Consider the following 57,671-nt stretch of genomic DNA (forward strand, 5'->3'; position numbering starts at 1 on the left):
CCGATCCCCGTGCTACCCGGGCTGGTGCCGTCCGCACCAGCCCGGTGGTGCGACACCGGATTCAAAGTACCGTTTAAAGCATCCAATGCGGGTTCGCCCACTTTCCCCGATACCCGCTCAACCTGCTCGCGGATGCCAACGCGCTGGCCGGCATGTACTACGGCCATCTGAGTCCGGCCCCGGCGTACGAAAACCTCACGGCCGCACAGCTTGCGTCAGCGATCGTCGCGCCGGTGTCGCCCGGGGGCAACACCACTTACTACATGCTGCCGAGCCAGGACTTGCCGCTGCTGCGGCCGTTGAACCTGCCGCAACCGGTGCTCAACCTGATCCAGCCGCCATTGCGGGTGCTGATCGACATGGGGTACGGCGACATCGGCGGGCCCAACACCGAATTCGCCAACCTGCCCACCCCGGCCGGCCTGATCCCCCTGATCAATCCGGTCAATGTAGGCACCTACCTGATCAAAGGCACGGTGCAAGGCGTGCAGGCCAACCTGGTGTGGGCGGGCATGCTGCCCGAGTCCTACCTGCCCGACACTTATCCTTACGTGCCGTCGTTGAACCCGGGCCTCACCATCAACCCCGGACAGCCCAGCGTCACGGTGGTGTCGGCGGTGACCACCGGCGTCGGCACGCTGCTGCGTGCTCTGAACATCCCGCCCCTGGGTGGCGGTTGACGGTCCGCGCGTCGAACTTCTTATCCGGGGAGGCCGTCGGCACCAGGGGAGCCGCCGGTCCCACCGTCACCGCCCTGGCCGCCCGCGCCGCCGGCAACAACACCGAAAGCCACCGCCGCCCACCCGCCGTTTCCGCCATTGCCGCCGTTGCTTAGCGGCTGCAGGCCGTTGCCACCGTCCCCGCCGTCACCGCCGATACCGGTAGCCAAAGCAGTGGCAGCGTTGTTATCGATTTGCACAGAACCGCCCGCGGCCCCATGCCCGCCACCGGCCCCTCCGTCGCCGCCGTGCCCGCCACTGCCACCGGTGGCAGTAGCCGTCGAGGAAGCGTTCCAGAGACGCACTGATCCGCCTTCGCCACCGTTCCCCCCGGTGCCGTCAATCCCAGCACCGCCGTGCCCACCGGCCCCGCCAGTGCCTGCTCCTTTTCCGAAACTCGACACATCACCGCCGAAGCCACCACGGCCGCCGCCCGCGCCCCCGTCAGCACCCTGCCCGCCGTCGCCACCGGTGGCGGTCGCCATCGAGTCGACGTTCTGGATGGCTGCGTATCCGCCGTCGCCGCCGGCCCCACCGAAGCCGGCGGTGCCACCGCTGGTGCCGTCGGCGCCGGTCCCGCCTATCGCGTTTCCGGTTCCGAAGCTGACCGCACCACCGCCGGAACCGCCATTCCCACCGGCCGTGCCACCGCTGCCGCCGAGGGCGCCGTCCCTGCCGATGGCGTCTCCGGCTCCGTAGTTGGTTGCCCAACCGCCATAGCCCCCGCTACCGCCGATACCACTGGTGCCGCCGGTACCGCCCACCCCGCCACGACCGCCAATGGCGTCAGCCGTCGCAGCGGTGTTATCGATGTAGGCATCGCCGCCCCAGCCACCGCCCCCGGCGTCACCGGTGGTGGCGTTGCCGCCTGCGCCTCCGTCGCCGGCGACGGCGATCCCGAAGCCGTTGTTCTCCGCGTAGCCGCCGCGCCCACCCCAACCGCCGTAAGTGCCTTCGCCACCTGCGCCGCCGCGTCCTCCGGTGGCGGTCGCAGCCGACGAGCTGTTGGCGACATACCCACCGCCGCCTTCGCCGCCGTCCCCGCCGATGCCCGTGGCGCCCCCACTGGTGCCGTCCGCACCGGCGCCGCCGATCGCGTTTCCAGTTCCGTAGTTGTCCGCAAAACCGCCGCGACCGCCGTCCCCGCCGCGGACGCCCCCGGTGCCACCGAGTGCGCCGTCCGCGCCGATGGCATCGCCGGTTCCGTAATTCAGCGCACCACCGCCCATGCCTCCCGTACCGCCGGAGCCACTGGCGCCGCCGGTGCCGCCCGCGCCACCGCGACCACCAACAGCATCATGGGTGGAGGCGCTGTTCTCGATCCTGGCGATGCCGCCCGAGCCGCCTCTACCACCGTTTCCGATGGTGCCGGTGCCGCCGATGCCGCCGTCGCCGGCAGTCACCGCACCGATTCCTTTGGTAGTCGCATTACCGCCCCCGGCACCAGAACCCCCGCTCAAGCCCGTGCCGCCGGCCCCGCCGTGGCCGCCGATAGCGTGGCCCGCAGACGCGCTGTTGTTGATAACTGCGTTGCCGCCGAAACCGCCGTCCCCGCCTCGGATGTTGGCGGCGACCCCGTTAGTCCCGTCCCCGCCCTGGCCACCGATGGCGTTTCCGGTTCCGAAGTTGTTCGCCGACCCGCCCTTACCGCCCTGACCTGCGAACTGCAGGCCCGCGCCACCAGCCCCCCCGGCGCCGCCACGGGCGTCACCCGCCGAGCCGCTGCCTTGGACAATCCCGGCGCCGCCTGCGCCACCGCGATTGCCGCCGACGGTGCCGGCCCCACCAGTGCCACCCGCGCCGCCGGTCGCGGATCCGGTCCCCGTATTCGTTGCGGTGCCACCGGTGCCGCCCTCTCCACCGAAGCCGTCGGTGCCGGTGCCGCCCGCTCCACCGGTCCCGCCGACGGCTTCTCCGGATCCCGATTCGACCGACACACCGCCAACACCGCCGCTGCCGCCGTTCGGGCCGTATCCACCGGTACCGCCGGTTCCGCCGGTGCCTGAACTGCCGGCCCTGCCACCTACGCCGCCAGTACCGGCGGTACCGCCCTGACCGGCGGCACCGCCGTCACCACCGGTACCACCCGTCCCGTCACTGGCACTACCCGTGCCGCCCTGACCCCCCATGCCGCCGGTCCCGCCGGTCCCGCCGCTGCCATTGGTGCCGCCGTTGCCGGCCCCGCCGGTACCTCCGACACCGCCGGCGCCGCCGGCGCTGCCCTGACCACCGGCACCGAAGGGGCCGGTGCCTGCTACGCCCTGCGCGCCCGCTCCACCGGTACCGCCGGTGCCGCCCGCACCGCCGGTGCCCGCGGCGCCCGCGCTGGCACCGGTGCCCCCGGCACCGCCCAGTCCGGCCGCCCCGCCCGTACCGCCCTGACCGCCGACGCCGGCTCCGGAGCCGACATCGGCCGCACCCGTGCCACCGACGCCGCCGGCACCACCCGTACCGCCGGAACCGCCGTTACCGGCCAGCCCATGAGCGCCCGCGCCGCCGCCCAGCAACCCCGAGGCTCCGCCGGCCCCACCCTCGCCGCCTTGACCACCCATGCCGCCCGCACCGCCCATACCGCCGATGCTGCCCACGCCCGAGTTGATGATCGGCACTCCCGCAGCACCGGCCGCACCGACACCGCCGGTTCCGCCGACCCCGCCCAACCCGCCCGCGCCGCCGGCACCGCCAGCACCCCACAACATGCCGCCGTTGCCGCCGGCTCCGCCCGCACCACCGCCGCCACCCGAACCGCCTTGAGCGCCCAGCGCGCCGACCGTGCCGGCAACACCGGTTCCGCCGGCTCCGCCTCTGCCCCCACTGCCGAACAGTCCAGCGTCACCGCCTCGACCGCCGGCCAGCCCGGGCGCTCCCGACCCGCCGTCACCACCATTGCCCCACAGCAAACCGCCCGCACCACCCGCTTGCCCGGTACCGGCCGCCCCGTTCGCGCCGTTGCCGATCAACGGACGCCCCAACAATGTCTGGGTGGGGGCGTTGATCGCACCGAGCACGTTCTGCTCCAACACCTGCAGCGGCGAGGCGTTGGCAGCTTCGGCTGTCGCGTAGGCGCCGCCCGCAGCGGTCAAGGCCTGCTGAAATTGCGCTTGGAACGCGGCTGCCTGCGCGCTGAGCGCCTGATACTGCCGGCCGTGCGCGCCGAACACCGCCGCTATCGCCGCCGACACCTCGTCGCCGGCGGCGACCAGCACCCGGGTCGTCGTGGTGGCCGCGCCCTGGTTTGCTGTGGTGAGCGCCGAACCGATTCCGGCCAGTTCTGAGGCTGCCGCGGCCAGGATTTCCGGTGAGGCGAACACAAACGACATCGCGATTCTCCCTACATTCAGGACAACCACAGAACGTTGTCGCCCGGCCAACTCTGCGGGCAGATCGTAACGCCGTTTCAGGGGTGCACGGTGACTTTTCTCACATTTGCACCGACGCAATTGAATTCAGCTGGTTTCGGAGCCTGGGCGGTGAAGACGAATCCAATTCTATTCTGGCGCGCCCACGTTCGCCCACTGATCGATTTTTTGAGTCGTTTATCGACACCAACATGTGAGTCTGCTTTGTCGCTCGAATGAATCGCGCCTAATAGCTACCGCAGACGGCGTGGATTTACCCGCGTAACACCCCAGTGCCGACGATCCTGCGCACGACGCTTATCGAACGGCCGTCTCGGCCGCGAAGTTGTGCGAACACCGTTTACTGCCGAAGTGGATATGTGGATATATGGGGATGCACAATGACAGCTTTGCTCCGGCCGGCGCTCGTCAAGATCCTCGCCGCTCAGGCCGGCACGGCCTCGCGGCTGCGCACGTCGGCGGAACGCGTCAGCTTCAAGGCCGGGTCAAGCACGTCGGCGTTGCGCAGCATTTTCACGTCGGTGTAGTAACTCATCGACGTCAGCCATGGCTGGCCGCTGCCCTGCCGCGGGAATTGATGCATGGCGCGCTGCACGTAGCCGGCGCCGAAGTCCAGCAACGGTCGGGTCTGCATCGCCGGTTCGTCCAGGACGGGCCGCGCGGTGTCGAAACCATTGGCGTCCATGTAGGTCAGCAGCCGGCACAGGTGTTCACACAGCAGGCCGACCTTGAGCGTCCACGAGGAGTTGGTGTATCCGATGGCATATGCAAAGTTCGGCACGTCGGACAACATCATGCCCTTGTAGGCCACGTGGTCGGGCAGATCGACCGGCTTCCCGTCAACGGTCAACGACATGCCGCCGAATGCCTGCAGATTCAAACCCGTTGCGGTGACGATGATGTCGGCCTCCAATTCGCGGCCGGACTCGAGCAGGATGCCGTTTTCGGTGAACGTCGCGATCCGGTCGGTCACCACCGAGGCGCTGCCGTTCTTGATCGCCTTGAACAGGTCGGAGTCGGGCACCGCGCACAACCGTTGATCCCACGGGTTGTAGCTGGGGCTGAAGTGCTCGTCGACCGGGTAACCCTCGGGCAGCTGCTTGGCGTTGAGATACCGGATGACCTTCTTGGCCAGCGCCGGGTACCTCTGGCAGAACTCGTACACGCCACGCTGCTGCAGGATGTTCTTGCGGCGAGCCAGGGCGTAACCGATCTTGCCGCCGAACAGCTTCTGTGCGGTGTTGGCGACGACGTCCTTCGACGGCACCGGCATGATGTAGGTCGGCGAACGCTGCAGCATCGTGACGTGCCCGGCCCGGCCGGCCATCGCCGGCAACAGGGTCACGGCGGTGGCGCCGCTGCCGATGATGACCACCTTCTTGCCGGTGTAATCCAAGCCCTCGGGCCACTGTTGCGGGTGCACGATCTGGCCGGTGAAGCGCTCGCGGCCCTCGAAGTGCGGCGTGTAGCCCTCGTCGTAGCGGTAGTAGCCACCGGCGCAGAACAGCCAGTTGGCGCTGATCTGTGTCCGCACGCCACTGTCCGTCCGCTCCACGTCGACCACCCAGCGGGCCTCAGCGCCCGACCAGGCTGCGCCGTGCACCTTGTGGTGGAACCGGATCTTGCGGTCGATGCCGTTCTCGGCAGCCGTCTCGCGCAGGTAGGCCAGGATTTTGTCGGCGGTGGCGATGGCATCCTCGTCGCGCCACGGCTTGAACTCGTATCCGAAGGTGTGCAGGTCGGAGTCCGAACGGATCCCCGGGTAGCGGAACAGGTCCCAGGTGCCGCCGGTGGCGGCGCGCGCCTCGAGGATCGCATAGCTGCGTCCCGGGTGCTCCCGCTGCAGGTAGTAGGCGGCGCCGATGCCGGAGATACCGGCTCCGACGATGAGGACGTCGACGTGCTCGACGGCGGTGTCTACGACTGTGTTGGACATGAGCTCTGCTCCTGACGCGGGTGAACTGATGCGTCAATCGTGGCGGTACGCGCTACCCGAACCAAGATGTGATCTGCCCAATTTGCCTAGTTTGTGGTGCAACTTGCACCAATAACTTACCGTAGCTAAATGTCTTGGAAACGTCCGTCGGAGCCGGTCAGCGAGCTGATTCGGCAGTGTGCCCAGATCACCGTCAACCCCCGTGCCGAATGGCTCGAAGAACTCGACGCCGAGGTGCTCGCCGCCAGCCCCGCCATCGCCGCCGACCCGGAACTGGCTGCCGCGGTAAGCCGAAGCAATCGGGCCAACATGTACTTCTGGGGGGCGGCCAACGTACGCGATCCCGGGGCCCCGGTGCCGCCCAACACCGGACCCGAGCCGATGAGCATCGCGCGCGAAGTGGCGCGGCGCGGCCTCACGGCGTTCACTCTGGACGCCTATCGAGTCGGTGAGGCAGTGGCGTGGCGGCGGTTGATGGAAATCGCCTTCGAGTTGACGTCCGACCCGGCCGAACTGCACGAACTCCTCGACGTCTGCTCACGCTCGATCAGCGCGTTCATCGACGGCACGCTGGCAGGCATCGCCGCCCAGATCGACCAGGAGCGCGACGACCTGACCCGCGGCACCCACGCCGAGCGCCGTGAAACCGTCGCACTGATCCTCGACGGAGCCCCGATCACCCGGAAGAGAGCGGAGGCTCGCCTGGGATATGCCTTGACCGGCCCGCACACCGCGGCGGTCATCTGGTGTGACGACCCGGCCGCCGACATGGCCCGGCTCGACGCGGCCGCCGAGGCCCTCGGTCAGGCCGCTGGAGTCCGGCCGCTGACCATCCTTGCCAGCACCGCAACGCGCTGGGTGTGGGTACCGGGCAAGGCGATCAACGCCGACGCACTGGGCAACTCGATTGCCGGCAGGTCCGATATCCACGTCGCGATCGGGCCGTGCGCCGAGGGTATCGACGGCTTCCGGCGCAGCCATTTCGACGCGATCACAACCCAGCAGATGATGGCGAGACTGCAGTCGCCTCAACGCGTGGCGCATTTCGCCGATGTCGAGCTGGTGGCGCTGATTACCGCCGACACCGACCGGGCCACCGAGTTCGTGCACCACACGCTGGGCGAACTTGAAACGGCGGGAAGCGAACTACAGGAGTATGTGCGCGTTTTCGTCGATGAGCAGTGCAACGCCTCCCGTGCGGCCGCGCGGCTCTACACGCATCGCAACACGCTGCTGCGCCGGCTGGCCCGCGCCGACGAGCTGCTGCCGCGGCCATTGTCCGAACGCAGCGTCAACGTGGCCGTCGCGTTGGACGCCCTGCGCTGGCGCGGCAGGTAGATGGTCTGCATGACCACGATTTTTGACCAATTCTGCGAATCCTCTGCGGCCGCAGCGGCCACCCGCTAGTGTTCATCTCAAGGTCGGGGGACCTAAACTTTGGGGTCGGGGGACCCTAAAATTTCAACACCATTCAGTGGTCAGTGCCGCATGGGCGACGGATCGCGTCCCATGCTCGAATTCGGCCGCGCAGTGGGATGATGGCGAAGTGGCTGGCGATTCATCCTCAGACGACTTCGGTGTGCGCGAACAACCCGCTCCTGCCGACGTACCGGTCGGCGCGCTCAACCCAGAAGGCGCGCAACTGCCGCCCACCGTTCCCGTCGTACCCGCACAGAGTCGGGGCAAGCCGGAAAAGGCAACGTGGAAGACCCTTTTCGCTGCTCTGCCGGGATATCTCGTCACTGCGCTGGCCCACCTGGGTAGCTGGCTGACCCAGTTCGGCAGCTGGCTGGCCGGTGTGGGCAGGCGCCTCGCCCGAATCGGTGAAATCAAGCCGACCCCGCTGCAAAAGCTCGCGCTGCTCAGCGGTCTCGCCGCCGCCGGCATCGTCGGAGCCCTCGCCTTTCCCGGCAATGCGGTCGGGCAAGCGTGCATCGTCGCATTCGTTCCGGGCCTGTGCATCGCGATCGGAATCCTCGGAACACGTTGGCACTCTGGGCAAGGACTCAACCAGCATCTGGTCAAGGCAACACACAACGCGGTGTCCGCGACCCTGCAACTGACGAAGTCGGTACGCTACGTCGACGACCGGTTGTCGGCAGCGCAGGCCCACCTCGAGAACGGCAGTGGCGAGGACGCGCTGCTCGAAGTGGTTCGGGCCAAGACCGCGACGGAGTTGACCCTGGGCGTCGTCGAACAAGCGCCACGCCAACGGGAGTCGGGGCCCGATGTCCACGCCCGCATCCGCGGCGATCAGCCACAGCCAGAGCTCATCGGCGGCAGCGTCGCTCGCGTGGAAGACGAATTCACCCTGATCATCAACCGCGGATCAGAGCACGGAATGCGGCCCGATATGGTCTTCGCGGTGCTGTCAGATGACGGCGACCCGATTCGTGACCCGGAAACGGGCGAGGTGATCGCAGAGTCGTCCGCCGAGAAGTTACGGGTCAAAGTGACTGAGGTACAACCGAAGTACTCGCGCGCCGTGACGTTCCGGACCATCGCACCTGCGATGGCGGAGTATCCGGCCTTAGCCGGCTTCGCCGAATTCTCCCGGACCGCCGCGACACCGGCCGACACCGGTGTCTTCGACTTCGTCGACGAGTCGATCAGCAGGATGATCGAACATGAGCTGGCGGCATCGAATCCGATGCGCGAGAAGATCTCCAACGCGAAGCCGGCCGTCAATGCGCCGACGCCACCAGGAGTCCGGATCGACGTCGGGGACCGGGTCCGTCAGCTTCGTTAGGCCGTGGCGACCGGGTAGACCTGATGACTGCCGCGGAAGCCCTTGAGGTCGACCTCCCGCGGTGCGCCGACCTCGATGTCGGTAACTCCCGAGATCGCCTCCCGAACCGCCTCGCTGACCAGGATTTCCCCACCGCCGGCCTGGCCCGCCACCCGCGCGGCCATCGCCACATTGCGGCCGAACAGGTCGTCCCCCCGCCGCACGGATTCGCCCACATGCAGCCCGATGCGCACGCGAATCTGGTCCCAGCGCTCCGGATCAGACTGCAGCGCGCGTTGCACGGCAATCCCACAGCGCACGGCTTCGACGGGATCGGGGAAGGCGATCATGAAGCCGTCGCCCTGAGTCTTGACCACGTGACCGCCATGGCCGGCGACGTGCTGGTAGATCAGTTTGTTGTGCCGCTCGAGCAGCTTCACCCAGCCCCGGTCGCCCAGTTCCTCGTTCAGCTCGGTGGAACCCTCGATGTCGGAGAACGCGATGACCACGTTGCCGTCGGCGGCCATCCTGGCGAGGTCCGGGCGCTCCACCCGGGCCCAGCCCGCGAGGTCCTCGACCGAGTTGCGCACGGTGGCGCCGATGCCCTTGTTGATCAGTGAATCCGTGGTGCGCCACACAGTCTTGATTGCAAGCGGGGCGACACCCGGTCGCCGTCGACGGCGTGGCCTGTGCTGTTGACCCCCCCGCAGGGCCGCCCGCGCACCGCTGAGCCGGCACCGCCGTTACCCAGCAGCCCTGCGGCGCCGCCGGCACCGCCAGGCTGGCCCGCGGCACCGGCCGCGCCATTACCGCCGTCACCGATCAACAGTCCACCGGCCCCGCCCGCTTGACCCGGCGCAGTCCCGTTGGCGCCGTTGCCGATTAGTGGACGTCCCAGCAGCAACTGAGTCGGCGCGTTCACCACGCCGAGCACACCCTGCTCCAACGCCTGCCGGGGTGACACGCTGGCGGCCTCCGCGGCCGCATACGAGCCGGCACTGGCAATCAGCACTTGCACGAATTGCTGGTGGAACGCCGCCACCTGCCTGCCCAGCACCTGGTATCCCTGCGCATGTGTGCTGAAAAGTGCCGCGATGGCCGCCGACACCTCGTCGGTGGCGGCGGACACCACTCCAGTGGTCGACAGCGCGGCCGCCGCATTGGCCGAACTGATCGTCGCACCGATACTCGAGAGCTCCATCGCGGCTACCGACACCGATTCCGGAATCGCGGTCACAAAGGACATGTCCCAGCTCCTCACCAAAGCAGGACACCCGGCAACCGCCGAGAACACAGGCTTCGTATGCCGAAGGGAGGGACATCACATGTGCTAGGCGCCGCCCGGCACTGACTCCCCTGCCCGGCGCAGCGTCGCCTCCGCATGTCGCAGGACTGGGGAGTCGACCATCTGCCCTTCGAACGCGAACACGCCGCGCTCGGTCTTGGCCGCCTGCAGCACCCGCCGCGCCCAGTCCAGCGTTTCGCCGCTGGGCCGATACGCCTTCCGCACCACGTCGACCTGGCTCGGGTGGATGCACACCGTCACATCGAAGCCGACAGTCACGGCATCAAGCGCCTCGACCTGCAAGCCCGCCACGTCGCGGATGTCCAGATGCACCGCATCGAGCGCGATCCGGTCAAAAGCACTGGCCGCCAACAGAATCGTCGAACGCACGTGGCGCGCCACATCGCGGTATCCGCCGTCGGCGCGCCGACTGGAGCTACCGCCCAACGTGGCAATCAGATCTTCGGCGCCCCACATCATGCCCACGGTGTGTTCGGCGGCGGCGATGTCGGCAGCGAACAATGCTCCGCGCGCCGTCTCAACCAAGGCGATGACGTCGCGCGGCGCGAGCGCGGCCACCTGGGCGGCTGACTCGGTCTTGGGCAGCATCACCGTCGTGTACTCGGTGTTGGCCAGCGCCTCGAGATCTCGGGCCTGATCGTCGGTCCCGGCCGCGTTGATCCGCACCACCGTGCGCGCCGGGTTCAGCGGCGTGTCCTGCAGCGCCTGGCGCGCGGCCGACTTCTCCGGCGCCGCGACGCCGTCTTCGAGATCCAGGATCACCACGTCGGCGGCGGCAGCGGCCTTGGCGAATCGCTCCGGCCGATCGGCCGGACAGAACAGCCAACCGGGACCCGCCTCGCGCAGACTCATGATGGCTGCTCGGCGGGGCGCTTCTGGACCAGCGTGGTGCGCACGGCCCGCGCGACGACGTCGCCGTGCTGATTGCGTCCGGTGTGCTCCAGCGTGACGATGCCTTCGCGGGGCCGGCTTTTCGATTCACGCTTGTCCGTGCACACGGTCTCGGCGTACAGGGTGTCGCCGTGGAAGACCGGCTTCGGAAAGGACACTTCGGAGAAGCCGAGGTTGGCGACGATGGTGCCCAGGGTCAGCTGTGCGACCGACAGTCCGACCAGCGTGGAAAGGGTGAACATCGAATTCACCAGGCGCTCACCGCGAAAGCCGGGTTGTTCGGCCGCCCACGCCGCGTCCAGGTGCAGAGACTGGGTGTTCATGGTGAGCGTGGTGAACAGCACGTTGTCGGCCTCGGTGACGGTGCGGCCGGGTCGGTGCAGGTAGGTGGTGCCGATCTCGAACTCCTCGAACCACAGGCCGCGCTGAACGACCCGCTTGTTCTCGCCGAGTGTGGATCCTGCGACGCGACCCGCCGAGGCGGCGTCGTCATTTTCACGCTCGGCCGGCGAGGTGCCCGATGCTGCGGTCACGACAGCCCCAGCGACCGGGCGATCAACATCAACTGCACCTCGGTGGTGCCCTCCCCGATCTCCAGAATCTTGCTGTCCCGGTAGTGACGGGCGACCGGGTACTCGTTCATGAATCCGTAGCCGCCGTGAATCTGGGTGGCGTCCCGGGCGTTGTCCATCGCCGCTTCCGAGGAGACCATCTTGGCGATCGCCGCCTCCTTCTTGAAAGGCTTGCCGGCCAACATCTTTGCCGCGGCGTCGTAATACGCGGTGCGGGCGACGTGGGCGCGGGCCTCCATGCGCGCGATCTTGAAACTGATGGCCTGATAAGAGCTGATCGGCTGGCCGAACGACTGCCGCTCGTTGGCGTACTTGACGCTTTCGTCGACGCAGCCCTGCGCCACCCCGGTCGCCAGAGCGGCGATCGCGATGCGGCCCTCGTCGAGGATCGAGAGGAAGTTGGCATAGCCCTTGCCGCGGGCGCCCAGCAGGTTCTCCTGCGGGACACGCGCGTCGTCGAAGGTCAGCGGATGGGTGTCCGATGCGTTCCAGCCGACCTTGTTGTAGGTCGGTTCCACGATGAATCCCGGCGTGCCGTTGGGCACGATGATAGTGGAGATCTCCTTCTTGCCGTCCGCGATGCTTCCGGTGACTGCGGTGACCGTCACCAGCGAGGTGATGTCGGTGCCGGAATTGGTGATGAATTGCTTGCTGCCGTTGATGATCCATTCGCCGCCCTCAAGGCGGGCCGTGGTACGGGTGCTGCCGGCGTCGGAGCCCGCTCCCGGTTCGGTGAGCCCGAATCCGGCCAGCGCCCGTCCGGCCAACAAGTCAGGCAGCCACTGCTGCTTCTGCTCCTCGGTTCCGAACCGGAAGATCGGCATGGCGCCAAGGCCCACACCGGCTTCCAGAGTGATGGCCACCGACTGGTCGACCTTGCCCAGTTCTTCGAGTGCCAACGACAGCGCGAAGTAGTCGCCGCCCATGCCGCCGTACTCTTCGGGGAAGGGCAGGCCGAACAGCCCCATCTCTCCCATTTTGGCGACGACCTCGTACGGGAAACTGTGCTCTTCATCGTGTTTGGCCGAGACCGGGGCCACCACGGTACGCGCGAAGTCGGCCACCGTATCGCGCAGATCCTCGTATTCCTTCGGAATTGTCCCGGCGGGAATCGTTGTCGTCATCAGTCGCTAATCCTTGCCTTCTGTTGTAGCTGCTTCGCCACCCGGGACCAGCCGGGCCAGCACCTGTTCGACTGCCACCTGGTCGCCTACGGACACCAACACCTCCACCTGGCCCGAGACCGGCGCGGTGAGCGAATGTTCCATCTTCATGGCTTCGACGACTACCACCACGTCGCCTTCGGAAACCTCGGTGCCCGATTCGACCTGTACGGCAATGACACTGCCGGGCATGGGGCTCACGACCTCAGCCGGGCGCTCCCCCGCCGCACGGTGAATCTTGTGCTCTTCGGCCTCGCGGATGTGCCAGGTTCCCCGTTCGTCAGCGATCCACAGGTGCCTGTCCGCCTCGGCCCACCGATAGTCGCGGCGCACGCCGTTCAGCGCGACGCTCAGCCGACCCGGCGCGATCTGTGCACTGGCGGTGAGGGTTTCACCGTCACCCACCTGAACCTCGGCATTATCCGGCAGGCCCCACACCGAGACGGTCTCGGTGCGCTGCGGAGTGCGCATCGCGGTGCGCACCGGTGCGGCGGTCGCTCCGATCCGCCATCCGCTCGGGGCGGCCCACAGGCTGCCGCGACTGCGCCGTTCCAGAGCCCACTGGACATACAGACCGCCCGCGGCGAACACATCGTCAGGTGCGGGCATCGGCTCGAAGTCCGCCAGGCGCTCGTCCAGCAGCGCGGTGTCGAGATCCCCGGCCCGCACCCGGTCGTCGGCCAGCAGAAAGCGGAGGAACTCGATGTTGGTCTGCACACCCAGGACCGCGGTCTGCGACAGGGCCCGATCCAGCCGCGCCAGCGCCTGCGCCCGGTCGGCGCCGTGCGCGATCACCTTGCTCAGCATCGGGTCGTAATCGCTGCCGACCGCCGTGCCGGCCAACAGCGACGAGTCCACCCGCACACCGGACCCGGCCGGCTCGACCACCTGCAGGACGCGACCGCCCGTCGGCAGAAATCCGCGTGCCGGATCTTCGGCGTACACGCGGGCTTCGATCGCGTGCCCACGCAGTTCGATGTCGTCCTGCGCGACGGCCAGCTTCTCTCCGGCGGCCACCCGTAGCTGCCACTCCACGAGGTCCAGACCGGTAACCGCCTCGGTGACGGGGTGTTCCACCTGTAGGCGGGTGTTCATCTCCATGAAGAAGAACTCGTCCGGGCGATCCGCGGAGACGATGAACTCCACCGTGCCGGCGCCGACGTAATCGACACTGCGGGCGGTGTCGCACGCGGCGGCGCCGATCCGGGCCCGGGTTGCGGCGTCCAGCAGCGGTGACGGCGCCTCCTCGATCACCTTCTGGTGACGTCGTTGCAGGCTGCACTCCCGTTCACCGAGATGCACGATGTTGCCATGCGTGTCGGCGAGCACCTGCACCTCGATATGCCTGGGCCGCAACACGAAACGTTCCAGGAACAGGGTGTCGTCGCCGAACGCCGATGCCGCCTCACGCCGCGCGCTCACCAAGGCTTCGGGTAACCGGGCGGGGTCCTCGACCATCCGCATGCCTTTGCCCCCACCGCCCGCGGACGGCTTGACCAGCACCGGATATCCCACGTCGTCGGCCGCGGCGACGAGTTCGTCGTCGGTCAGCCCGGGTCGGGCGATCCCCGGCACCACCGGCACATCGAACGCGGCGACGGCGTTCTTGGCGGCGATCTTGTCGCCCATCACCTCGATCGCATGGGCCGGCGGCCCCAGGAACACCACCCCGGCGCGGTCGCACGCCGCGGCGAATTCCGCGTTCTCCGAGAGAAATCCGTAACCGGGATGGACCGCCTGCGCTCCGGTGCACACCGCGGCGTCGATCACCTTGGCGATGTCGAGGTAACTTTCGCGGGCCGCCGCCGGTCCCAGCCGTACCGCGGTGTCGGCCTCGAGTACGTGCCGCGCATTCGCATCGGGGTCGCTGTAGACGGCGACCGAGCGGATACCCAGCCGGCCCAGCGTGCGGATCACCCGAACCGCGATCTCGCCGCGGTTGGCCACTAAGACAGTGTCAAACATGTCACATCCGGAAGACGCCGTAGGAGACCGATTCCAGCGGGGCGTGGGCGCACACCGAAAGTGCCAGCCCAACAACCGTTCTGGTATCGGCGGGGTCGATGATGCCGTCATCCCACAGACGCGCGGTCGAATAGTAGGGGTTGCCCTGATCCTCGTACTGCGCGCGGATGGGCGCCTTGAACGCCTCTTCCTCTTCGGGCGACCATGGCTTGCCGGAGCCCGAAAGCTGCTCACCGCGCACGGTGGCCAGCACCGAGGCGGCCTGTTCGCCACCCATCACCGAGATGCGCGCATTGGGCCACATCCACAGGAACCGGGGCGAATACGCCCGTCCACACATCGAGTAATTGCCTGCGCCATAGGATCCGCCGATCACCACGGTCAGCTTCGGGACCCGCGCGCAGGCCACCGCCGTGACCATCTTGGCACCGTGTTTGGCGATCCCGCCCGCCTCGTAGTCGCGACCGACCATGAACCCGGCGATGTTCTGCAGGAACAGCAGGGGGATGCGGCGCTTGTCGCACAGCTCGATGAAATGCGCTCCCTTGACCGCGGATTCGCTGAACAGGACGCCGTTGTTGGCGATGATGCCGACCGGGTGGCCGTGGATGTGCGCGAAGGCGGTCACCAACGTCTTGCCGTAATTGGCCTTGAACTCGCTGAACTCGCCGCCGTCGACCAGGCGGACGATCACTTCGTGAACGTCGTAGGGCACCCGCGGATCCGGGGGCACCACGTCGTAGAGCTCACTCTGAGCCGCCTTCGGCTCGGCCACCGCGGCGATATCCCATTGGGCGGGTTCGCGTGGTCCGAAGGTGGCCGCGATCGAGCGCACGATGCGCAGCGCGTCCTCGTCGTCCTCGGCCAGGTGGTCGGTGACACCGGACACCCGGGAGTGCAGATCCCCGCCGCCGAGTTCCTCGGCCGTGACGATCTCACCGGTGGCCGCCTTGACCAGCGGAGGACCGCCCAGGAAGATCGTGCCCTGCTCGCGCACGATGACGGCTTCGTCGCTCATCGCCGGCACGTACGCGCCGCCTGCCGTGCACGACCCGAGCACAGCCGCAACCTGGGGAATTCCCTTGGCGCTCATGGTCGCCTGGTTGTAGAAGATCCGGCCGAAGTGCTCGCGATCGGGGAACACCTCGTCCTGGCGGGGCAGGAAGGCGCCGCCGGAGTCGACGAGGTAGATGCAGGGCAGCAGGTTCTGCAGCGCGACTTCCTGCGCGCGCAGGTGCTTCTTGACCGTCATCGGATAGTAGGTGCCACCTTTGACGGTGGCGTCGTTGGCCACGATCACGCACTCGCGTCCTGAGACCCGTCCGATCCCGGTGATGATGCCGGCACCAGGGGATTCGTCGCCGTACATGCCATTGGCGGCCAGCGCGGACAACTCCAGGAAAGGGCTGCCCGGGTCGAGCAGCCGGTCCACCCGTTCCCGGGGCAGCAGTTTGCCGCGGCTGACGTGACGCTCGCGGGCGCGCTCGTTCCCGCCCAGGGCGGCGGCGGCCAGCTTCTCGTTGAGTTCGCCGACCAACCGCCGATGCTCGTCGGCGAACGACGGGGCGATCGTCGTCACCGCGCCACCAAATCCGAAAGGACAAGCGGCGGCTGCGTTTTGGCGACCACCTCGTCGACCGAGACGTCCGGGGCAGTCTCGATCAGATGCAGTCCGTCGTCGCGGACATCGATGACGGCGAGTTCGGTGACGATGCGGTTCACGCAGCCCACGCCGGTCAGCGGCAGGGTGCAGCGCTCGAGGATCTTGGGGCTGCCGTCCTTGGCGGCGTGCTCCATCATCACGATCACTTTGCGGGCGCCGTGCACCAGGTCCATCGCGCCACCCATGCCCTTGACCATCTTGCCGGGGATCATCCAGTTGGCGAGGTCGCCGGTGACCGAAACCTGCATGGCGCCAAGCACTGCCACGTCGAGGTGCCCGCCCCGGATGATCCCGAACGAGGTCGAGGAGCCGAAGAACGACGCCCCGGGTAGAACGGTCACCGTCTCCTTGCCGGCGTTGATCAGATCGGCGTCGACGTCCTGGCGAGTCGGGTAGGGCCCGACGCCCAGGATCCCGTTCTCCGAGTGCAGGACGACGTGCACACCGTCGGGAATGTGATTGGGGATCAGCGTGGGCATCCCGATGCCGAGGTTGACGTACTGGCCGTCGGTGAATTCGGCGGCGATACGGGCCGCCATCTCATCTCTGCTCCAGGTCATCCGGCACCCCCTTCCGCCGCGACCGTGAAGCTGGCTTCACATTCGCCGCCGAGCGTGAAGCCAGCTTCACGCTGGGCGCAACCGGGCACAATCACCGCACCGTCTCCTTCTCGATCCGCTTCTCCGGGTTGGGCACATGCACCACCCGCTGCACGAAGACACCGGGCGTATGCACCGTCGCCGGGTCGATCTCCCCGGGCTCGACGAGGTGCTCGACCTCGGCGATGGTGATCCGCCCGGCCGGTGCACATTCGGGGTTGAAGTTGCCGGCGGCGTAGCGGTACACCAGGTTGCCGTGCCGGTCGCCCTTCCAGGCGTGCACCAGGGCGAAGTCGGTGCGGATTCCCCGCTCGAGAACGTAGGTCACGCCATCGAACTCGCGGGTCTCCTTGGGCGGTGACACGATCGCCACCTCCCCCGAGGCGTCATAGCGCCACGGCAGTCCCCCGTCAGCGATCTGGGTGCCCACCCCGGCCGGTGTGTAGAAGCCCGGAATGCCCATCCCGCCGGCCCGCAGGCGCTCGGCCAGGGTGCCCTGTGGGGTCAGCTCCACTTCGAGTTCACCGGACAGGAACTGCCGCGCGAATTCCTTGTTCTCACCTACGTACGATGAAATAGTGCGGCGGATCCGCTTGTGCTGCAACAATACTCCGAGCCCGATGCCGTCGACACCGCAATTGTTGGACACCGTTTCGAGATCGGTGACGCCGAGGTCAGCCAGCGCCGATATCAGCGCCTCGGGGATGCCACACAGCCCGAATCCCCCGACGGCCAGCGACGACCCGTCGGTTATGTCCGCGACCGCCTCCGCAGCGGTCGCCACCACCTTTTCCATCTGCCGCAGAGCCTCCGATTTCAGTTAATACTCATTAACTGGATACGTACAATACCATTTCCGCGCCAGGTGCGTCCATGGTGGGCCGCTCAGTCATCGGTTGCCGGCCAGCCATTCGATCGCCGCCTGCCGCATCTCCACTTTGCGAACTTTGCCGGTCACCGTCATCGGGAACTCCTCCACGACCCGCAGATACCGCGGGATTTTGAACCGGGCGATGTTGCCGGCGCAGAACTCGCGCAACTGCTCCACGGTCAACGTGGCCCCCTCGCGCAGCTTGACCACGGCCATGATCTCCTCGCCGTAGCGTTCGTCCGGCACGCCGATAACGTGCGCGTCGACGATGTCGGGATGGGTGTAGAGGAATTCCTCGATCTCGCGCGGGGAGATGTTCTCGCCACCACGCATGACGATGTCCTTGATGCGCCCGGTGATTTGTACGTATCCGCAGGCGTCCAGCGTCGCCAGGTCCCCGCTGTGCATCCATCCTTCGGTGTCGATCACCTCCGCGGTCCGCTCCGCGTCATTCCAGTAACCCGACATCACCGAATAGCCCCGGGTACAGAACTCGCCGGGCACACCGCGCGGCACGGTGTGTCCGGAGCTCGGGTCCACCACCTTGATCTCCAGGTGCGGACCTACCCGCCCGACGGTGCTCACGCGCCGCTCCAGGGAATCGTCCGCGCGGGTCTGCGTCGACACGGGGGCCGTCTCCGTCATGCCATAACAGATGGAGACTCCGGGCATGTGCATCCGCTCGATCACCTGCCGCATCACCTCGACCGGGCATGGCGCGCCGGCCATGATCCCGGTGCGCAGACTGCCCAGTTCGTAGTCGGCGAATTCCGGCAGGCCGAGTTCGGCGATGAACATCGTCGGCACCCCGTACAGGCTGGTGCAGCGCTGCGACTGGACCGCCCGCAGGGTAGCGGCGGGATCGAAACCCGGTGCCGGGATCACCATGCAGGCACCGTGGCTGGTGGCAGCGAGGTTGCCCATCACCATGCCGAAGCAGTGGTAGAAGGGCACCGGGATGCAGATCCGGTCCTGTTCGGTGTACTCGAGCAGTTCACCCACCAGGTAGCCGTTGTTCAGGATGCTGCGATGGCTGAGCGTAACTCCCTTAGGGAAACCCGTTGTCCCCGAGGTGTATTGGATGTTGATCGGATCACCAGGTTGCAGCTTTGCCGCCGCCTGCGCCAGCGCGGTCGGGTGGGCGTCCGTGGCGGCCAACTCGTCCCAGCGATCGGTGCCCATGATCACCACATCACGCAGCCCGACGCAGTCGGACCGTACTTCGGACAGCATCGACGAGTAATCGGCGTCTTTGAAACCCGGGGCGGCGATAACCGTCGATATGCCGGATTGCTCTAGCGCGTAACGCAATTCGCGCACCCGGTAGGCGGGGTTGATGGTCACCAGAATCGCACCGATCTCGGCCGTGGCGTACTGGACGAGCACCCACTCCCATCGGTTGGGCGCCCAGACGCCCACTCGATCGCCCGCGCCGATGCCGGCCCGCAGCAGACCTGTGGCCAGCCGGCGGACGTCGGCCACGAAGGCGGCGTAGCTCCACCGCCGCCCCGCCGCGACATCGACGAGCGCGTCGCGCGATCCGAACGTCGAGGCGGTGCCGGCGAGATTGGCGCCGATGGTGGTCTCGAGCAACGCAGGTGCGCTCGGACCGCGTTCGTATGAAAGAGGTTTGCTGCCTGCGGCGTCGGTGGTTGCCACGGTTCCTCCGGCCGGTGATTGGGTGATACGTTAGTGACGATTAACCGACATGTCCAGGAGGCCGACATGCCAGCGTCCGCCCCGGACGACGAAACCGGACCGCCTGAGCCGTCAAATCGCCGCAGCCAGTTGAAGTCCGACCGGCGCCAACAGCTGTTGTCGGCCGCCGAGCGGCTGTTCGCCGAACGGGGATTCCTCGCGGTGCGGCTGGAGGATATCGGCGCCGCCGCCGGTGTCAGCGGCCCGGCGATTTACCGGCACTTCCCCAACAAGGAGTCGCTGTTGGTCGAGTTGCTGGTGGGAATCAGCGCCGGACTGCTCGCCGGCGCGCGCGCCGTGCAGGACCGCGGCGCCGACGCCGCCGCAACCCTGGACGGCCTGATCGATTTCCACCTCGACTTCGCGCTCGGCGAGCCCGATCTCATCCGCATCCAGGACCGCGACCTCGCGCACCTGCCCGCGCCCGCCGAACGTCAAGTGCGCAGAGCTCAGCGACAGTATGTGGAGATCTGGGTAGGCGTGCTTCGCCAACTCCACGCCGACCTGGCCGAAGCCGACGCCCGGTTGATGGCGCATGCCGCGTTCGGACTGCTGAACTCCACACCGCACAGCATGAAATCTGCCGACACCAAACCGGCGCGGGCGGTTCGGTCGCGCGCCGTCATGCGGGCGATGACCCTCGCGGCGCTCACCGCGGCGAACCAGTAGCCGTTCGGGCTGGTCGGCCGGTCGCGAAACGCGTCCGGCGCAATGCCCGGTACCCTTCGGAGTGGACATGAACGATCCACGCCGCAGCCAGCAATTCGGTCCCCCTCAACCGGGGTCTGGTTCGGCGTGGCCGCAAGACCGTGGGGACTCGGCCCCGGTCGATTACCCGGCTTACGCCGATGAGATGCCCTATGCCACCTACGGCGGCGGGAGTTCCCCCTGGCCACCGGGCGGCTATTCACCCAACGCCACCCAACAGTTGCCGCCGCAGTATTGGCAGCAGAACGTGCCACCCAAGGATGAACAACCGCCCGAGGGCCCGCCGCGTTCACCGCGGTGGTTGTGGTTTGTGGCCGGCGCCGCCGTGTTGCTCGTCATCGGGTTGGTGGTGGCGCTGGTGATTGCCAACGGGTCGCTCAAGCAGCAGACCGCCATCGAACCGCTGCCGCCGATGCCCAGCACAACCGTTGCACCTCCGACCACCCGGGTGCCGGCGCCGCCCTCGACCACCCGCAGGCCGCCGCGTACCACCACCACCGAGCCGCCGACAGGTACTACGACCCCTCCGGGTGTGCCCAACACCCCGGGAGCCATGCAGACCGTCGTCTACACGATCAACGGCGAGGGCCGGGCGATCAGCGTGATGTACATGGATGCCGGCGACATGATCCAAACCGAGTTCAATGTGGCCCTGCCCTGGACCAAGCAAGTCAGCCTGTCGACCTCGGCGCTTCATCCGGCGAGTGTCACCGTCGTCAACATCGGTCACCAGATCACCTGCTCGGTTTCGGTGGCCGGGGTTCAGGTGCGCCAGCGCACCGGGCAGGGTCTGACCATCTGCGACGCGCCCCGCTAATCAGGGTCGCTCGGCACGACGGGCGCATGCGGGGGAACCCGGACCGCCAGCATCGCCAGCAGTCCGACCACCAACACCAGGCAGATGCCACCCAGACCGGCCCTGGCGACGCCGAAGATGTCGACGAAGACGGAGAACAACCACGGGGCCAGGAAGGCCACCGCCCGGCCCGTCATCGTGTAGAGCCCGAAGGCCACACCCTCCTTGCCGTGCTGCGCCATGCGCAACAACAGCGCCCGCGCCGACGACTGGGACGGGCCGATGAACAGACACAACAACAACCCGCACACCCAGAAGGCCAGCGCCCCGGACAGCACCAGCAGGCTGAGTCCCGAGGCGAGGATCGCCGTCAGCGACACCACGATGACGGGCTTGGACCCCACCCGGTGGTCGATCAACCCGCCCAGCACCGCACCCACTGCGGCCACCACGCTTCCGGCGACACCGAAGATCAGCACGTCGGCCTTCGAGAGCGTGTACACGTTGACGCCCAGCACTGCGCCGAAGGCGAAGATCGCCGCCAGGGCGTCGCGAAAGATCGCGCTGGCCACCAGGAAGTAGACGAGATTTCGGTCGCGCCGCCACTCGGAGCTGATGTCGATCCAGAGCTTGCGGTAACTACCGAGCAGGCTGGTCTTCGGGCCGACCGCCGTTTCGCTGTGGGGAAGGCGGTGGGCGACCAACAGCAGCGGCAGTCCCAGTATCGCCAGCCATGCCGCCGCCAACAGCATCGCCGCCCGCACATTGACGCCGTCGTGGGTGGACAGGTGCAGCAGCCCACGCTCGTCGCCGTCGCCGCTCATGAAGCCCAGGTAGACCAGGATCAGCAGCAGCACACTCCCGATGTATCCCGCTGCCCAGCCGAAACCAGAAATACGGCCGGCGCTCGCCGGCGTGGAGAGTTCCCGCAGCATCGCGTTGTACGGAACACTGGCCAGGTCGCCGCACGCGGCGGTGGCGGCCAGCAGCGCCAGCCCGCCGAACAGGTAACGGGGATCGTCGTGAATCTGGGACATCCCGCACGTTGTCGCCACCGCAAGGCCGGTCAGCACGCCCAGCGCGACATGCCGTCGATGCGCGGACGCCACCCACACGCCGACGATGGGAGCCAGCAACGCGACGACGACCCCCGCCACCGCCGCGGTACGGCCCAACCAGCTCTCGGGGGTGGCGCCACCGGGGGTGCCCTCCCCCACGCTGCTGGTCAGGTAGACAGAGAACACGAAGGTCGCCGTGATCGCGTTCAGGCCGGTCGAGCCACAGTCCCACAGGGCCCAGGCCACGATCCCCGACCGCGGCGCAGCCCGCTGCTCACTGCGCCCAGCCTGAAGATTCGCCGCACCGCACTCGACTTTCTGCCGTGATGTTTCAGCCTCGGCGCGTGGGCGGTCCGTGGCGCCCGAATCCGGGTCACTCATGCCCGGGAGCCTACGTGGGGTCGCCGCCGCGACCCCGCTACGCCCGGCCGCCGCGGCACACTGTCTACGATCGGCGTCATGCCGGTTCCCGCTCCCAGCCCAGACGCGCGCGCTGTCGTCACCGGTGCTTCGCAGAATATCGGCGAGGCACTGGCCACCGAGTTGGCCGCCCGCGGCCACAGCCTGATCATCACCGCACGACGCGAAGAACTGCTCAAGGACCTGGCCACCCGGCTCGCGGACAAGCACCGCGTCACGGTCGAGGTGCGCGCGGCCGACCTCGCCGACCCCGCCCAGCGGGCCAAGCTCTGCGATGAATTGGCCACCCGCCCGATCTCGATCCTGTGCGCCAACGCCGGCACCGCGACGTTCGGCCCGGTCGCCGACCTCGACCCGGCCGGCGAGAAGGCCCAGGTACAGCTGAACGCCGTTGCGGTGCACGACCTTACGCTGGCGGTGCTGCCGGGTATGGTGCAACGCAAGGCGGGCGGCATCCTGATCTCGGGCTCCGCCGCCGGCAACTCCCCGATTCCCTACAACGCCACCTACGCCGCCACCAAGGCTTTCGCCAATACGTTCAGCGAATCACTGCGCGGCGAAGTGCGTAAGTCCGGGGTGCACGTCACGCTGCTGGCCCCGGGCCCGGTGCGCACCGATCTGCCCGAAGGCGACGAACGGTCGCTGGTGGAAAAGCTGGTGCCCGATTTCCTGTGGATCTCGACCGAGCACACCGCACAGGTATCGCTGGATGCGTTGGAGCGCAACAAGATGCGGATAGTTCCCGGGCTGACCTCCAAGGCCATGTCGGTGGCAAGCGGGTACGCGCCACGCGCGATCGTGGCACCGATCGTCGGAGCCTTCTACAAGAAGCTCGGCGGCGGGTAGCGCTACCTGCGGCGCCGGCCGGGCCGAGACAAGTTGCGGATGATCTCGCGGATTGCGGTGTTGATCCCGCTTTTCACCGTGGGGTTCTTCAGCACTTCCTCCCAGACGGCCGGCCCCTTCGGCTCGAATGGCGCGGGCATCGGCGGCGGCTCGTAATCGGTGGGCACAGGCGGGTGTTCCGGTCCCGGCGCCGACGGGATGGGCACACGCTGTGGGCTCACCGCCGGTTCCGGATCCTGCTCGACCGTCTGCCCGTACTTGGCGTGCAACGGACTTGCCTTCGCAGCCTTGGTCACCTCGTCAGTGCCGATGGCCCCCATCAGCGACCGCGGCACCCGCATGCGCGTCCAGGCCACGGGTGTGGGCGCGCCTTTCTCCGACAGCACGGTGACCACGGCCTCGCCGATGCCCAGTGACGTCAACGCGGATTCCAGTTCGTAGACATCGGTTTTCGGATAGGTGCGGACGGTCTTGCTGAGCGCCTTCTGGTCGTCGGGAGTGAACGCACGCAGCGCGTGCTGGATGCGGGCACCCAGCTGAGACAGCACGTCGTTGGGCAGATCCGTGGGCAACTGGGTGCAGAAGAACACCCCGACGCCCTTGGACCGGATCAGCTTGACGGTCTGCTCGACCTGTTCGAGAAACGCCTTGGAGGCGTCGGCGAACAACAGATGCGCCTCGTCGAAGAAGAACACCAGCTTGGGTTTGTCGATGTCGCCGACTTCGGGCAATTGCGCGAAAAGCTCGGCCAGCAACCACATCAGAAAGGTGGAGAAAATGACCGGACGCAACGACTGACCACTGAACTCCAGCAGGCTGATGATGCCGCGGCCGTGGGTGTCGTTGCGCAGCAGATCCTTCGGGTCGAGCTTCGGCTCGCCGAAGAAGGTGTCACCACCCTCGCCCGCCAGATTCACCAGTGCGCGCAGGATGACACCGGCGGTCGTGGGCGACACTCCGCCAAGCGATTTGAGGTCGGACTTACCCTCGTCGCCGGTCAGGTGACTGATCACCGCGCGAAGATTGCCCAGCGTGACCAGCGGGCGGTTGTTCTCATTGGCCCAGTGGAAAATCAGCCCGAGCGTCGACTCCTGCGTGGTGTTGAGTCCCAACACTTTCGACAGAAGTACCGGGCCGAAGCCCGCAACCGTCGCACGCACCGGCACCCCGATTCCGCCGGTGCCCAGCGACAGGAACTCGACCGGGAATCCCGTCGGCTCCCAGTTGTCCCCGGTGTCCCTGGCGCGCGCGGCGGTCTTGTCGTTGCCCTCGCCGGGGCGGGACAGCCCCGACAGGTCGCCCTTCACGTCGGCCATGAACACCGGCACCCCCGCGGCACTGAGCTGCTCGGCGATCAGTTGCAGCGTCTTGGTCTTGCCGGTTCCGGTGGCGCCGGCGACCAGACCGTGCCGGTTGACGGTGGCCAGCGGAATCCGGATCTGCGCGCTCGGGTCCGACTGGCCGTCGATGACGACGGTGCCCAGTTCCAGCGCCTGGCCTCCGACGGCGTAACCGGCCGCGATCCTCTTCGCGGGCCCGCCGGGGTCCGATTCGGTGCTCATCGTTGCGCCGCCCCTTTTCCCGAGTAGTAGCCCGTGCCTTCGGCAAGGGAACACACTACTTGCCCGGACCCGGCAGGGTCAGGGCCTACGTGAGCTGCAACTGGCTTAGGGTGGGCGCTGTGCGTGACGAATTGGTGTGGATCGACTGCGAGATGACCGGGCTCGATCTGGGTTCGGACAAGCTGATCGAAATCGCCGCCCTGGTCACCGATGCCGATCTGAATATTCTGGGCGACGGGATTGACGTGGTAATCCACGCCGATGAGGCCGCGCTGTCCTCGATGATCGACGTCGTCAAGGACATGCACTCGCGATCGGGACTGACCAACGAGGTCCGGGCGTCCACCGTGGACCTGGCCACGGCCGAGGCCCTGGTCATGGACTACATCGGTGAACACGTCAAACAGCCCAAGACTGCGCCTCTGGCGGGCAATTCGATCGCCACCGACCGGTCCTTCATCGCCCGGGACATGCCAGACCTGGACTCCTTCCTGCACTACCGCATGATCGACGTCAGTTCGATCAAAGAACTGTGTCGCCGCTGGTTTCCGCGCATCTACTTCGGACAGCCGCCCAAGGGCCTCGCCCATCGCGCGCTGGCCGACATCCACGAGTCGATCCGGGAATTGCAGTACTACCGGCGCACCGCATTCGTACCCCTGCCCGGGCCGTCTACCAGCGAAATCGCCGCCGTCGTCGCTGATCTTGAGGGCGAATCGGACACTCCGGGGGAAATCGATTCGGCCGACGAGCGCTCGAGCGGTTAGTATCGACGTCGCCGCGCGTTAGGTTCCTGTCCCAGGGGCCGACCGGCGGCCATGGTGGGTGTAGTTCAGTTGGTAGAGCGTCAGGTTGTGATCCTGAATGTCGCGGGTTCGAGTCCCGTCACTCACCCCATAGGTCAGAGGTGCCACTTAGCCCCTCTGACCTTTTTTCATCGAGGGACTCCACAACGCTACTGCAACGGTCGGGCCTGCTGGGTGCGGCCAAGGCTAAGGTTTGCGGGCGTGAGTGCCCCTGTGCCCCCCGCCACCAGTGGCGGGCCACTTATCAAGCCCCGTAGGCCGCGAGGTGAGCGGACCGATCGCCGCTAGATTTGCAAGACGACGAACCACACGGCGACGTAGTGACTCATCGCCGCGGCTGCGGTGAAGGCGTGAAAAAACTCGTGGTAGCCGAAGGTTCGCGGCCACGGGTCCGGCCAACGAATGCCGAAGAAGATTGCGCCGACGTTGTAGAGCACACCGCCCGCGACGAGCAGGCCGACGACGATCGGACCTCCGCCGTCGAGCAGGGTGCCGGCGAACCAGATCGCCACATAGCCGAGCAGGAGGTACAGCGGTATGCCAACCCATCGTGGGGACGACGGCCACCACATCTTCAGTGCCACGCCGGCTGCCGCACCCGTCCATACGATGGCCAGCACTTTGGCGCCGGTGCCCGGCGGCATCGCCAACAGTGCGAACGGGGTGTAGCTACCGGCGATGAAGATGAAGATCGCCGAGTGGTCCAGCCGCTTCATCCACTTCAGAGCCACCGGATTGTGCCAGTGCTTGCGGTGATAGATCGCGCTGACGCTGAACATCGCGACAATCGTGACGGTGTAGATCAGGGTCGCGAGGACGGCTTTCTGTGTCGACGTGATTCCCGCAACCGACACCAGCGCCAGTCCGCCCACGATGGCAATGGCCGCGCAGCAGAGGTGGATCCAACCGCGTGCGCGTGGCTTGCCAATGAGCTCGGCGACGGTGTCGGCGAGACCTTGGGGCAGATCGTCGACGTCCGTGGCCACCGGTTCGCCCTCGGGAGGCACCGCGTGCGGGTCTGCCCGGCCAGGTGTCATGTTGAAGTTGGCCCTATTGAGGCCGTCTGAGGGAGCCGAGAACGCCGAGCGGATCGCGACGACGCGGGCGGGAGTCCAATCTCAGTGACGGCCGGATCCCGGCCCTCGACCGACGACGCCGCCGGCGGCAAGCCGCTGTCCGTTTGAACCACCACGACACGATACCTGTAACCGTGCACTGCAAACCGGAAGACAAACCCGCAACGATGCCGCGGGGCACACCACCCGACACGGTGAGTGCAACGGCGCCGATGAACCAAAAGTCGCGAGTGACCCTCGATGCCCGTGCGACTTTCGTCGTCGAGCAGCGGGATCAAGGAATGGTTGCGGCGCGCCTGCGCTCGCGGTTGCCAGGGACTATCGTCGAAGCGATGCATGTCCCTGCGCACGCACCTGCGGCTCATGCGGAGGGCGTCGAACGATTCTTGGCGAGTTACCGTTCGATTCCCTCGGCGGCAACTGTCCGATTGGCCAAGCCCACCTCTAACTTGTTCCGCGACCGCGCGAAACTCGGCACCCCTGGACTAGACGTTTCAGGGCTGACCCACGTGATTTCGGTTGATGCGGACGCACGCACCGCCGACGTGGCCGGCATGTGCACCTACGAGGATCTGGTGGCCGCGACGCTTCCGTATGGCCTGTCGCCGCTAGTGGTCCCGCAATTGAAGACCATCACGCTGGGCGGGGCGATTGCCGGGTTGGGCATCGAGTCGGCCTCATTCCGCAACGGCCTGCCTCATGAGTCGGTGCTGGAGTTGGACATCCTCACCGGCACAGGAGAATTGCTGACCGCATCTCCCCTGCAGCACCCCGACCTCTTCCGCGCGTATCCGAATTCATATGGCACACTGGGATACTCGACACGGTTACGCATCGAGTTGGAACCTGTCGAACGGTTCGTCGCGCTGCGGCACGTGCGGTTCCACTCGCTGAGCGACCTGATGTCGACGATGGATCGCATCATCGACACCGCCGAGTTCGAAGGTTTCTGTGTGGACTATCTCGACGGCGTGGTGTTCAACGCCACCGAGAGCTACCTATGTCTCGGTGTACGCACCGCGGCCCCCGGCCCCGCCAGTGACTACACCGGACAACGCATCTACTACCGCTCCATCCAGCACGACACCGGCACCACCGAAGACCGGTTGACAACGCACGACTACTTCTGGCGGTGGGACACCGACTGGTTCTGGTGTTCCGGCGCTTTCGGCGCGCAGAACCCCCGGCTGCGACGCTTGTGGCCGCGACGCTACCGCCGCAGTTCCGTGTATTGGAAGCTGGTAGCGCTCGACCGGCGGTTCGGTATCGCCGACCGCATCGAAGAGCGCAATGGCCGTCCGCCTCGCGAACGGGTGGTCCAAGATGTCGAGCTTCCACTCCAACGCACGACGGAGTTCTTGGAATGGTTCCTCGAAGCGGTACCGATCGCCCCGATCTGGTTGTGCCCGTTGCGGTTACGTGATAACAACGGCTGGTCGCTGTATCCGATCAGGCCGCGACAAAGCTACGTCAACGTCGGCTTCTGGTCGTCGGTTCCAGTGGGCGCGACCAATGGCGCGACGAATCGATTGATCGAGGAGAAGGTCAGTTCGCTGGACGGGCACAAATCGCTGTACTCCGACTCCTACTACACCAGAGAAGAGTTCGACGAACTCTACGGCGGCGAGACCTACAAGACCGCGAAAAAGCTCTACGACCCAGATTCGCGGTTCCTCGATTTATTCGCAAAGGCGGTGCAACGACGATGACGACCACCAAGGACACGGGAACCGCGACGGGCAAGTTGACCCTCGCTGAGGTCCTGGCGGTCTTCACCTGCGGCGTTACGGAATCACTCCGGTTCACTGCTTACGACGGCAGTACTGCCGGAGCCGAAGACGCCGTACTGGGAATGGACCTGCTGACTCCTCGCGGTACGACCTATCTGGCCACCGCGCCAGGTGAACTCGGTCTGGCCCGGGCATACGTCGCCGGGGACCTCGAGGCGCGCGGTGTACACCCCGGCGATCCCTACGACGTGCTCAAGTTGCTGGCCGAAAAGGTCGAGTTCACCCGGCCCTCGCCGCGACTGCTGGCAAGCATCATCCGCTCTATCGGCATCGAGCATCTCCTCCCGGCAGCGCCACCACCGCAGGAGATGCTGCCCCGGTGGCGCCGGATCGCCGAGGGCTTGCGGCACAGCAAGACTCGTGATGCCGAGGCGATCCAGTACCACTACGACGTCTCCAACTCCTTCTACGAGTGGGTCTTGGGGCCCTCGATGACCTACACGTGTGCGGTGTATCCCGAGTCTGGAACAACGCTGGAGGCGGCCCAGGACAACAAGTACCGGCTGATCTTCGAGAAGTTGAGGCTGCAGCCGGGGGATCGGCTTCTCGACGTCGGCTGCGGCTGGGGTGGCATGGTGCGCTACGCGGCCCGGCATGGCGTCCACGCGACCGGCGCGACACTGTCCGCAGAGCAGGCCGCCTGGGCTCAAACAGCAATCGAGTCGGAAGGGCTCAGCGAACTGGCCGAGGTGCGTCACTGCGACTATCGCGACGTCGACGAAACCGGGTTCGACGCCGTCTCCTCGATCGGATTGACCGAGCACATCGGCGTCAAGAACTATCCGTCGTATTTCAATTTCCTCGAGTCCAAATTGCGCCGCGGCGGATTGCTGCTCAACCACTGCATCACCCGCAACAACAACAAGTCGGACTTCCGCGCGAGCAGCTTCACCGATCGCTACGTCTTTCCCGACGGGGAGCTGACTGGTTCGGGTCGCATCCTCTCCGAAATCCAGGACGTGGGGTTCGAGGTGCTCCACGCGGAGAATTTCCGTCACCACTACGCCATGACCTTGCGCGACTGGTGCCGCAATCTCGTCGCGCACTGGGACGAGGCCGTCGCCGAGGTCGGTATCGCCACCGCGAAGGTATGGGGCCTGTATATGGCGGCGTCTCGGGTGGCGTTCGAGCAGAACAATATTCAGCTGCACCACGTGCTGGCGTCCAAGCCCGCCAAGCACGGCACCGACACGCTGCCACTGCGCCCCTGGTGGCGACCCTAGCAATGGCTTGTGCTTCAACGGAATTGACTCTGCACCCAGGGTGCCGACTTCCCGTGTCTTGCCACCCTCGCCGCCGAGTCAACGCAGAGGCTACGCAAATCCGGCAAGCGTGATTCGTGGCGACCCGCCGCACCCGGCCACGCCGGGCTTGCGGTCGCCACTGGATCCGATGGTGGCGACCCGCCGCACCCGGCCACGCCGGGCTTGCGGTCGCCACTAGATCCGATGGTGACGACCCGCCGCACCCGGCCACGCCGGGCTTGCGGTCGCCACTAGGACGCGTTGGCGTTACCCGCGCGCCACTGATCCCACGGGATGTTCCAGTCGCCCAGGCCGTCGGTGCCGGGCAGGATACTGCCAACGGTGTTGACGATCTCGACGACGTCCCCACGCTTGCTGTGGTCGTAGAACCACACTGCGTTGCTCGGACTGACGTTCAGGCAGCCATGGCTGGTGTTGGAGTGTCCCTGAGCGCCCACCGACCATGGCGCGGAGTGCACGAAGATGCCGCTGTAGGAAATCTGCGTGGCCCAGTCGACGTCGGTGCGATATCCGTTCGGGGAGTTGACCGGCACGCCGTAGGTTGAGGAGTCCATGATGATGTGCTTGAACCGCGCGCCGACGATGTAGACGCCGTTGTTCGTCGGGGTGCTGTCCTTGCCCATCGATGTCGGCATGGTTTTGACTACCTCACCGTTGATTCGCACCGTGATGATCTTGGTGTTGTCGTCAACGGTGGCAATCATCTCGTCACCGATGGTGAAGTGCATCTTCACGTTTTCCTCGCCGAACATCCCTTCGCCGAGGTCGACACCGTAGGTGTTGACGGCCACGTCGACGTTGGTTCCCGGCTTCCAGTAATGCTCTGGGCGCCAACGTACTTCGCGCCGGTTCAGCCAGTAGAACGCACCCTCGACGGGAGGGTTGGTGGTGATCTTGATGGCCTTCTCGGCGGCGACGCGGTCGGCGATGTTCTCGTCGAAGCGGATCGCGACCGGTTGCCCGACGCCTACCACCTCGCCGTCACTTGGCACGACATAGGGCATCGTCAAGTGCGCGGGCGAACTGGTCTGGAAGGTCATCTGGCGAGTCGCCGCGCCACCCAGACCCGTCGCCTTGGCACTCAGCGTGTAGCGGCGGTTGTAACCGAGCTGTTCGGTGGTCTGCCAGTGCAAGCCGTCTGGGCTGAGCTGGCCCGCGATCTGCCGGCCGTTGTCGTTGACCATGGCGACCGACGCCAGCACCCCGTCGGACACGCTCACCGTCACCGGCGCGTCCACGGTGACCCCGACCGCGCCGTCGGTGACCGACGAGGTGAGCTTGGGCACCAACAGGTCGGCAAACGGCGTGCCCTTGTTCTCGATGACCTTGGCCGCGACGGGCGCACTGGGGCCGCTGCTGCAGGCAACACCGAACACAGCAACCAAGACCATGGCGGCAGCCAGCCATGATCGGCGTCTGCGCAAAGGCGTCATCAAGTGACCTTCCACTATCTGTTCGCAAAATCTGGTCACCGCTGACCCTGGATTGTTTCCCGTATTGTAGTGCCTCAGCGGCACTGCCCGCGGACATGTGAACCGATTGGTGTCCCCGCGATCACCCGTGTACACCATAGATCCGTCCCAGGGATTTCCCTCTGCGACGGCATGCCTGTTATTGTCGAGAGCCGGTTTCAGGCCGAGCAAGCGCCGTTAGCTCAGTTGGTAGAGCAGCTGACTCTTAATCAGCGGGTCCGGGGTTCGAAACCCTGACGGCGCACTTCCTCAAATCCGCAGTTCTAGCGGTGTTTCTGCGAGACGGAACGGGCCGACACCGGCCCGACTTTCGTCGTTTTCGGCCCGAAAATCTTCCACCGATCCTCTACGCAGCGGGAAGGATGCCGCGGCAGCAAACCCGCGCGTTGGCCGAATCTGTCGGCCCGCCTGCCTACGATTCCGGACATGACCTTCGGACGCAGAGCGGCGCATTGGTGGCCGATCGGACTACTGGCCGCCCTGGGCGTCGTCGCGGCGCTCGACATGACCGACAGGCTCCAACCGACCTACAGGTGGCTGCACAAGCACGTGTCGCCGGAGGGCTGGCAGGCGCTGGCCGCGTGGGCCACAGTCGCAATCGCACTCGGTGCCGCTGCGTTCGCCTGGTCGCAGGTCCGCGAAGCGCGCCGCACCCGCGAGGAACAAGCACAGCCAAACGTCGTGTTGTACACCGAACTGAATCCATCGACAAAACAGTTCATCGAGATCGTCGTAAAGAATTTTGGCAAGACTCCCGCCTACCACGTGAAGGCAACGTTTGATCCGCCACTGAAGGCGACGCCGAATCTGCTTTCAAACGGCAAGCTCGCGGAGGTTCCCATCCCAAAGTTCCCGATACTTGCGCCCGGCCAAGAATGGCGGACCGGTTGGGATCACTCCATTTCGCGAAAGGAACACCAAAAGAAATCGGCACCGCTTGCCGGAAAAACCGAATCCGAATTGACTGACGAACAGAAACTCACGATTCAGGCGCAAACGAGCTACACCCGCGAAACTTATTCGTACGAGCAGGTGATCGCGGACATGACGCTACCATTGATGCACACCGCATCGGTCACTTACGAGGACGGCCACGGAAAACAGTTCGACACAAAAGCAGTCCTTGATTCCGAATTATTCAAGGGCACCACTTGGGTCGACATCAAGACTGTGCACGATCTTGTTAAGATGCTAGAGAAGCAGTTAGAAGAACAAAACAAGGGCCTCGAAGCTATCCACCGCCGATTGGCCGAATTCGGCACCGAGCATGATGGTATCTGGATATACACCAGTGGCGACGACGACGAACACCAATATCGGCGTGCGATCTCCAATGCGCAGGCACAGGAATCCCGCGAATCAAGGGGTCACCTTGAATGGGCTATGTCGGGCAGAAAAGGCGACGATCCGTGGAAGCGGCCGAACCCCAACGACGTGTCCCAAATTCCAATCGAGACAGTCAATATCGGTGATTGGTTCGTTCCCGGCGATGACGAATCATTCCAATTCGGTCATGCTTGGCGGGTCGCTTTCATCAAGAAGCACGAATTCGAAGACTTCGGCGCTGTAGTTGAATTGTTCAGATCGGACGGCGATTCCATCCGAGAGCGCGAAGGTACGCAGATTTGGTGTACTAGGACGCTATCGTGACGGACGAAGATCCCGACTTTCAACATCCAAAATGTTATGCGAATCTGCACGGCGGGTGTTCTACCAAAATTTCCGGTGAGCATTATTTCTCGCATTCGATGATCAAGCTTTACACATTCGATGATCCCGAAATTAAGATCATGCGCAATCACCGTTTCGGCATACCGACGGGAGTGAGTCCCAAAAACTTCGTCGTCAAAGCGTTGTGTGTCAATCACAATAGCGCGTTGAGCGGTACCGACGCGACCGCGTTGCAATTCGCAACCTTCGTTCGGCGGATCGCACTGGACTTCTTGGGTGGTGCGGGAGACTGGGGCGGACCCGAACAGATCACGGTCTCGGGGGATGATTTCGAACGCTGGGCACTCAAATTGTTGCTCAATCATGCTGCCGGTAAGGCGTTTTCGGCGAACAAGGGCAAGATCCATAGCCCGATCCCACCGATCGCAGTCGACTACCTGTTGGGTAAGAAGGTCTGGCCGAAAGGCTTGGGACTGTGCGTCGCGGGCGACCCCGAGAATGAGAGCCTAAAGTTCGATCCGTTTACGAAGCTGGAATACACCCTCACGGATTTTTGGGGCGCGTACCCAATCCTGTGGCACGCGGATCAATCGCTCGGGGGCGGAATTGTCGAATTGAACGGATTCAGCTTCGGTCTATCAGTCCTTCCCATTATCGCGGCTACACCGAAGCCAACAGAGTCAAAAATTGGTTCCGCGGATGCGTTGAACGGCCCGACTACATCGAATGGAACTTGAACGGCGTTGGGAAACGCGTGAACTTCACCTGGACAAGCCCCAGTGATCACCTGTACATGTCACCGACGCCACCGCCGCACAAGTAGCTGGCTGGCTGCGCGGGCACTGGGCGATCGAGAACAAACTGCACTGGGTACGCGACGTCACCTACGCCGAAGACCACTCCCAAATCCGGGCCGGCAGCGAAACCGGCCCATCAAACTACTGCTGACCTCATGAAACATGACTTTGCCGAGGCCCTGGGGGTACACCAGCGTCCTCTCCTAGGAGTGCTGAGGGCGGAGGCAGCGCGCTCGTTTGCTCCGTGATTTCCTCGACGTTTGAACCAGCGCGACGAGCGCGGGTCTTGTTGCGCTCCGACGGCACCCGATGTGACGAGGCTAACAGTGTGGATGTGATTGTGGCAGCGTATTCACCCGGGTAGCGACGCCGTCAACCATTCCGTCGAGGCCGGCTCCTCGGTGTCCAGTTGCATCCCCCGATCAGCAGGAGTCGTAAGGATTGGTGATCAACACTCGCTTACCTAGGGCTGGCCGGCTAGGCCGGCGAAAAGTACGGCGTTTGTTGGGGATGTCGCCGACGACAAAACGTATGAATTCATGTGCCCTATCCTCGGCGTTGCCCTCGGGAGTTTTTCCATGAAGATAGCCGCACAATTGACCCGAAGATGATTGTTATAATCACCGCAACGTTTATCCCGCTGCGGGGCTCAAGCCGAATCCATCAAGTAGCGGACGCTGGTGTGCCCTTCGGCGCCGTCAGTCCCCGCCGGATGCGACGCGTATGACGACGACAACCTCGGCCCGGCTCGGCGCCGACAGCTCGCAAATGATGGCCGACGGACGCGTGACAATGGCGCCGTTGCCTACGTGCACTAGCCTGAACCCCGGAAGGTCCGAAGTCGAGGTCGACTGCTCGTGTGCCCCTGAGTGCCACGGTGATCAACTCTGGTGAGGCCGGTCTTGGCAGCGGGAATCAGCAAACAGCGTCGGCATGACCGCCGCAACGGATTCACTATCGCAGCGAGGCCGCCAAATACTCCGACGAATCTGGATCCGTGGTGTCCAGCTGCATCCCCACCTCTGCGAGCAGAGCGCGAAGTTCGTCGCTGGTTACTCGGTGCACTTGGTGTGACTGGGTCAACTTTTTCCCGTCGTATTCCAGGCTGAACTCTGCGAAGACAATCCCGTCCTGGTTGCTCAAGATCGTCATGGTCTGCGCCGTCTGACCATCAGACCTGTGATAGCTGCCCCGCGGCCGCTGTGCGAACCATTCTGGCGATCGCCACTCGAAGATGACCTTACCGCCGGGCTTGAGGTGGTGTGCGACGGTCGTCAGTAAGCTGCGGCGAAATTCGAGACCCGGATAGTTGACCAGGCTGCTGACCGCCAGTACGACGTCGAACCTCTCGGGTAACCGCAGATGTTCGATGCGTGCTTGGACGGTGCGGGCATGACGGACGTGGGAGAGCATGTCTGCTGAGTCGTCCACCGCTGTGACGTGATGGCCGTATTCGGACAGCGGGTCAGCAATTCGTCCTACACCAGCTCCCAAATCCAACACCGAGCTTGCCGGCTCCAGCATCGCCGCGATGAGACCGACCTCGGCGGTTGCCGGTACGCGACAGAAGATCTCAACCAGGCTGCCGTCGAGGGTTACCGGGCCTGTGGGACTCGGTTCGGTGGGCGAGTCAGCGGGAGTCATCGAGTCTCATGATCAAATCGGGCTGTCGCCTAACTTGAGCACCGCGTCTCATTCCCCGGTTTCATCGGCACTAAAGAAAATTCCAGAGCAGCAGGCGATTTCGCGCTCGCTGAAGAGAATTTCATGGGACATGGAATCACCTCCTCGGGCGCGGTCACGTTAGATACCGTAAGAACGACACGAAGCAAGTGAAGCCAAGCTAGCAAGTTGAAGCGCGCCTAGTGTCCGCCCATCAGCCGATGTCATCGGATGACAGGCGTGTCCACCGATCGGTGGACAGAATCTGTACCCAGACCGAGCCCGTGTGAGCTCATCGACACGATCCGACCAACCAGCAGTCGCCGTCATCACTTGCACTTTATTTCGGGCCGTCCGTCGTATCGGTGGTGGGCGGCTATCCCAAATCGGTCACGGTAAAGGTGTCGCACTTGTTGGGATCGCCGGTCTGATACCCGACGGTGAACCATTTCTGCCGTTGTCGCTCAACGGCTGCAGGTACGGAACCCCGGTGCTCTCCTGTTTGACCGTCGATGCGTAGTGTGCCCAGACGCCGGCGTAGCAGTCGGCCTGCAACTCGGTGCGTACACCGTTGCCGCTGGCCCCCTGCGCCCCTTGCTGGGCACGGCCGAGCACTCCCAGTAGGTTCTGTACGTGGTGGCCGTATTCGTGGGCCACCACATATCCTTCTGCGAATGGTCCACCGCTGGAACCGAATTGAGTGACCAGCACTTGGAAGAAGTCGGTGTCGAAGTATGCGGTCTTGTCCACCGGGCAGTAGAATAGCCCGACGTCGCTGCTGGCCGGCCCGCATCCGGTGCTCACCTGCCCGCTGAACAGTCGCAGGTGTGGGCGGGTATAGCGGTTGGGCATGAGTTGCTTCCACACCGCATCCAGCGAGTTTCCGGTGGCAACCACGCGGCATTGCACGTATCTGTTGGCGTCGGCGCCGGTCCTGCACTGGCTCAGGTCGAACCCGGGTGCCACGGCTTCCCGGTTGTCAACGGGCTGCTGGCTCAGGACGCCGCCCGGGTCGACACCGAGAAACAACGCGACCACCACGATCAACAGCCCGCCGATGCCACCACCGATGGCGAGCCGGCCCCCGCCCCCGCCGGAGGACGATGCGGTGCTGGTGTCGATCTGCATACCCTCGTTGAAGGTCATTGCACGCTCCCCAAGTCGTGCCCGCTACCGGGTCGAACCAGCCTAACGCTGCTCCCTGGTGGCAAACCTGGTGTCGGTGTACCTGCGCAGATTGGCAAGAAACCGGCGCAGCGCAAGGTTCAGCAGGGGCCGGAGCAGAAACATGCCCACTACCGCCGGTCCGGCAGGTTTTTGCGCCATTGTCCAGGTGAGCCGACAGCCGCCCAGGATGACCTCGACCCGATAATCTTCAGCGAATGCGGCGACAGCCTGATTTGAGCATTCGTTGAACCGAAACGTCATGCGGTGAAATGGTTCCCAAACCATGAACTCTTCATTGGCTTCCATGCCGCCGTGCATGTCGACGGTGCGGGTGGTGCCGACATGGTAGGGCTGAGGACTGGTCCAGGTCACCTTCTTGATCGCTGACGCCCACCGCGGCCAGGCTTCCGCGTCGGCGAATACCTCGAACAGCTGCTCGGGGGTGATGGCCAGGTCGACGCTATTGCGGAATCGATAAGGCGCGGTTTCGAAGAAGCTCAGGTCGACGCGCTCGCAGGGGAACATGTTTAAAGAGATTAAGCCGACATCAAGCCGTCCGGCTAACCCGCCGACGTCGCGTGCTTTACCGGGTTTGAGACAAACTCGCGGATATCCGACAAAGGCCTCAAGAGAGCACAGCCGAGGCGTACGATCCATTTGCTATTGCGCATGCCGACAACAGTTGACGGAGATTCCAGATGTCGATTGTCATTGTGCCGCCGGATGTGATGGCGCTGGCGGCAGCGGATCTCGCGGATATCGGTTCGGCGCTGACCGCGGCCAACGCGGCGGCCGCGGTCCCGACCAGTGGGTTGGCGGCTGCTGCTGCCGATGAGGTGTCGAAGGCAATTGCGGCGGCATTTTCCAGCTACGCCCAGCAATACCAGGCGCTGAGCGCTCAGGTGGCGACGTTACAGAGCCAGTTCGTGCGGGCGCTGACGGATGCCGGCAACGCGTATGCGGCTGCTGAGGCGGCGAATGTCTCGCCGCTGCAGACCCTCGAGCAATTCCTGCTCGGTGCGATCAATGCCCCTACTATTGCGGGCCGTCCGTTGATCGGCAATGGCACCAACGGGGCCCCGGGGACAGGGGAACCGGGTGGGCCTGGTGGGTATCTCTTGGGTAACGGCGGCAATGGCGGCTCGGGTGCCCCCGGGCAGGCCGGGGGTGCCGGTGGGGCCGCCGGATTGCTCGGCAACGGCGGGGCGGGCGGCGTCGGGGGTGCCGGAGCGTCGGGCGGCAAAGGCGGTGCCGGTGGGTGGCTGTGGGGTAATGGCGGTGCCGGGGGGGCCGGCGGCACCGGCGGCGGGTCTGGTGGAGCAGGTGGCAACGCGCTGTTCTTCGGCTTTGGTGGTAACGGCGGCCCTGGTGGGGTCGCAAGCGGATCCGGTAACGGCGGGGCCGGCGGGGCCGGTGGTGGCGGCGGCGCGCTCATAGCCATTGGCGGGGCGGGCGGCGCCGGCGGCGCCGCAACCACTGGAACCGGCGGGGCCGGCGGTTCCGGCGCGTTAGCAAACGGCTTGTTCGCTAGCTTGGGCGGGGCTGGTGGGCACGGCGGCGACGCAACCACGGGAACCGGCGGGGCCGGCGGTGCCGGAGGAGACACATTATCCAACAGCCTCGTGGGCGTGGGCTTCGGCGGCGTCGGCGGGGCCGGCGGCGCTGGTGTTGCCGGCGGGGCTGGCGGGGCCGGCGGCGTTGCCGCTTCCTCGGGCCTCGTTGGAATCTATTTAGGATTCGGAGGTTCTGGCGGGATTGGCGGCGCCGCTACCACTGGGGTCGCCGGGGTCGGCGGTGCTGGCGGCGACGCTTTAGCCTTCGACTTGGTCGGGTTCGCCGTGGCCCACGGCGGCCCCGGCGGGGTTGGTGGGGCCGCCACCGGGTCCGGCGGCACCGGGGGGGCCGGCGGCAACGGTGGCTACGGCTTCGCGGCCGTGGGCGCGGGCGGCGGCGGTGCGGGCGGGGATGGCGGTGCCGCTGTCCTCGGCAACGGCGGCGCTGGCGGCGCCGGTGCCGATGGCGTCGGGTTGCTGGCCGGTGCAGGCGGTACCGGCGGGCGCGGCGGCGCGGCTCCCACTGGTAGCGGCGGCAGCGGCGGGGCCGGCGGTGCCGGTGTCGGATTCATCGGGGCGGGCGGGAGCGGTGGCGGCGCCGGCACCGGCCTCGCGGTCAGCGGCGGCAACGGAGGCACCGGCGGCAGCGCTTACGGCCTGCTCTCAGCCAGCGGCGGGACCGGAGGGGCTGCAGGCCCGGGTACCAGCGGGTTCGGCGGCAACGGCGGCAGCGGAGAGAGTTTGTTGGTCGCGCTGGGCGGTGACGGCGGGCACGCCGGCACGGGCGCCGGGGTCAACGGCGGCCAGGGAGGTAACGGCGGTAGTGCCTCCGGCGCACTCGCGGCCTTTGCCGGCGACGGTGGCGCCGGCGGTCCGGGTACCAGCGGGTTCGGCGGTGGCGGCGGTGGCGGCGGCAACGCCACGAGCCTGTTCGTCGCGGTGGGCGGGGCCGGCGGGCATGGCGGCGATGCTTCCACAGGAGGTGGCGGAGGCGGCGGTAACGGGGGCCTGGGCAACGCCTACAGCCCGCTGCTAGCCAACGTCGCAATCGGTGGTGTCGGTGGGCACGGCGGCGCCGGAACTGATGGTGGCGACGGCGGTTTCGGCGGTGCCGGCGTTTCCTACGGCATCGCTGCGATCGACTTAGTGCTGGCGGGCGATGGCGGCATGGGCGGCGCGGCTACCACTGGAACGGGCGGGGCCGGCGGTGCTGGCGGTCTGCTTTTTTCTCTTGACGTGCTTGGGTTTGGCCTGTTCCACGGTGGCGCCGGCGGGGATGGTGGGGCAGCCACCGGGACCGGCGGCACCGGCGGGGCGGGCGGCAATGGGAGTAGCGTCTCCACGGTCTGGGGCGTGTGCGGCGGCGGTGCCGGCGGGGATGGTGGGGCCGCCACCGGAACCGGCGGCACCGGCGGCAATGGCGGCAACGGGGGCTTTGCGGCAGGGGCTGGAATCGGGTGGGGCGGCTCCGGCGGGCACGGCGGCGCGGCCCCCACCGGTACCGGCGGTGATGGCGGCGCCGGCGCCGACGGCGGCGGCATCATCGGCTCGGGTGGCAATGGCGGTGACGCGGGCAGCGGCCTCGGGGCTGCTAGCGGCGGCAATGGCGGCAACGCCGGAATTGCGAACAATGGCATGTTCGTCCCGTCCGTATACGGCGACGGTGGCAACGGTGGCAACGGCGTCAACGGCGGAAGCGGCGGCAAAGGTGGCAGCGCCGGCACACTGGGCACACCGGGAAGGAACGGATCGCCATAGGCTTGCTGGGTGGCCATTGCCGGGCTCATCGCCGGATTGTTGCAAATTGACAGTGCGCCGGTGTGCAGTCCGAGCCGGCGCCCGCGCAGTGTTCATGTGCATGCACGTTCGTCGCATCCAACGACAACAGCTTCGCGATGTCAGCAGCCGTCCCGTGTCGCCGGGTGGGGCGGCCGGGTTCCCTTAATGAGCGGGTCCGGGGTTGGAAACCCTGACGGCGCACCACCGAAAACCGCGGTCAGGCACGTTCCTAGCCTCGCGTTTGACTTGGCGGACGCTCGTTCAGCGAAATCGGCGATTCACCCTCCACTCGGGCGGGATCGCCCGGCAAACGGCATGCCGGATCGCGTGCCGATCACCGACGGCCGGGCGGCTACGCCGCGGGGGCCGACAGGACCTGGATAACCACGTTCAGCGGTTCCGGCGATGTCGCGGTGTCGCCGATATACGGATGAGCGAGTTCCAGGACGAGGAACAGGTCGGTGGCAAGCAGCACGCCCACCGTAGCGACCAACGCGTAGTGAATGGCGGGTTTCTCGACGCTGTAAACGATGACGCAGCCCAGTACCAGCCCGCTGAGCAGGAAGAAGACTATCCACATTGACCAAGGCAGGCCGTTTGCGGTGCGGGCCCGGATTATCCGGTCTGTGCGTGCCTGACCGATCTTGTTGAGTGAGTCGAAAGAGGTAGCCAGGGAAGCCTTTTGGGTATCGGTGCGGGGTTGAACTTCCTCGTATGCGGCACGCAGGCGCTGCAGCGCTTGGCCGGCCGCAGGATAAGCGTGGCCGTTGGCGGCAAGCGGCCACTCGGTTACCGCCGTGCGTTCATAGTCCAGCAGCGCCTGCCGAATTCGGTCACCGTCGGCCTTGTCGAAAACGGTGGCGTCGTTGGCCATCTGTACCCCGGTCGTACCCTCGGCCCGCATCGCATCGTCAGAAGTATTGGTCTCACCCCACATCGCGCTGACGATGAAACCCGTGAAGAACGCGTACACGAAACCCACCAGCAAGAAGGCGAACTGCGTCACCTCGCTGCGCTCATCGCCCCTGAGGCCGGGAAACCGACGCCGGACATATGTCAGCACGAGCACTGCTCCGCCTGCGACCAGGACATTGAGTCCGAGTAATAACAGCCACGACGGCACATTGCTCACGATCCAACCGCTCACCAGCCACGCTCCTCGAAAGCATCGCGCCGCAAACCCCCGGCGAGAGATGCAAGTATGGGCCGGCTGTGAATTCGCGGGCCCGCCGTTTCGACTCTAGGCGCATGTCTGCGGCGTGACGTCACTTCGGCCACAGTCCGCACGGCTGGGAGAGCTCGGTTCAAGGACGACACGCGCCGATTACCGATGGGCAAAAAGGTAGTTCGCTGAAAACAATTCGTCGCAGCGTCTAGGGTCGGTAGTGACCCCTCAACGGAAGATGAGGCGGCGGAACGTGGCGAAGCTTCGACGGTGCCCGGACAGGCTCACGCCCCGGGCCTGATCGACGCCGGCGTGATCGTCGCCGCGGCATGGGACTTCCTAGGAATGCCGATCTTCAACCGCGGCGTGCTGGAGACCGAGCCCGAAGACGCCGATCTCTTTGCAGTGAGTTCAGGAGTGGCCGAATGACCAGCAAGCTGACGGGCGACGTGGTGCGCGCGGGTGATCCCGGGTACGAGGCGGCGCGAATCGGGTGGAACCGCTTGTATTCGCGCTATCCCGAGGCAATCGTGTTCTGCGCCAACACGCAGGACGTGGTCAACGCGGTCGAGTGGGCGCGCGAGGAGGGCATCGCCCTGCGTGCGCGCAGCGGACGTCACAGCCTCGATGGCTGGTCCTCGATCGACGGCGGCCTGGTTGTCGACGTGAGTCGGATGAAGAGCGTCACGATTGACGAGGCGGCGCGCACGGCGGTGGTCGGCACCGGGCTCACGCAGCAGGAAGCGGTTGCGGCGCTCGGGAAGCGCGGTTTTGTCGTCCCGACCGGCTCGGAGGGGGGCGTCGGGCTCGGCGGCGTGGTCCTCGGCGGAGGCTTCGGATTACTCACCCGCAGTTTGGGTTTGGCATCCGACAACCTGCTCGCGGCCGAGGTCGTGGTGGCCGACGGCGCGCGCTCGGCAAAGGTTGTCGCGGCCACCGAGGACAGCAACGCCGACCTGTTGTGGGCGTGCCGCGGCGGAGGAGGCGGCAACTTCGGAATCGCCACGTCCTACACGCTGAAGCTGCACGAGCTCGCCCACGTCGAGTTCGCGATCGTCAGGTGGACCGGACACGATCATCTGGGCGCCATACTTCGCACCTGGCAGCGAGACGCGCCGGTCGCCGACGAGCGCCTGACCAGTGCGCTCGAGGCCGGCTCCGACGCCGTCGAGCTCACGGCGGTGCTGCACGGCGGCTCACGCGACGAACTGGATGCCGAGCTACGTTCCCTACTGGCGATCGGCACACCCGAGGTGACCTACACCAACGATGCCTGGCCGAATCTCTATCAAAACATCGACAGGGGGCCGGATCTCCCGTTCTGGAAGTTCTACTCTCAGTTCGTCACTCGCCCATTCCCCGACGAAGCGATCGATGTGGTCGTTCGCTTCATGGCGAACACACCCAGCGCGCCGAGCAACTTCTTCTGCTCGAGCTTCGGCGGGGCGGTGCGCCACGCTCCGCCCGGGGGGTCGGCGTTCCCACACCGCGAGGCGCTGTTCTACTGCGAGCCGGGCGCGGCCTGGGACGACCCCGCACTGAACTCGAAGGCTCTGGGCTGGGCCGTCGACTTCTGGCGCGCACTGCGCCCCTTCGGCGACGGCGCCTACGTCAACGTGCCCAATGCTCCCGCATCCGACTGGGAGCGCGATTACTACGGCTCCAACCGCGAACGGCTGCGCAAGGTCAAGGCCCACTACGATCCGACGAACGTTTTCCGCTTCGAGCAAAGCGTGCCTCCCGCCGCCGGCTGATCGGGTTGCAGCGTCGGATCCGGCTTGAGCAGCAGCCACACGGCCACCGCAGAAGCGAGCAGCAGCGCCGAGCCGACCCCCGCGGCGATCGCCAGCCCGTCGGTAAACGCCGTCTTGGCGGCCGTCAGGACGCCTTGTGCCCGGTCGACGGACAGCCCCCTTGCCGCCAGGGTCGCACCGGCGAGCGAGTCCCGGGCATGTGCCGCCACGGCATCCGGGGTACCGGGCGGAATCGCCAGTCCGCGATATGCGGCGGTGACAATGGAACCAAGTATCGCGATGCCAAGCGCCGCGCCGAGTTCGTAGGCGGTCTCCGAGACCGCCGCTGCCGCGCCCGCCCGCTCTGGCGGGACGCTGGCGATGATGACGTCGCTCGCCGCGGTGAAGGCCAGTCCGAGGCCGACGCCGACGACAAACAGGGCGACGCCGAGCTGTGGGTAGCCGGTGGATGGGCTGATCAAAGTCAGCGAGGCCGTCGCGGCACCGACGAGCGCCAGCCCCGTCGCGAGGACCGCGCGCTGCGACCAGTAACGCACGGCGACACCGGCCAACAGGCCGAATACGGTCGCGCCGACCGCGGCAGGCAGTTCGGCCATCCCGGCCCGCAGCGGGTTGTATCCCTGAACCAGTTGAAAGAACTGGGACAGGAAGAACACCAGGCCCGAAAGGCCAAGGACGGAAAGCAAGTTGGCGGCGACCACAACTGAGAACCCGCGATTGGCGAAAAGCCGGATGTCGATCAACGGTGTACGCAGCGTGAGCTGCCGCCTGACGAACAGTGTCAACGCCGCGGCCCCGACGACACCGATCGCTGCCACCTCGACCCCGAGCCCGCCGGCGGCACCTTGCTTGAAGGCGTAGACGAGGCCGAGCATGCCCACGAGCGCCAGCGCGACGCTGGGCAGGTCCCACGGCCCCGGCGCAGAGTTGCGATGTTCGGGCAACAGGACGGAACCGCCGACGAGCAGCACGACCATCACCGGGATGTTGATCAAAAACACTGAGCCCCAACAGAAGTGCTCCAGCAGCAGCCCACCGGTCACGGGGCCCAACGCGGTACCGGCCGAGAACATTGCGGCCCAGACGCCCACGGCCACGGTGCGTTCGCGTGGCCGGGGAAACAGACCGCGGATCAACGCGAGGGTCGACGGCGCCAACGCTGCCCCGGCCACACCCAGCAGCGCCCGCGCGCCGATCAGCGCCCCGGCGGTTGGCGCGTATGCGGTTACCACCGACATACAGGCGAAAGCCGTTGCGCTGCAGAGTAACAGCTTCTTGTGGCCGATCCGGTCGCCGAGGCTGCCCATCGTGACGAGCAGACCCGCCAGCACGAACGAGTAGATGTCGCCGATCCACAAGACCTGCGTCACCGTCGCGCCGAGGTCCTCGGTAATCAGCGGGGTGGCAACGGCCAGCACGGTGCCGTCGACGCCGATCACCAGCACTCCGAGGCTGAGTACCGCGAGCGCCAACCAACTCCGCGTCATGACCGGCTCACCCCGTGGAGCAGCAGGTCGGTGACCATCTGGGTGAAGTCGCGGCGCGCGGCCCGTCCGGCCTGGATGACCCACGCAGCGCCGGCGACAAGGTCGTAGAACGCCTCGGTCAACCAGACGGCACTCAGATCTGGGCGGAACTCGCCTTCCCGCTGGCCCCGCTCGAACAGTTCCCTGATCCCGGCGTCGATCTCCGCCCAGTCCTGCTGCGCCTCGTCGGCATCGCAATCCTGACTCTGGGCGCAGAGAAACGTGAGGTATCCGGACACCGGCTCGCACGCGGTCACCAAGCGCTGCAACGCTTCTGAGGCGGATCCGTCCTGACAACGGGCGGTCTTCAGGGCCTCACGCAGCTGCGCCACGGCGAGCTGGTTCAGTGCCTCGAGGAGTGCGGCCCGCCCGGCGAAGTAACGATGCAGCGTCGCGCGACTTACGCCGACGGCCGCGGCGATATCGTCCTGGGTCGCGTTGGGCCGCCGGCCGAGGACATCCGCCGCGGCGTGCAACACCCGTTCACGATTCGACGTCATGAGACGATCGTATCTCATATGAGACATATTTGTCTCACCAGACAAATACTCGTCGCCCACAGCCCGGTCGTGCAGACTGGACTACGTGGAAATGAGCACGTCCGGATGCACAAGCGGAGACACGCGTCAGGGCCGGCGCCGAGAAGACAGGCGGTAGTGCGATGAGCTGGACGACCTTGCTCACGACCACTCTGGTGCCGGTCGCGTCCGTTCTGTCAACCGCGACGGTGGCGGTCTGGACTAAGCGCATCGACGCCAGAACCAAGCGAGAGGACCGGGCCCACGCGCTGGTCCTCGAATACGAGAAACGGGCCGGGGAGGACAAGAAGGCGGTCCTGAAGCGCCTCATCTCCGCCATCCTCCATCTCAAGCGCGGCGCAGAGCCACTTTCGGGAACCCAGGTCACCGAAGAGAGCATCAGCAGAAGGCGGGCTGCGGCCACCAGGGAGTTGTACGAATTCCGCGCACGGCTGGGTCTCGACGACGGAGTCGCCGAGCTGATGATCTATGCCGCGGAGCCCGTTCGCGACCTCACCGAATTGATCCTTGACGAATGGGACCGCCAATTTCGCGAGCACGGCTACTCGCTGACGCAGCTGGATGCGTGCAAGGAACAACTCCAGAACGCCGTCGACGTCCCAGCCGATGAGGATGAGGCGATGATTGAACGGAAGCGAAAGTGGATTGCGCTGCGGGACGAAGAAGCATCGTTTCTCAAGGAACTCGGCGATGAGTCGGACCTTGACGTCGATGCGCTGGTGGCGCTGTGCAACCGCACGCTGAAAGCTGCCCACACGGACCTCCGCGGTGGCTACGGCATAGAGACATAGGGGCATAGATCAGTGACCGACGGCGTGCCCGGGAGTGGGAACCGAGGGGGATCTGGAAACCCTTCCGAGAGCCGGCCACCGCAAGGCGCAGCAGGCGACACCGCCGACCTCGAGGCGGCTTTCCAGCGGGCGCTGCATTCCGGTGACCTCGAGCAGGCGGCGCCGGCAGCCTTCAACCTGGCGCGCCAGCTGGCCGCCGCGGGCGATGCCGAAGGTGCGAGCGCCGCGTATCAGTGGGCCATTGATTCCGGGCACCAACATTGGGGGTCAGCGGCCGCATTCGGCCTCGGGTTCATGCTGGCCGGTCAGGGCGATAGGGCGGGCGCGACCGCCGCCTACCAGCTGGCGATCGATTCCGGCCACGCCGAGCACGCACCGATGGCGGCACTGAATCTGGGCAACTTGCGCGACGAGCAGGGCGACATGGACGGCGCGACGGCGGCATACCGGCTGGCCATTGAATCCGAGCACGAGCAGTCGATTCTGCTCGCCCTGCTGCAACTGGGCGGGATGCGCGGACGCCGCGGCGATGCCGCCGGCGCCGAAGTGGCTTACCGGATCGCGGTGGCATCCGGACATCCGGAGGTGGTGCCGACGGCGGCGTTCAATCTGGCGTTGACCAGAGAAGCGCTCGGCAACGCCGCCAGCGCCGCGGACGCTTACCAGATCGTCATCGACTCCGATCACCCCGAGCTCGCGCGCATGGCCGTATTCAATATGGCCTTGCTGCTGGAGAAGCAGGGTGATCTCGCCGGTGCGGCGGCGGCTTACCGGGTCGCGGTCGACTCTGGCCACCCCGAACAGATGCCCAAGGCACTGGTCAATCTCGGGCAGCTGCGGGAGAAGTCCGGTGATGTCGAGCGCGCCAAGGCGTCCTATCGGTTGGCGATCCAAACCCGGGATGCCGACGCGGCGCCGAAGGCCGCGATCAACATGGCGAAGCTGCACGAGAAGGATGGCGAATTCCCCGACGCCACAGCGTTCTACCAGTCGGCGGTCGATTCGGGTCATCCGGAGTACGCGCCGGAGGCTGCGAATGCTCTGGGAATGCTGCGGGCCGGGCTGGGCGACATCGACGGTGCCACCACCGCGTATCAGGTCGCACTCGATTCAGGCCACCCCGACCACGCGCCCGGAGCGGCGTTGCGATTCGGAATCCTGTGGGCCGGGCAGGGCGAGGTCTCGCGCGCGGCGGCCGCTTTCCGGCTGGCAGCCGACTCGGGCAACACCGAATCCGGGCCGGCCGCCGAGTTCGGCTTGGGCACGTTGTGGGCCGAGCACGGCGACATGCCGGCCGCACAAGCCGCGTTCCGGCGGGCCATCGAGTCGGGCCATCCGGTATGGGCGCCAAAGGCCCTCGAGCGATCGCAGGGCACGGTGCCGCGAGCGCGGCGCCGATCGATCTTCGGCGCCCGCAGAGGTCGTTGAGCACCGCAAACGGCTCACGCCCCGGTATGCCGCGCGGATTGCTGTTCGGCCACATCGGTTCCCGGTGTCATGACCCAGCGAATACTGCCGACCAGCACACGTCCGGCCATGCGCGTCACCGTCGCATCCAGCACCGGGAGGTAGGGCAAGAGCAGGGGGAGGCGCGCCCACGCAGGAAGCATGGCCACCGCAGTGGCGGCCAACACTCCGTAAGCAGGTCTGGCCGGCAACGGCAACGGGGGCGTCAGGAGGAGAAACCGGGCGGCATCGCGGGCAGCCGGCGTGCCATGCAGTTCCGGGCGGAAATCGTCGATCCGGTCGCGCAGTTCCTGCTCGGTCCGCGGCGGTTCGGGCACGCCGAGCGCCGTTGCCACCGCGGCCATATCGGCGACATAGCCGTCTCGGCCGGCCTGGTCGAGCGGGGCCGCACCGTACATCTGATGGGCCAGCAGGAAGCTGTCCACCTCGGCGATGTGCACCCATTCCAACAGGTGCGGGTCCGACGCGTGATAGGGCCGCCCGTCCGGGGCAACGCCGTGCACGTACCGGTGGATGCGACGCACCTGGTCCACCGCGGCTTGGGCATCGGCAGCGCAACCGAAAGTGGTTGTCGCCAGAAATGTACTGGTGCGCTGCAGCCGGCCCCAGGGATCGCCGCGGTAGTCGGAGTGGTCGGCGACGCCGGCCATGGCCAGGGGGTGCAGTGACTGCAACAGCAGCGCGCGCAGCCCGCCGACGAACATCGACGCATCCGCGTTCACCCGGCGGATGGGACGGTCCTCGGCAAACCACCGATCACCCGGTGTGCGGTGTATGCGCTCTCGATTGGCCGGACCCTCGGGCCCGGCCACCATCGCGAACAATCTGCTTCCCAGGTCGCGCCGCACCGCGCCAACCGCTGACGTAATAGACACGTCTCCACCGTACGAGCACGCCGCCGCATTAGGTTGTTGTTGCCGAGTTCGACCCCAAGACCCGAAGAGAGCTGACATGGACGAGATCGAGGTGCTGATCGTGGGTGCCGGGCTGGCGGGCTTACGCTGCGCCGACGTGCTGGCAGCTGCTGGGCGCGATGTACGGGTTTGGGAGGCCGACAACGCGGTCGGGGGCCGGATCCGTACCGACGTCGTCGATGGATTCCGTTGTGACCGGGGCTTTCAGGTGCTCAATCCGGCCTACCCGGAGCTGCGACGGGCCGTCGATGTGGAACAACTGCGTCTACAACCGTTCGGCGCGGGAGTCGCCGTGCGGCGCGAGAATGACACAGCGGTGTGGGTGCACCCGCTGCGGGCCCCGGGGCGACTGCCGGCAATGCTGTCCTCCGGCGGGATCACGCTGCGCGACATCGCCGCCGTGACGCGGTGGGCGATGCCGGCTGTGCGACCGAAAAAACTGAAAGCACAGCGTAATCAGGACCTGAGTCTGAGGGAGGCACTGGACCGGGCGGGCGTGCGCGGTGAGTTGAGACGAGTGGTCGATCGCTTTCTGGCCGGCGTGCTGCTCGAGACATCCGGGGCGAGTTCGAATGCGTTCGCGCTACTTCTTGCGCGGATGTTCGCGCTCGGGGTGCCTGCGCTGCCAGCCGCCGGAATGCACGCCCTGCCGCAGCAGTTGGCCAGCAGGGTAGATGATCGAATAGTGTTCGCACACAGAGTCTTTCGTATCGGGCCCGACGCAAACGATTATGTGGTCCACGCCGACGGGGCGCGAATACGCGCGCGACATGTCGTCGTAGCTACGGACGGCATCGCGGCCGCATCGTTGACCACCACGACCGCGCCGGAAATGCACGGGGTGGTGACCGACTGGTGGGCTACCGATGAGCCGGTGCCGGGACCACCGATGCTCCACGTGGACGCCCGCCGTGATCCCCCGGGACCGGTGCTGAACACGGCGGTGATCAGCGCCGCCGCACCGACGTACGCGCCGCCGGGTCGACATTTGGTCGCGGCCTCTGCGGTGCTGGAACGGGACGGCACCGTGCCAGCCGAGCAGTTGATGCGCGACCACGCGGCAGACATCTTGCGCAGCGACCCCCGTCAATGGCGACTGTTGATCCGACATGTCATTCCCCATGCACTGCCCGCGCAGCTGACCCCGTTGTCGGTGCGTCGCCCGATCCGCACCGCGGCGGGGGTCTGGGTGTGCGGCGACCACCGCGACACGGCCTCGATACAGGGCGCGCTGGTCAGCGGGCGCCGCACCGCCGAGGCTATCCTCTCGGCGCGATGATTCGGCGGGCCGCCTCGACGACGGCCGCACGGCGGGCCGCCAGCACGTCGGGGTCGCCGGTTCGGGCGTCCGGGTGTGGCGACTGAGCCCAGCACAGTCCCACTCCGAACAACACCACCAGCAGTTCCAGGGGCTGCCACGCGGGGTCGACGTAGCGGGCGGCTTGAGCCTCCTCGATGGCGCGAATGTCGCGGGCCGGGACGGCGTCCCACTCCTGCGCGGGCGGCGGGTCCAGCGCCAGCCCTTCCAGGTTGGCCCAGGTGATCATGCGCAGATGCTCGGGCCGCCGGTGAGCCAGGTCGTAGATATCGCCGACGAAGTCGGGTACGGCCTCCGGCCGTAGCGTGACGGCCTCGAAAAACTCCGCACTGTCGGCGGCGACGACACTGCGGAAAAGGGTCTCCTTGTCGCCGAAATGCGCGTAAAGCCGCTCCTTGCTGGCGCTCGCGGCCCGAGCGATGCGGTCGATCCGAGCGCCGGCCAGCCCGAACCGAGCGAACTCCGAGCGCGCCGCGGCAAGGATCGTGTCACGAAGTTCGTCTGTCTTGCGCACCTCCGAAACCTATCATACGAACTAGTTCGTTTGGTAAGGTGTGGCCACGAGTGGAATGGAGCAACGACGTGACCGAGGCGCTTGATGCAGTGATGAACCACCCCCGCCGTGTGCAGATCTTGAGCGATGCGTTGCAGAAGCTTCAGGGCGGCATCCAACCCCTGATCGATTTGTACCGCCCGTATGTCAGCGGCCTGGAAAAGTTGCCGGCCGACGGCCGATTTCTGTTGGTGGGCAACCACACTCAGTTCGTCCAGGCTGAGGTGCTGTTGATTCCGCACTTCGTGCGACGGGTCACCGGCACGCGGGTGCGGCCACTGGCCGACCGCAGGTTCGGAGAGGCGAAAGGATTGGGGCGCGATCTGATCGCCGCCTACGGCGGGGTCATCGGCGCTCCGGATACCGCGCGTGAGCTGATGCACCACAACGAGACGATCCTGGTGTTCCCGGGCGGAGGCCGCGAGATCGCGAAGTTCAAGGGTGAGGAGTACCGGCTGAACTGGCACGGCCGGTCCGGGTTCGCGCGCCTGGCCGTGGAGAACGACTACCCGATCGTGCCCGTCGCCCTGGTCGGCGGCGACGACGTCTACAAGAGCATGGTCACGCGCGACAGCAGGCTGGGCCGGCTCAGCCAAGCCCTCGGCAAGAGGCTGAACGGCAGCTCGGACATGGCGATGCCTGTGCTGCGCGGCATCGGCCCCACCCTCATCCCCCGCCCGCAGCGGATGTATCTGCGCTTCGGCGACCCGATCGACACGACGAAGCCCAACCGGGTGGCCACCGAGAACTGGGTGTCGACGGTGCGCGACCGCACCCAGCGGGAACTCGAGGCAATGCTGCGCGATCTGTTGGCGCTGCGCTCCGACGACCCGTTTCGCGAGCTCAACCCACTGGCCTGGTCCAGTGCGATCACCGTGAGCTAGGCAGGGCGCGATCCCGAAAACACCTGCCGGGCAAAGCGATTCAACGCGTACCCGATCGCGCCGATCACCACGACAGCCGGCGGGACGAGATGGTATCGCGCTGATCGCAACCGCGGGCCTGTCGCGGCTACCGGGTCGCAGGTAATTTTTCTCACTGGGCCCGACCCTCGCTCGCGAGCGTCCCCTAAATGCCGGACACGTGGGCGTGTCGTTGGCAACATGCGGGCGCTGGCCGGCCAGAGTTGCGAAGGAGCAGCATGGGATTCATCCAGCCGAACCTGCCCGTTGTCGAGCTGGCCGAATGGAGCAAACGCCCGCGAGCCGAACGTGTGGTGCCGATGATGCGGCACATCGCCGAGAACGGCTTCGGCACTCCGCTGGTGATGCACGTGATGTACGGCGTGAAGATCGGGCTCTACATTCTCGGCGCCTGGTTATTCGCCTGGGCCACGGCGGGCATCGGCGGCTTCACTGACGTTGCCTCGTGGTGGACTGAGCCGATCGTCTTCCAGAAGGCCGTGCTCTACACCATGCTGTTCGAAGTCGTCGGCCTGGGTTGTTGCTTCGGACCACTGGCGGGACGCTACTTCCCGCCCATCGGGTCGGCGTTGTACTGGCTGCGCCCCGGCACCATCCGGCTGCCGCCCTGGCCCGATCGGGTCCCGATGACGAAAGGCACCGACCGAACCCCCCTCGAGGTGGTGCTCTACGGCGCCCTGCTGATATTGCTGGTCACCGCCCTGACGTCCGATGGCACGGGCCCAATCCCCGTGCTGGACACCACGATCGGTGTGCTGCCCGGCTGGCAGCCGATCGCCATCCTCTCGGTACTGGCCCTACTGGCCCTGCGCGACAAGATCATCTTCCTGGCTGCTCGCGGCGAGGTGTACGCGCCGCTGACGCTGGTTTTCCTGTTCTCCGGCGCGGACATCGTCGTCGGGGCCAAGGTCGTCTTCATGGTCATCTGGCTCGGCGCGGCAACGTCCAAGCTCAACAAGCACTTTCCCTTCGTGATCTCGACCATGCTGGCGAACAATCCCTTCATCCCCTCGGGATTGCTCAAGCGGTCGTTGTTCAAGCGATACCCGGATGACCTGCGGCCCAGCGCATTATCGGGCTTCATCGCGCACTTCTCCACCGCGGTCGAGGGGCTGGTGCCGTTGGTGCTGTTCTTCTCGCACGGTGGATGGCCCACGGCCGTCGCCGCATTCGTAATGATCGTGTTCCACCTGAACATCCTGCTGGCCTTCCCGATGGGAGTGCCGCTGGAGTGGAACGTCTTCATGATGTTCGGCGTGCTGTGGCTGTTCGTCGCGCACGCGGGGCTGGGCCTGTCGGATGTGCACCGGCCGGCGTTGGTGGCCCTGCTGTTCGCGGTGGTCGCCGGCACCGTCTTTGTCGGAAACCTGTACCCGCGCAAGGTTTCGTTCCTGCCCGGCATGCGCTACTACGCCGGCAACTGGGACACCACGGTGTGGTGCGTCAGGCCGTCGGCCGACGAGAAGATCCGCATCGGCTCGCGCGCCCTCGGGCCGATGCAGCACCTGCAGCTGGAGCGGTTGTACAAGAGCAAAGAGGCGACCTTGGTCCCCATCCACCTGGCCTACGCATTTCGCGGGATGAACACGCACGGGCGCGCACTGTTCACCCTGGCGCATCGGGCGCTGGCCGGTTACGACGAGGACGATTACAACCTGTGTGAGGGCGAGGTGCTGTGCGCGATGGTGCTGGGCTGGAACTTCGGTGATGGGCATCTACACAACGAATGCCTCATCGAGGCACTGCAGCAGCGGTGCGGATTTGAACCGGGCGAGGTGCGGGTGGTGGTTCTGGACTCGCAACCCATCCAGACACAGCGGCAGGAGTACCGGCTCGTCGACGCCGCCACGGGCGAGTTCGAGCGCGGATATGTAGAGGTTGCCGACATGGCCGACGCCCAGCCCTGGAACGACGACATCCCGATCCACGTCACCAGCCAGGCCCCCGGCAGGAAAGGTCTTCCCGCATGACGACCGCTCTGGTCACCGGCTACTTCGTGGCGCGGCACTGAGGTAGGCCGACCGTGAAGCTGGTTTCACGTTCGGCAGCGACCGTGAAGCTGGCTTCACGCTCGCGCGACCGGTGTCAGCGCTTCCTGATCCGGTAGATCACCACGACGACGGCAGCCGCGCCGACCCCGGTCAGCGACACCGTCACGATGGGCTTGTTCAGGAACTCGATCACCTTGGCCTTGAGGTCGTCGGCCAGGCGGCGAGGGTTGGCCCGCTCAGCAAGCGAGTCGACGGTCGCCGCCAGCTGCTCGCGGGCTTGGTCGATCTCCTGCTTGATGGTGTCGGGATCGCGGTCCGCCACGTGTCTGTCCTCCAAGTCAGGCTGGTGCACTGACGAACTACCCTAGATCAGCCCGTGTGCGCACTATCGCGCCGGTGAACAGAACGGCGGAAGCACATCTACGGCACGACGGCCCACTGGGTGTGATCCCGCGACGATGACTGGTGAGGAAGCGCAATAAGCTACCCCATGAGGACCGTGCCGCCGCCCGCCGCGCCATCTGGGCACGCAAGCAAGGCACCGACGAGCTGGCCCGCGGTGAACTGGGCGACGGGTAGCGCCGTTCTACGAGTTGCGTGTGCCACTTAGACGAATATTTCCGGCCTGTACAGAATGGAACCAAAATGACCGAGACCACGCGGCTGGCACCAGGTGACAAAGCGCCCGCCTTCAACCTGCCCGACGCCGACGGCAACCAGGTGAAACTGGCTGACTACAAGGGACGCCGGGTCGTCGTGTACTTCTACCCGGCGGCCTCGACACCTGGCTGCACCAAACAGGCCTGCGATTTCCGGGACAGCCTGGCCGAACTCAACGAGGCCGGTATCGACGTCGTCGGCATCTCCCCCGACAAGCCGGAAAAACTGGCGAAGTTCCGCGACGCCGAGGGCCTGACGTTCCCGCTGCTGTCCGATCCGGACCGCAAGGTGCTCACGGCCTACGGGGCCTTCGGCGAGAAGCAGATGTACGGCAAGACGGTCACCGGTGTGATCCGCTCGACCTTCGTTGTCGACGAGACGGGCAAGATCGCCGTCGCGCAATACAACGTCAAGGCCACCGGCCACGTGGCTAAACTTCGGCGCGACCTCTCGGTATAGCCCCCAGGTTCGCCAGCAGTAGCGCCTCGCTCACCGCCGCGCGTTCCAGCACCCCGAGATCCAGGCTTTCGTTGATGCTGTGCGCCTGCGTCCCCGGGTCTTCCACCCCGGTGACCAGAATCTTGGCCTCGGGGAACGCCTCGGCGAACTCGGCGATGAACGGGATCGACCCGCCCATGCCCATGTCGATCGCATCGACACCCCAGCCCTGCCGGAACGCGGCACGCGCGGCGTCGTAGACCGGGCCGCTCGCCTTGATGGCGTAGGGCTGCCCAACCTCGCCGCGGATGACGTTGACCTGCGCACCCCAAGGAGCGTGGCTACGAAGATGCTCCTCGACCGCGTCCAGGTGCTTGACGGCGTCGCCGCCGGGCGCCACCCGGATGCTGATCTTGGCCCGCGCCCGCGGTATCAGCGTGTTCGACGCGGCGGCCACCGGGGTGGTGTCGATGCCGATCACCGTGATCGCCGGCTTCGCCCACAGCCGCTGCGGCACCGAACCGCACCCTATCTCGGTCACCCCGTGCAGCAGGCCGGACTCCGCACGCACCCGTTCCGGCGGATACTCCACATCGGCGGCCTTGCTTTCGTGCAGCCCCGACACCGCCACATTGCCGTCATCGTCGTGCAGGCTGGCAAGCAACCGCACCAGCACACTGAGCGCGTCGGGCACCACGCCACCCCACAGTCCGGAGTGCAGCCCGTGATCCAGCGTGGCCACCTCCACCACGCAATCCGCCATCCCCCGCAACGACACGGTCAGTGCGGGTACCTCGGTGCTCCAATTGTCCGAGTCGGCGATCACGATCACGTCGGCGGCCAGCTCGTCGCGGTGAGCCGCCAGGAACCGGCCCAGGGTGGGCGATCCCGATTCCTCTTCGCCCTCGACAAACACCGTGACGCCCACCGGCGGCCGGCCACCATGTGCCCGGAACGCCGCCAAATGTGTTGCTATACCGGCCTTGTCGTCGGCGGTGCCCCTGCCGTAAAGGCGTCCGTTGCGTTCAGTCGGCTCGAAAGGCGGCGACTGCCACTGCCCGCGGTCGCCTTCTGGTTGCACGTCATGATGGGCGTACAGCAGCACAGTGGGCGCCCCGGCGGGCGCCGGATAATGCGCGATCACCGCCGGAGCACCACCCTCGCTGACGATCCGCACGTCATCAAAACCGGCCTGCGTCAACAGGTCCGACACGGCCTGAGCGCTGCGATGTACCTCGTCGCGCCGAGCCGGGTCGGCCCACACCGATTCGATCCGCACCAGATCCTCGAGATCGCGCCTCACCGAGGGCAACACCTCGCGCACCCGTTCAACCAGATCAGTCATGCCCACAGGCTAGTTAAACTTGCGCGGTGACCGCCGACGGTCCTGACCCGACGACACCGCTGTGGCGGGCAGCCCAGTTGTTCCGGCTGCTGAGCTGCCTGTATGCGCTCGGGTTTCATATCGCGGTCAGTTCGGACCTGCGTCACCCCACGCTGGGTTGGTTGCTTTTCGCGGTACTGATGGGTTGGAGCGCGATGTGCGCGGTGGCCTATCTGCGCGGGTTCGGACGGCGGCCGGCCTGGGTGATCGCCGAACTCCTGGTCGTGGTGGCACTCATGGTGTCGACCGAGGCGGTCGCATCCGGCCAGTGGGCACAGAACAACCAGACGTGGCCGACGACCTTGTGGGCCAGCAACGCCACCATCTCGGCAGCCCTGCAGTTCGGCCCCACCGGCGGGATGCTGACCGGCCTGGCGGTGACGGCCGCGAGCGAATTCGTGAAGGGATACATCAGCGTCAACCTGGGCCGCAATGCCACCATCATTGTGGAGTTGGCGGTCGGTCTGGCGGTGGGCCTGGCGGCGCGCACAGCCCGGCGCGCCCACGACGAACTGCAGCGCGCGGCGCGCCTGTCGGCGGCACTGGAAGAACGCGAGCGACTCTCCCGTCAGGTCCACGACGGCGTCATCCAGGTGCTCGCACTGGTCGCCAAGCGCGGACACGAAATCGGTGGCGCCGCATCAGAACTCGCCCAGCTCGCCGGCGAACAGGAACGGGCCCTGCGCCGTTGGGTGACCTCCACGCAGATGGAGAGCGAAACCGACGAGACGATCGATGTGCGGGCGCTGCTGCGCCGCAGGGAAGGCGACGGTGTCTCGATGAGCCTGCCGGGCACCGCGGTGCTGCTGGACGGCGGGGTCGCCACCGAGTTGGACGCCGCGGTGGGCAACGCCCTGGACAACGTGCGGGCCCACGCCGGCCCGGCCGCCCGCGCCTTCGTGCTACTGGAAGACCTGGGCGAGTCGGTCACGGTGAGCATCCGTGACGACGGAGTGGGTATCGCCCCCGGCCGGCTGCGGGAGGCGGTCGAGCAAGGGCATGTCGGCATCTCGAAGTCGATTGTGGGACGGTTGATGTCGTTGGGTGGCAGCGCTGAGCTGCACACCGATCTGGGAGATGGAACGGAATGGGAGCTCACCGTGCCGCGTCGGGGCCAAACGTGACTGAGCAATCCGAACCGACGGTGATGGTCGTCGACGACCACCCGATCTGGCGGGACGCGGTGGCGCGTGACCTCGCCGACGACGGTTTCACCGTGGTCGCCACCGCTGACGGGGTGGCCGCGGCGCGTCGGCGGGCCGCAGTCGTCAAACCCGACGTGGTGGTGATGGACATGCGACTGGCCGACGGGGACGGCGTTGCGGCGACGACCGAAGTACTCGCGGTATCCCCGTCCAGCAAAGTGCTGGTGCTCTCGGCCTCCGACGAGCGCGAAGACGTGCTGGAAGCGGTCAAGGCGGGGGCCACCGGATACCTGGTCAAGAGCGCATCCAAGACCGAGTTGGCCGACGCCGTGCGGGCCACCGCCGCCGGGCGAGCGGTGTTCACCCCGAGCCTGGCCGGTCTGGTACTGGGCGAATATCGGCGCATCGCGGCTGACCGTGGCAACGACCCGGCCACGCCGAGCCTCACCGAACGCGAAACCGAAGTGTTGCGGTTTGTCGCGAAAGGATTGTCCGCCAAGCAGATTGCGCAGCGGCTGTCGTTGAGCCACCGGACGGTCGAGAACCATGTACAGGCGACATTCCGCAAACTTCAAGTCGCCAATCGGGTGGAACTGACGCGATACGCCATCGAACACGGACTCGACCAGTAGCGGCGTTTGGGTAGTCCTACTCATCCGCTTGCTCTGTCGCCGGGGCAGGGTGGGTCACCATGACCGAATCGCATCAGGCTGTGATCAGCCGGCTTTCGCACGAGTTCGACGCCCTGGCCCGGCAGATGTCGCGCGTCTCGGGCGAACTCAATCAGTTGAACACGCTGCTTGCCACCGCCGAGACCCCTGCCGCGCCGGCGTCCGCTGCGGCGCCCACACCCGTCTTCGTGCCGCCACCCGCCACCCCGCCCGTCGCGCCTCAACAGCAGGTTGCGCCGTATTGGCAGAACTACTGGCAGTACTGGCAGCCGGCGTCGGCGGCGCCGCGCACTCCCCGTCCGCCCCGCCAATATGCGCCCAGGCCCGCGCCACCGCCACCTCCCGCTGAGCGTCCGGACACCACGACCGGTGAGTCCGGTTCCGGCTGGATAGGTAAGCTCCTCGCCGTCGCCGGTGTCGCCGTGACCCTGATCGGTGTCGTCTTGTTGCTCGTCCTGGCCGCGCAAGCGGGGCTGCTTCGGCCCGAGATCCGGGTGGCCGGCGGTACCGCTCTGGCGATCGGGCTGGTCGCTG

46 protein-coding genes, 2 tRNA genes and 3 pseudogenes (1 of these 51 cut by a window edge) are annotated in these 57,671 nt (G+C 66.3%); 25 read left to right on the top strand and 26 right to left on the bottom strand.

The window, feature by feature from the left end; all coding sequences use genetic code 11:
- Positions 1-80: 80 nt before the first annotated feature.
- A complete protein-coding gene (locus AC5Y7D_RS02490) occupies positions 81-680 on the top strand; it encodes a PE-PPE domain-containing protein (RefSeq protein ID WP_499921694.1) in 600 nt (199 codons plus the stop codon).
- Positions 681-700: 20 nt separating this feature from the next.
- On the opposite strand, the gene AC5Y7D_RS02495 is transcribed toward AC5Y7D_RS02490, so the two are convergent.
- Together AC5Y7D_RS02495 and AC5Y7D_RS02500 are read right to left on the bottom strand one after the other, a co-directional pair.
- A complete protein-coding gene (locus AC5Y7D_RS02495; protein WP_499921191.1) occupies positions 701-4,039 on the bottom strand; it encodes a PE family protein in 3,339 nt (1,112 codons plus the stop codon).
- A 463-nt stretch (positions 4,040-4,502) separates the two neighbouring features.
- Positions 4,503-6,014, bottom strand: coding sequence for a flavin-containing monooxygenase (locus tag AC5Y7D_RS02500; RefSeq protein ID WP_499921193.1), 1,512 nt, complete (start codon positions 6,012-6,014; stop codon positions 4,503-4,505).
- Positions 6,015-6,143: 129 nt separating this feature from the next.
- Between AC5Y7D_RS02500 and AC5Y7D_RS02505 the strand changes: the two genes are divergently transcribed.
- Together AC5Y7D_RS02505 and AC5Y7D_RS02510 are read left to right on the top strand one after the other, a co-directional pair.
- Entirely contained in the window at positions 6,144-7,352 is a 1,209-nt protein-coding gene (locus AC5Y7D_RS02505; protein WP_499921196.1) for an Rv1453 family transcriptional regulator, read from the top strand.
- A 208-nt stretch (positions 7,353-7,560) separates the two neighbouring features.
- A complete protein-coding gene (locus AC5Y7D_RS02510) occupies positions 7,561-8,763 on the top strand; it encodes a hypothetical protein (protein ID WP_499921198.1) in 1,203 nt (400 codons plus the stop codon).
- Here AC5Y7D_RS02510 and AC5Y7D_RS02515 read toward each other — a convergent pair.
- The 10 genes and pseudogenes from AC5Y7D_RS02515 to AC5Y7D_RS02560 all read right to left on the bottom strand — a co-directional run.
- Positions 8,760-9,392 (bottom strand): annotated as a pseudogene (locus AC5Y7D_RS02515) (adenylate/guanylate cyclase domain-containing protein); the annotation flags it as partial. The gene AC5Y7D_RS02510 and the pseudogene AC5Y7D_RS02515 sit on opposite strands and share 4 nt — an antisense overlap.
- A 35-nt stretch (positions 9,393-9,427) precedes the next feature.
- A pseudogene (locus AC5Y7D_RS02520) lies at positions 9,428-9,988 on the bottom strand (PE family protein); the annotation flags it as partial.
- 84 nt (positions 9,989-10,072) lie between these two features.
- Complete coding sequence (locus AC5Y7D_RS02525) at positions 10,073-10,900, bottom strand: HpcH/HpaI aldolase/citrate lyase family protein (RefSeq protein WP_499921200.1); 828 nt, start codon at positions 10,898-10,900, stop codon at positions 10,073-10,075.
- Positions 10,897-11,472: a MaoC family dehydratase gene (locus AC5Y7D_RS02530; protein WP_499921202.1), complete on the bottom strand. Its 576-nt coding sequence runs from the start codon at positions 11,470-11,472 to the stop codon at positions 10,897-10,899. Before AC5Y7D_RS02530 ends, AC5Y7D_RS02525 begins: the two co-directional genes overlap by 4 nt.
- The gene (locus tag AC5Y7D_RS02535) at positions 11,469-12,635 is read right to left on the bottom strand and encodes an acyl-CoA dehydrogenase family protein (RefSeq protein ID WP_499921204.1); all 1,167 of its coding nucleotides are present in this window, start codon (positions 12,633-12,635) and stop codon (positions 11,469-11,471) included. Before AC5Y7D_RS02535 ends, AC5Y7D_RS02530 begins: the two co-directional genes overlap by 4 nt.
- Positions 12,636-12,641: 6 nt before the next feature.
- The gene (locus tag AC5Y7D_RS02540; protein WP_499921206.1) at positions 12,642-14,639 is read right to left on the bottom strand and encodes an acetyl/propionyl/methylcrotonyl-CoA carboxylase subunit alpha; all 1,998 of its coding nucleotides are present in this window, start codon (positions 14,637-14,639) and stop codon (positions 12,642-12,644) included.
- Position 14,640: 1 nt separating this feature from the next.
- Positions 14,641-16,218, bottom strand: a complete 1,578-nt coding sequence (locus AC5Y7D_RS02545) for a carboxyl transferase domain-containing protein (protein WP_499921208.1) — start codon at positions 16,216-16,218, stop codon at positions 14,641-14,643.
- Positions 16,215-16,862, bottom strand: a complete 648-nt coding sequence (locus tag AC5Y7D_RS02550; protein ID WP_499921210.1) for a CoA transferase subunit B — start codon at positions 16,860-16,862, stop codon at positions 16,215-16,217. The genes AC5Y7D_RS02545 and AC5Y7D_RS02550 overlap by 4 nt, the downstream gene beginning before the upstream one ends.
- Before the next feature lie 91 nt (positions 16,863-16,953).
- Complete coding sequence (locus AC5Y7D_RS02555) at positions 16,954-17,697, bottom strand: CoA transferase subunit A (protein ID WP_499921212.1); 744 nt, start codon at positions 17,695-17,697, stop codon at positions 16,954-16,956.
- Positions 17,698-17,790: 93 nt separating this feature from the next.
- Positions 17,791-19,431 carry an AMP-binding protein gene (locus tag AC5Y7D_RS02560; RefSeq protein WP_499921214.1) on the bottom strand — a complete coding sequence of 547 codons (1,641 nt, stop codon included), beginning with the start codon at positions 19,429-19,431 and terminating at the stop codon, positions 17,791-17,793.
- A 66-nt stretch (positions 19,432-19,497) separates the two neighbouring features.
- Here AC5Y7D_RS02560 and AC5Y7D_RS02565 point away from each other — a divergent pair, with 66 nt between their 5' ends.
- Positions 19,498-20,139, top strand: a complete 642-nt coding sequence (locus AC5Y7D_RS02565) for an SACE_7040 family transcriptional regulator (RefSeq protein WP_499921216.1) — start codon at positions 19,498-19,500, stop codon at positions 20,137-20,139.
- 67 nt (positions 20,140-20,206) lie between these two features.
- On the top strand, positions 20,207-20,995 hold the full coding sequence (locus AC5Y7D_RS02570) for an MmpS family transport accessory protein (protein WP_499921218.1): 789 nt from the start codon (positions 20,207-20,209) through the stop codon (positions 20,993-20,995).
- Here AC5Y7D_RS02570 and AC5Y7D_RS02575 read toward each other — a convergent pair.
- On the bottom strand, positions 20,992-22,413 hold the full coding sequence (locus AC5Y7D_RS02575) for an MFS transporter (RefSeq protein WP_499921220.1): 1,422 nt from the start codon (positions 22,411-22,413) through the stop codon (positions 20,992-20,994). The two genes, AC5Y7D_RS02570 and AC5Y7D_RS02575, sit on opposite strands and share 4 nt — an antisense overlap.
- 78 nt (positions 22,414-22,491) lie before the next feature.
- Between AC5Y7D_RS02575 and cmrA the strand changes: the two genes are divergently transcribed.
- Entirely contained in the window at positions 22,492-23,298 is an 807-nt protein-coding gene (gene cmrA / locus AC5Y7D_RS02580; RefSeq protein WP_499921222.1) for a mycolate reductase, read from the top strand.
- A 2-nt stretch (positions 23,299-23,300) separates the two neighbouring features.
- On the opposite strand, the gene AC5Y7D_RS02585 is transcribed toward cmrA, so the two are convergent.
- Entirely contained in the window at positions 23,301-24,860 is a 1,560-nt protein-coding gene (locus tag AC5Y7D_RS02585) for a helicase HerA-like domain-containing protein (protein WP_499921224.1), read from the bottom strand.
- 119 nt (positions 24,861-24,979) lie between these two features.
- Here AC5Y7D_RS02585 and orn point away from each other — a divergent pair, with 119 nt between their 5' ends.
- Both orn and AC5Y7D_RS02595 read left to right on the top strand, forming a co-directional pair.
- Positions 24,980-25,627: an oligoribonuclease gene (orn, locus tag AC5Y7D_RS02590; RefSeq protein WP_499921226.1), complete on the top strand. Its 648-nt coding sequence runs from the start codon at positions 24,980-24,982 to the stop codon at positions 25,625-25,627.
- Between the two features lie 54 nt (positions 25,628-25,681).
- Positions 25,682-25,757 (top strand) — tRNA-His (locus AC5Y7D_RS02595).
- A gap of 193 nt (positions 25,758-25,950) precedes the next feature.
- On the opposite strand, the gene trhA is transcribed toward AC5Y7D_RS02595, so the two are convergent.
- Entirely contained in the window at positions 25,951-26,652 is a 702-nt protein-coding gene (gene trhA / locus AC5Y7D_RS02600) for a PAQR family membrane homeostasis protein TrhA (protein WP_499921228.1), read from the bottom strand.
- Positions 26,653-27,074: 422 nt separating this feature from the next.
- On the opposite strand from trhA, the gene AC5Y7D_RS02605 reads away from it, so the two are divergent.
- Together AC5Y7D_RS02605 and AC5Y7D_RS02610 are read left to right on the top strand one after the other, a co-directional pair.
- On the top strand, positions 27,075-28,451 hold the full coding sequence (locus tag AC5Y7D_RS02605) for an FAD-binding oxidoreductase (protein WP_499921230.1): 1,377 nt from the start codon (positions 27,075-27,077) through the stop codon (positions 28,449-28,451).
- A complete protein-coding gene (locus AC5Y7D_RS02610; protein ID WP_499921232.1) occupies positions 28,448-29,755 on the top strand; it encodes a class I SAM-dependent methyltransferase in 1,308 nt (435 codons plus the stop codon). The genes AC5Y7D_RS02605 and AC5Y7D_RS02610 overlap by 4 nt, the downstream gene beginning before the upstream one ends.
- Positions 29,756-30,027: 272 nt before the next feature.
- Here the strand turns inward: AC5Y7D_RS02610 and AC5Y7D_RS02615 are convergent, their stop codons facing one another.
- A complete protein-coding gene (locus tag AC5Y7D_RS02615) occupies positions 30,028-31,230 on the bottom strand; it encodes a L,D-transpeptidase (protein WP_499921234.1) in 1,203 nt (400 codons plus the stop codon).
- Between the two features lie 210 nt (positions 31,231-31,440).
- On the opposite strand from AC5Y7D_RS02615, the gene AC5Y7D_RS02620 reads away from it, so the two are divergent.
- From AC5Y7D_RS02620 to AC5Y7D_RS02630, 3 genes are all read left to right on the top strand, one after another.
- Positions 31,441-31,513: transfer RNA gene (locus AC5Y7D_RS02620), tRNA-Lys, on the top strand.
- A gap of 182 nt (positions 31,514-31,695) precedes the next feature.
- Positions 31,696-32,919, top strand: coding sequence for a DUF8453 domain-containing protein (locus AC5Y7D_RS02625; RefSeq protein WP_499921236.1), 1,224 nt, complete (start codon positions 31,696-31,698; stop codon positions 32,917-32,919).
- The gene (locus tag AC5Y7D_RS02630) at positions 32,916-33,677 is read left to right on the top strand and encodes a hypothetical protein (protein ID WP_499921239.1); all 762 of its coding nucleotides are present in this window, start codon (positions 32,916-32,918) and stop codon (positions 33,675-33,677) included. Before AC5Y7D_RS02625 ends, AC5Y7D_RS02630 begins: the two co-directional genes overlap by 4 nt.
- A 1,014-nt stretch (positions 33,678-34,691) precedes the next feature.
- On the opposite strand, the gene AC5Y7D_RS02635 is transcribed toward AC5Y7D_RS02630, so the two are convergent.
- The 3 genes and pseudogenes from AC5Y7D_RS02635 to AC5Y7D_RS02645 all read right to left on the bottom strand — a co-directional run bounded on the left by AC5Y7D_RS02635 (position 34,692) and on the right by AC5Y7D_RS02645 (position 37,091).
- Positions 34,692-35,381: a class I SAM-dependent methyltransferase gene (locus tag AC5Y7D_RS02635; protein ID WP_499921241.1), complete on the bottom strand. Its 690-nt coding sequence runs from the start codon at positions 35,379-35,381 to the stop codon at positions 34,692-34,694.
- A gap of 394 nt (positions 35,382-35,775) precedes the next feature.
- Positions 35,776-36,545 (bottom strand): annotated as a pseudogene (locus AC5Y7D_RS02640) (neutral zinc metallopeptidase).
- 42 nt (positions 36,546-36,587) lie between these two features.
- A complete protein-coding gene (locus tag AC5Y7D_RS02645; RefSeq protein WP_499921696.1) occupies positions 36,588-37,091 on the bottom strand; it encodes an SRPBCC family protein in 504 nt (167 codons plus the stop codon).
- 173 nt (positions 37,092-37,264) lie between these two features.
- Between AC5Y7D_RS02645 and AC5Y7D_RS02650 the strand changes: the two genes are divergently transcribed.
- Positions 37,265-39,877: a PE family protein gene (locus AC5Y7D_RS02650; protein WP_499921244.1), complete on the top strand. Its 2,613-nt coding sequence runs from the start codon at positions 37,265-37,267 to the stop codon at positions 39,875-39,877.
- A 373-nt stretch (positions 39,878-40,250) separates the two neighbouring features.
- On the opposite strand, the gene AC5Y7D_RS02655 is transcribed toward AC5Y7D_RS02650, so the two are convergent.
- Positions 40,251-41,045, bottom strand: coding sequence for a bestrophin-like domain (locus tag AC5Y7D_RS02655; protein WP_499921246.1), 795 nt, complete (start codon positions 41,043-41,045; stop codon positions 40,251-40,253).
- 288 nt (positions 41,046-41,333) lie between these two features.
- Here AC5Y7D_RS02655 and AC5Y7D_RS02660 point away from each other — a divergent pair, with 288 nt between their 5' ends.
- Both AC5Y7D_RS02660 and AC5Y7D_RS02665 read left to right on the top strand, forming a co-directional pair.
- Positions 41,334-41,492 carry a hypothetical protein gene (locus AC5Y7D_RS02660; RefSeq protein ID WP_499921248.1) on the top strand — a complete coding sequence of 53 codons (159 nt, stop codon included), beginning with the start codon at positions 41,334-41,336 and terminating at the stop codon, positions 41,490-41,492.
- Positions 41,489-42,817 (top strand): FAD-binding oxidoreductase, encoded by a 1,329-nt coding sequence (locus AC5Y7D_RS02665; RefSeq protein WP_499921250.1) that lies wholly within the window; start codon positions 41,489-41,491, stop codon positions 42,815-42,817. The genes AC5Y7D_RS02660 and AC5Y7D_RS02665 overlap by 4 nt, the downstream gene beginning before the upstream one ends.
- Here AC5Y7D_RS02665 and AC5Y7D_RS02670 read toward each other — a convergent pair.
- Both AC5Y7D_RS02670 and AC5Y7D_RS02675 read right to left on the bottom strand, forming a co-directional pair.
- Positions 42,760-44,304: an MFS transporter gene (locus tag AC5Y7D_RS02670; protein WP_499921252.1), complete on the bottom strand. Its 1,545-nt coding sequence runs from the start codon at positions 44,302-44,304 to the stop codon at positions 42,760-42,762. The genes AC5Y7D_RS02665 and AC5Y7D_RS02670 overlap by 58 nt on opposite strands.
- Positions 44,301-44,843: a TetR/AcrR family transcriptional regulator gene (locus AC5Y7D_RS02675; protein ID WP_499921254.1), complete on the bottom strand. Its 543-nt coding sequence runs from the start codon at positions 44,841-44,843 to the stop codon at positions 44,301-44,303. Before AC5Y7D_RS02675 ends, AC5Y7D_RS02670 begins: the two co-directional genes overlap by 4 nt.
- A gap of 161 nt (positions 44,844-45,004) precedes the next feature.
- Here AC5Y7D_RS02675 and AC5Y7D_RS02680 point away from each other — a divergent pair, with 161 nt between their 5' ends.
- Entirely contained in the window at positions 45,005-45,673 is a 669-nt protein-coding gene (locus tag AC5Y7D_RS02680; protein ID WP_499921258.1) for a hypothetical protein, read from the top strand.
- A gap of 12 nt (positions 45,674-45,685) precedes the next feature.
- Positions 45,686-47,101 (top strand): tetratricopeptide repeat protein, encoded by a 1,416-nt coding sequence (locus AC5Y7D_RS02685; RefSeq protein ID WP_499921260.1) that lies wholly within the window; start codon positions 45,686-45,688, stop codon positions 47,099-47,101.
- Positions 47,102-47,115: 14 nt separating this feature from the next.
- On the opposite strand, the gene AC5Y7D_RS02690 is transcribed toward AC5Y7D_RS02685, so the two are convergent.
- Positions 47,116-47,955, bottom strand: a complete 840-nt coding sequence (locus AC5Y7D_RS02690; RefSeq protein ID WP_499921698.1) for an oxygenase MpaB family protein — start codon at positions 47,953-47,955, stop codon at positions 47,116-47,118.
- Between the two features lie 136 nt (positions 47,956-48,091).
- Between AC5Y7D_RS02690 and AC5Y7D_RS02695 the strand changes: the two genes are divergently transcribed.
- Positions 48,092-49,333, top strand: coding sequence for an FAD-dependent oxidoreductase (locus AC5Y7D_RS02695; protein WP_499921262.1), 1,242 nt, complete (start codon positions 48,092-48,094; stop codon positions 49,331-49,333).
- On the opposite strand, the gene AC5Y7D_RS02700 is transcribed toward AC5Y7D_RS02695, so the two are convergent.
- Entirely contained in the window at positions 49,314-49,886 is a 573-nt protein-coding gene (locus AC5Y7D_RS02700; RefSeq protein WP_499921264.1) for a TetR/AcrR family transcriptional regulator, read from the bottom strand. The genes AC5Y7D_RS02695 and AC5Y7D_RS02700 overlap by 20 nt on opposite strands.
- A 92-nt stretch (positions 49,887-49,978) precedes the next feature.
- On the opposite strand from AC5Y7D_RS02700, the gene AC5Y7D_RS02705 reads away from it, so the two are divergent.
- Positions 49,979-50,809 carry a lysophospholipid acyltransferase family protein gene (locus AC5Y7D_RS02705; RefSeq protein ID WP_499921700.1) on the top strand — a complete coding sequence of 277 codons (831 nt, stop codon included), beginning with the start codon at positions 49,979-49,981 and terminating at the stop codon, positions 50,807-50,809.
- A gap of 257 nt (positions 50,810-51,066) precedes the next feature.
- On the top strand, positions 51,067-52,818 hold the full coding sequence (locus AC5Y7D_RS02710; protein ID WP_499921267.1) for a DUF3556 domain-containing protein: 1,752 nt from the start codon (positions 51,067-51,069) through the stop codon (positions 52,816-52,818).
- Between the two features lie 115 nt (positions 52,819-52,933).
- Here AC5Y7D_RS02710 and AC5Y7D_RS02715 read toward each other — a convergent pair whose 3' ends face one another.
- The gene (locus AC5Y7D_RS02715) at positions 52,934-53,161 is read right to left on the bottom strand and encodes a DUF3618 domain-containing protein (RefSeq protein WP_499921269.1); all 228 of its coding nucleotides are present in this window, start codon (positions 53,159-53,161) and stop codon (positions 52,934-52,936) included.
- A gap of 323 nt (positions 53,162-53,484) precedes the next feature.
- Here AC5Y7D_RS02715 and bcp point away from each other — a divergent pair, with 323 nt between their 5' ends.
- Positions 53,485-53,958 carry a thioredoxin-dependent thiol peroxidase gene (gene bcp / locus AC5Y7D_RS02720; protein WP_499921272.1) on the top strand — a complete coding sequence of 158 codons (474 nt, stop codon included), beginning with the start codon at positions 53,485-53,487 and terminating at the stop codon, positions 53,956-53,958.
- Here bcp and AC5Y7D_RS02725 read toward each other — a convergent pair.
- Complete coding sequence (locus AC5Y7D_RS02725; RefSeq protein ID WP_499921274.1) at positions 53,930-55,282, bottom strand: dipeptidase; 1,353 nt, start codon at positions 55,280-55,282, stop codon at positions 53,930-53,932. The genes bcp and AC5Y7D_RS02725 overlap by 29 nt on opposite strands.
- Positions 55,283-55,308: 26 nt before the next feature.
- On the opposite strand from AC5Y7D_RS02725, the gene macS reads away from it, so the two are divergent.
- The 3 genes in view from macS to AC5Y7D_RS02740 are tightly spaced (at most 59 nt apart) and all read left to right on the top strand, a layout consistent with a single transcriptional unit that may run on beyond the window.
- On the top strand, positions 55,309-56,445 hold the full coding sequence (gene macS / locus AC5Y7D_RS02730; RefSeq protein WP_499921276.1) for a MacS family sensor histidine kinase: 1,137 nt from the start codon (positions 55,309-55,311) through the stop codon (positions 56,443-56,445).
- Positions 56,409-57,098, top strand: coding sequence for a response regulator (locus AC5Y7D_RS02735; protein ID WP_499921278.1), 690 nt, complete (start codon positions 56,409-56,411; stop codon positions 57,096-57,098). Before macS ends, AC5Y7D_RS02735 begins: the two co-directional genes overlap by 37 nt.
- Positions 57,099-57,157: 59 nt before the next feature.
- Positions 57,158-57,671, top strand: partial view of a DUF2339 domain-containing protein gene (locus AC5Y7D_RS02740; protein WP_499921280.1) — the beginning only. It continues 1,334 nt past the right edge of the window; only the first 514 of its 1,848 coding nucleotides appear in the window; it begins with the start codon at positions 57,158-57,160; its stop codon lies beyond the right edge, outside the window.

The sequence above is a fragment of the Mycobacterium sp. NGS49 genome, from assembly GCF_059812565.1.

Bases quoted from the DNA above. Each gene is read 5' to 3' on its own strand.
- AC5Y7D_RS02670 (WP_499921252.1), bottom strand. From the start codon at position 44,304: ATGACGCGGAGTTGGTTGGCGCTCGCGGTACTCAGCCTCGGAGTGCTG.
- AC5Y7D_RS02535 (WP_499921204.1), bottom strand. From the start codon at position 12,635: ATGACGACAACGATTCCCGCCGGGACAATTCCGAAGGAATACGAGGAT.
- bcp (WP_499921272.1), top strand. From the start codon at position 53,485: ATGACCGAGACCACGCGGCTGGCACCAGGTGACAAAGCGCCCGCCTTC.
- AC5Y7D_RS02610 (WP_499921232.1), top strand. From the start codon at position 28,448: ATGACGACCACCAAGGACACGGGAACCGCGACGGGCAAGTTGACCCTC.
- AC5Y7D_RS02525 (WP_499921200.1), bottom strand. From the start codon at position 10,900: ATGAGTCTGCGCGAGGCGGGTCCCGGTTGGCTGTTCTGTCCGGCCGAT.
- AC5Y7D_RS02555 (WP_499921212.1), bottom strand. From the start codon at position 17,697: ATGGAAAAGGTGGTGGCGACCGCTGCGGAGGCGGTCGCGGACATAACC.
- AC5Y7D_RS02540 (WP_499921206.1), bottom strand. From the start codon at position 14,639: ATGTTTGACACTGTCTTAGTGGCCAACCGCGGCGAGATCGCGGTTCGG.
- AC5Y7D_RS02625 (WP_499921236.1), top strand. From the start codon at position 31,696: ATGACCTTCGGACGCAGAGCGGCGCATTGGTGGCCGATCGGACTACTG.
- AC5Y7D_RS02710 (WP_499921267.1), top strand. From the start codon at position 51,067: ATGGGATTCATCCAGCCGAACCTGCCCGTTGTCGAGCTGGCCGAATGG.
- AC5Y7D_RS02615 (WP_499921234.1), bottom strand. From the start codon at position 31,230: ATGACGCCTTTGCGCAGACGCCGATCATGGCTGGCTGCCGCCATGGTC.
- AC5Y7D_RS02500 (WP_499921193.1), bottom strand. From the start codon at position 6,014: ATGTCCAACACAGTCGTAGACACCGCCGTCGAGCACGTCGACGTCCTC.
- AC5Y7D_RS02695 (WP_499921262.1), top strand. From the start codon at position 48,092: ATGGACGAGATCGAGGTGCTGATCGTGGGTGCCGGGCTGGCGGGCTTA.
- AC5Y7D_RS02585 (WP_499921224.1), bottom strand. From the start codon at position 24,860: ATGAGCACCGAATCGGACCCCGGCGGGCCCGCGAAGAGGATCGCGGCC.
- AC5Y7D_RS02495 (WP_499921191.1), bottom strand. From the start codon at position 4,039: ATGTCGTTTGTGTTCGCCTCACCGGAAATCCTGGCCGCGGCAGCCTCA.
- AC5Y7D_RS02505 (WP_499921196.1), top strand. From the start codon at position 6,144: ATGTCTTGGAAACGTCCGTCGGAGCCGGTCAGCGAGCTGATTCGGCAG.
- AC5Y7D_RS02550 (WP_499921210.1), bottom strand. From the start codon at position 16,862: ATGACCTGGAGCAGAGATGAGATGGCGGCCCGTATCGCCGCCGAATTC.
- AC5Y7D_RS02570 (WP_499921218.1), top strand. From the start codon at position 20,207: ATGAACGATCCACGCCGCAGCCAGCAATTCGGTCCCCCTCAACCGGGG.
- AC5Y7D_RS02675 (WP_499921254.1), bottom strand. From the start codon at position 44,843: ATGACGTCGAATCGTGAACGGGTGTTGCACGCCGCGGCGGATGTCCTC.
- AC5Y7D_RS02645 (WP_499921696.1), bottom strand. From the start codon at position 37,091: ATGTTCCCCTGCGAGCGCGTCGACCTGAGCTTCTTCGAAACCGCGCCT.
- AC5Y7D_RS02705 (WP_499921700.1), top strand. From the start codon at position 49,979: ATGAACCACCCCCGCCGTGTGCAGATCTTGAGCGATGCGTTGCAGAAG.
- AC5Y7D_RS02735 (WP_499921278.1), top strand. From the start codon at position 56,409: ATGGGAGCTCACCGTGCCGCGTCGGGGCCAAACGTGACTGAGCAATCC.
- AC5Y7D_RS02680 (WP_499921258.1), top strand. From the start codon at position 45,005: ATGAGCTGGACGACCTTGCTCACGACCACTCTGGTGCCGGTCGCGTCC.
- AC5Y7D_RS02565 (WP_499921216.1), top strand. From the start codon at position 19,498: ATGCCAGCGTCCGCCCCGGACGACGAAACCGGACCGCCTGAGCCGTCA.
- AC5Y7D_RS02575 (WP_499921220.1), bottom strand. From the start codon at position 22,413: ATGAGTGACCCGGATTCGGGCGCCACGGACCGCCCACGCGCCGAGGCT.
- AC5Y7D_RS02605 (WP_499921230.1), top strand. From the start codon at position 27,075: ATGCATGTCCCTGCGCACGCACCTGCGGCTCATGCGGAGGGCGTCGAA.
- AC5Y7D_RS02635 (WP_499921241.1), bottom strand. From the start codon at position 35,381: ATGACTCCCGCTGACTCGCCCACCGAACCGAGTCCCACAGGCCCGGTA.
- AC5Y7D_RS02665 (WP_499921250.1), top strand. From the start codon at position 41,489: ATGACCAGCAAGCTGACGGGCGACGTGGTGCGCGCGGGTGATCCCGGG.
- AC5Y7D_RS02650 (WP_499921244.1), top strand. From the start codon at position 37,265: ATGTCGATTGTCATTGTGCCGCCGGATGTGATGGCGCTGGCGGCAGCG.
- cmrA (WP_499921222.1), top strand. From the start codon at position 22,492: ATGCCGGTTCCCGCTCCCAGCCCAGACGCGCGCGCTGTCGTCACCGGT.
- AC5Y7D_RS02690 (WP_499921698.1), bottom strand. From the start codon at position 47,955: ATGGTGGCCGGGCCCGAGGGTCCGGCCAATCGAGAGCGCATACACCGC.
- AC5Y7D_RS02725 (WP_499921274.1), bottom strand. From the start codon at position 55,282: ATGACTGATCTGGTTGAACGGGTGCGCGAGGTGTTGCCCTCGGTGAGG.